At 70.9% G+C, this 55,575-nt stretch carries 49 protein-coding genes; 32 read left to right on the top strand and 17 right to left on the bottom strand.

Going from position 1 to position 55,575, the window contains the following annotated elements; genetic code table 11:
* From JHN45_RS24735 to JHN45_RS24720, 4 genes are all read left to right on the top strand, one after another.
* The coding region (locus JHN45_RS24735) for a right-handed parallel beta-helix repeat-containing protein (protein ID WP_201050679.1) at positions 1 to 1,737 on the top strand (1,737 nt) is incomplete at its 5' end.
* Positions 1,738 to 2,014: 277 nt separating this feature from the next.
* Positions 2,015 to 4,120, top strand: coding sequence for a histidine kinase (locus tag JHN45_RS24730; RefSeq protein ID WP_201050678.1), 2,106 nt, complete (start codon positions 2,015 to 2,017; stop codon positions 4,118 to 4,120).
* Positions 4,117 to 4,761, top strand: coding sequence for a response regulator transcription factor (locus JHN45_RS24725; protein ID WP_307783182.1), 645 nt, complete (start codon positions 4,117 to 4,119; stop codon positions 4,759 to 4,761). The genes JHN45_RS24730 and JHN45_RS24725 overlap by 4 nt, the downstream gene beginning before the upstream one ends.
* 320 nt (positions 4,762 to 5,081) lie before the next feature.
* Entirely contained in the window at positions 5,082 to 6,365 is a 1,284-nt protein-coding gene (locus JHN45_RS24720; RefSeq protein ID WP_201050677.1) for an alpha/beta fold hydrolase, read from the top strand.
* A 302-nt stretch (positions 6,366 to 6,667) separates the two neighbouring features.
* Here the strand turns inward: JHN45_RS24720 and JHN45_RS24715 are convergent, their stop codons facing one another.
* From JHN45_RS24715 to JHN45_RS24705, 3 genes are all read right to left on the bottom strand, one after another.
* Entirely contained in the window at positions 6,668 to 8,122 is a 1,455-nt protein-coding gene (locus JHN45_RS24715; RefSeq protein WP_307783183.1) for a DUF6351 family protein, read from the bottom strand.
* A 195-nt stretch (positions 8,123 to 8,317) separates the two neighbouring features.
* On the bottom strand, positions 8,318 to 10,357 hold the full coding sequence (locus JHN45_RS24710; RefSeq protein ID WP_201050676.1) for a hypothetical protein: 2,040 nt from the start codon (positions 10,355 to 10,357) through the stop codon (positions 8,318 to 8,320).
* Positions 10,358 to 10,463: 106 nt separating this feature from the next.
* Entirely contained in the window at positions 10,464 to 11,459 is a 996-nt protein-coding gene (locus JHN45_RS24705; RefSeq protein WP_201050675.1) for a lipase, read from the bottom strand.
* A 572-nt stretch (positions 11,460 to 12,031) separates the two neighbouring features.
* Here JHN45_RS24705 and JHN45_RS54770 point away from each other — a divergent pair.
* From JHN45_RS54770 to JHN45_RS24685, 4 genes are all read left to right on the top strand, one after another.
* Complete coding sequence (locus JHN45_RS54770) at positions 12,032 to 12,850, top strand: septal ring lytic transglycosylase RlpA family protein (RefSeq protein WP_201050674.1); 819 nt, start codon at positions 12,032 to 12,034, stop codon at positions 12,848 to 12,850.
* A 154-nt stretch (positions 12,851 to 13,004) separates the two neighbouring features.
* Positions 13,005 to 14,081 (top strand): chitinase, encoded by a 1,077-nt coding sequence (locus JHN45_RS24695; protein ID WP_200716086.1) that lies wholly within the window; start codon positions 13,005 to 13,007, stop codon positions 14,079 to 14,081.
* 101 nt (positions 14,082 to 14,182) lie between these two features.
* Positions 14,183 to 14,368 carry a hypothetical protein gene (locus tag JHN45_RS24690; protein ID WP_201050673.1) on the top strand — a complete coding sequence of 62 codons (186 nt, stop codon included), beginning with the start codon at positions 14,183 to 14,185 and terminating at the stop codon, positions 14,366 to 14,368.
* Positions 14,365 to 14,676 (top strand): type II toxin-antitoxin system PemK/MazF family toxin, encoded by a 312-nt coding sequence (locus JHN45_RS24685; protein ID WP_201050672.1) that lies wholly within the window; start codon positions 14,365 to 14,367, stop codon positions 14,674 to 14,676. Before JHN45_RS24690 ends, JHN45_RS24685 begins: the two co-directional genes overlap by 4 nt.
* Before the next feature lie 55 nt (positions 14,677 to 14,731).
* Here JHN45_RS24685 and JHN45_RS24680 read toward each other — a convergent pair whose 3' ends face one another.
* From JHN45_RS24680 to JHN45_RS24670, 3 genes are all read right to left on the bottom strand, one after another.
* Complete coding sequence (locus JHN45_RS24680) at positions 14,732 to 15,409, bottom strand: bifunctional 2-polyprenyl-6-hydroxyphenol methylase/3-demethylubiquinol 3-O-methyltransferase UbiG (protein ID WP_201050671.1); 678 nt, start codon at positions 15,407 to 15,409, stop codon at positions 14,732 to 14,734.
* A gap of 72 nt (positions 15,410 to 15,481) precedes the next feature.
* Entirely contained in the window at positions 15,482 to 16,768 is a 1,287-nt protein-coding gene (locus JHN45_RS24675) for a cytochrome P450 (RefSeq protein WP_200716085.1), read from the bottom strand.
* Between the two features lie 28 nt (positions 16,769 to 16,796).
* Positions 16,797 to 18,110, bottom strand: a complete 1,314-nt coding sequence (locus JHN45_RS24670) for a glutamine synthetase family protein (protein ID WP_200716087.1) — start codon at positions 18,108 to 18,110, stop codon at positions 16,797 to 16,799.
* A 372-nt stretch (positions 18,111 to 18,482) separates the two neighbouring features.
* Between JHN45_RS24670 and JHN45_RS24665 the strand changes: the two genes are divergently transcribed.
* From JHN45_RS24665 to JHN45_RS24620, 10 genes are all read left to right on the top strand, one after another.
* Positions 18,483 to 18,671, top strand: coding sequence for a ferredoxin (locus JHN45_RS24665; RefSeq protein ID WP_201050670.1), 189 nt, complete (start codon positions 18,483 to 18,485; stop codon positions 18,669 to 18,671).
* The gene (locus JHN45_RS24660; RefSeq protein WP_201050669.1) at positions 18,671 to 19,882 is read left to right on the top strand and encodes an NAD(P)/FAD-dependent oxidoreductase; all 1,212 of its coding nucleotides are present in this window, start codon (positions 18,671 to 18,673) and stop codon (positions 19,880 to 19,882) included. Before JHN45_RS24665 ends, JHN45_RS24660 begins: the two co-directional genes overlap by 1 nt.
* Positions 19,883 to 19,894: 12 nt before the next feature.
* Positions 19,895 to 20,707, top strand: a complete 813-nt coding sequence (locus JHN45_RS24655; protein ID WP_201050668.1) for an acetoacetate decarboxylase family protein — start codon at positions 19,895 to 19,897, stop codon at positions 20,705 to 20,707.
* Between the two features lie 45 nt (positions 20,708 to 20,752).
* On the top strand, positions 20,753 to 22,213 hold the full coding sequence (locus tag JHN45_RS24650; protein ID WP_200711447.1) for an aldehyde dehydrogenase: 1,461 nt from the start codon (positions 20,753 to 20,755) through the stop codon (positions 22,211 to 22,213).
* Complete coding sequence (locus tag JHN45_RS24645; RefSeq protein ID WP_201050667.1) at positions 22,206 to 23,144, top strand: 3,4-dihydroxyphenylacetate 2,3-dioxygenase; 939 nt, start codon at positions 22,206 to 22,208, stop codon at positions 23,142 to 23,144. Before JHN45_RS24650 ends, JHN45_RS24645 begins: the two co-directional genes overlap by 8 nt.
* A gap of 9 nt (positions 23,145 to 23,153) precedes the next feature.
* On the top strand, positions 23,154 to 23,999 hold the full coding sequence (locus JHN45_RS24640) for a fumarylacetoacetate hydrolase family protein (protein ID WP_201050666.1): 846 nt from the start codon (positions 23,154 to 23,156) through the stop codon (positions 23,997 to 23,999).
* A gap of 28 nt (positions 24,000 to 24,027) precedes the next feature.
* Positions 24,028 to 24,624 carry a TetR/AcrR family transcriptional regulator gene (locus JHN45_RS24635; protein WP_200711450.1) on the top strand — a complete coding sequence of 199 codons (597 nt, stop codon included), beginning with the start codon at positions 24,028 to 24,030 and terminating at the stop codon, positions 24,622 to 24,624.
* Between the two features lie 160 nt (positions 24,625 to 24,784).
* The gene (locus JHN45_RS24630) at positions 24,785 to 26,245 is read left to right on the top strand and encodes an APC family permease (protein ID WP_200711451.1); all 1,461 of its coding nucleotides are present in this window, start codon (positions 24,785 to 24,787) and stop codon (positions 26,243 to 26,245) included.
* A 96-nt stretch (positions 26,246 to 26,341) separates the two neighbouring features.
* Positions 26,342 to 27,832, top strand: a complete 1,491-nt coding sequence (locus JHN45_RS24625; protein WP_201050665.1) for an aldehyde dehydrogenase — start codon at positions 26,342 to 26,344, stop codon at positions 27,830 to 27,832.
* Entirely contained in the window at positions 27,829 to 28,560 is a 732-nt protein-coding gene (locus JHN45_RS24620) for a gamma-glutamyl-gamma-aminobutyrate hydrolase family protein (RefSeq protein ID WP_307783180.1), read from the top strand. Before JHN45_RS24625 ends, JHN45_RS24620 begins: the two co-directional genes overlap by 4 nt.
* A 7-nt stretch (positions 28,561 to 28,567) precedes the next feature.
* Here the strand turns inward: JHN45_RS24620 and JHN45_RS24615 are convergent, their stop codons facing one another.
* Together JHN45_RS24615 and JHN45_RS24610 are read right to left on the bottom strand one after the other, a co-directional pair.
* Positions 28,568 to 29,140, bottom strand: coding sequence for a MarR family transcriptional regulator (locus JHN45_RS24615; RefSeq protein WP_200711453.1), 573 nt, complete (start codon positions 29,138 to 29,140; stop codon positions 28,568 to 28,570).
* A gap of 83 nt (positions 29,141 to 29,223) precedes the next feature.
* A complete protein-coding gene (locus tag JHN45_RS24610) occupies positions 29,224 to 30,147 on the bottom strand; it encodes a LysR family transcriptional regulator (RefSeq protein WP_201050664.1) in 924 nt (307 codons plus the stop codon).
* Positions 30,148 to 30,282: 135 nt separating this feature from the next.
* On the opposite strand from JHN45_RS24610, the gene JHN45_RS24605 reads away from it, so the two are divergent.
* The gene (locus tag JHN45_RS24605) at positions 30,283 to 31,086 is read left to right on the top strand and encodes an inositol monophosphatase family protein (protein WP_201050663.1); all 804 of its coding nucleotides are present in this window, start codon (positions 30,283 to 30,285) and stop codon (positions 31,084 to 31,086) included.
* A 40-nt stretch (positions 31,087 to 31,126) separates the two neighbouring features.
* Positions 31,127 to 31,723: an NADPH-dependent F420 reductase gene (locus tag JHN45_RS24600; RefSeq protein WP_201050662.1), complete on the top strand. Its 597-nt coding sequence runs from the start codon at positions 31,127 to 31,129 to the stop codon at positions 31,721 to 31,723.
* Between the two features lie 20 nt (positions 31,724 to 31,743).
* Here JHN45_RS24600 and JHN45_RS24595 read toward each other — a convergent pair whose 3' ends face one another.
* The 3 genes from JHN45_RS24595 to JHN45_RS24585 all read right to left on the bottom strand — a co-directional run bounded on the left by JHN45_RS24595 (position 31,744) and on the right by JHN45_RS24585 (position 34,115).
* Positions 31,744 to 32,241, bottom strand: a complete 498-nt coding sequence (locus tag JHN45_RS24595) for a pyridoxamine 5'-phosphate oxidase family protein (RefSeq protein ID WP_201050661.1) — start codon at positions 32,239 to 32,241, stop codon at positions 31,744 to 31,746.
* Positions 32,242 to 32,333: 92 nt separating this feature from the next.
* The gene (locus tag JHN45_RS24590; RefSeq protein WP_201050660.1) at positions 32,334 to 33,698 is read right to left on the bottom strand and encodes an aminomethyltransferase family protein; all 1,365 of its coding nucleotides are present in this window, start codon (positions 33,696 to 33,698) and stop codon (positions 32,334 to 32,336) included.
* Positions 33,699 to 33,872: 174 nt separating this feature from the next.
* On the bottom strand, positions 33,873 to 34,115 hold the full coding sequence (locus JHN45_RS24585; RefSeq protein WP_234468225.1) for a hypothetical protein: 243 nt from the start codon (positions 34,113 to 34,115) through the stop codon (positions 33,873 to 33,875).
* A gap of 107 nt (positions 34,116 to 34,222) precedes the next feature.
* Between JHN45_RS24585 and JHN45_RS24580 the strand changes: the two genes are divergently transcribed.
* Positions 34,223 to 37,273 carry a tetratricopeptide repeat protein gene (locus JHN45_RS24580; protein WP_201050659.1) on the top strand — a complete coding sequence of 1,017 codons (3,051 nt, stop codon included), beginning with the start codon at positions 34,223 to 34,225 and terminating at the stop codon, positions 37,271 to 37,273.
* Positions 37,274 to 37,328: 55 nt separating this feature from the next.
* On the opposite strand, the gene JHN45_RS24575 is transcribed toward JHN45_RS24580, so the two are convergent.
* The 3 genes from JHN45_RS24575 to JHN45_RS24565 form a co-directional block, all read right to left on the bottom strand.
* Positions 37,329 to 37,700: a hypothetical protein gene (locus tag JHN45_RS24575; protein ID WP_200711460.1), complete on the bottom strand. Its 372-nt coding sequence runs from the start codon at positions 37,698 to 37,700 to the stop codon at positions 37,329 to 37,331.
* Positions 37,701 to 37,755: 55 nt separating this feature from the next.
* Positions 37,756 to 38,163: a hypothetical protein gene (locus JHN45_RS24570; protein ID WP_200711461.1), complete on the bottom strand. Its 408-nt coding sequence runs from the start codon at positions 38,161 to 38,163 to the stop codon at positions 37,756 to 37,758.
* Between the two features lie 265 nt (positions 38,164 to 38,428).
* Positions 38,429 to 38,854, bottom strand: a complete 426-nt coding sequence (locus tag JHN45_RS24565; RefSeq protein WP_200711462.1) for a hypothetical protein — start codon at positions 38,852 to 38,854, stop codon at positions 38,429 to 38,431.
* Positions 38,855 to 39,017: 163 nt separating this feature from the next.
* Between JHN45_RS24565 and JHN45_RS24560 the strand changes: the two genes are divergently transcribed.
* Positions 39,018 to 39,200, top strand: coding sequence for a hypothetical protein (locus JHN45_RS24560; protein ID WP_200711463.1), 183 nt, complete (start codon positions 39,018 to 39,020; stop codon positions 39,198 to 39,200).
* A gap of 432 nt (positions 39,201 to 39,632) precedes the next feature.
* Here the strand turns inward: JHN45_RS24560 and JHN45_RS24555 are convergent, their stop codons facing one another.
* Positions 39,633 to 40,502: a serine hydrolase gene (locus JHN45_RS24555; protein WP_201050658.1), complete on the bottom strand. Its 870-nt coding sequence runs from the start codon at positions 40,500 to 40,502 to the stop codon at positions 39,633 to 39,635.
* Positions 40,503 to 40,786: 284 nt separating this feature from the next.
* Here JHN45_RS24555 and JHN45_RS24550 point away from each other — a divergent pair, with 284 nt between their 5' ends.
* Positions 40,787 to 41,602 (top strand): SAM-dependent methyltransferase, encoded by an 816-nt coding sequence (locus JHN45_RS24550; protein ID WP_201050657.1) that lies wholly within the window; start codon positions 40,787 to 40,789, stop codon positions 41,600 to 41,602.
* 129 nt (positions 41,603 to 41,731) lie between these two features.
* Here JHN45_RS24550 and JHN45_RS24545 read toward each other — a convergent pair whose 3' ends face one another.
* Both JHN45_RS24545 and JHN45_RS24540 read right to left on the bottom strand, forming a co-directional pair.
* Entirely contained in the window at positions 41,732 to 42,610 is an 879-nt protein-coding gene (locus JHN45_RS24545; RefSeq protein WP_201050656.1) for a TetR/AcrR family transcriptional regulator, read from the bottom strand.
* A gap of 29 nt (positions 42,611 to 42,639) precedes the next feature.
* Positions 42,640 to 44,034 (bottom strand): FAD-dependent oxidoreductase, encoded by a 1,395-nt coding sequence (locus JHN45_RS24540; RefSeq protein WP_307783179.1) that lies wholly within the window; start codon positions 44,032 to 44,034, stop codon positions 42,640 to 42,642.
* 158 nt (positions 44,035 to 44,192) lie between these two features.
* Here JHN45_RS24540 and JHN45_RS24535 point away from each other — a divergent pair, with 158 nt between their 5' ends.
* The 9 genes from JHN45_RS24535 (at position 44,193) to JHN45_RS24495 (ending at position 55,240) form a co-directional block, all read left to right on the top strand.
* Complete coding sequence (locus JHN45_RS24535; RefSeq protein WP_201050654.1) at positions 44,193 to 45,731, top strand: APC family permease; 1,539 nt, start codon at positions 44,193 to 44,195, stop codon at positions 45,729 to 45,731.
* Between the two features lie 42 nt (positions 45,732 to 45,773).
* Complete coding sequence (locus JHN45_RS24530) at positions 45,774 to 47,156, top strand: aldehyde dehydrogenase family protein (protein WP_201050653.1); 1,383 nt, start codon at positions 45,774 to 45,776, stop codon at positions 47,154 to 47,156.
* Between the two features lie 64 nt (positions 47,157 to 47,220).
* Positions 47,221 to 49,332, top strand: coding sequence for an acetate--CoA ligase family protein (locus JHN45_RS24525; protein ID WP_201050652.1), 2,112 nt, complete (start codon positions 47,221 to 47,223; stop codon positions 49,330 to 49,332).
* Positions 49,316 to 50,470, top strand: a complete 1,155-nt coding sequence (locus tag JHN45_RS24520; protein WP_201050651.1) for an acyl-CoA dehydrogenase family protein — start codon at positions 49,316 to 49,318, stop codon at positions 50,468 to 50,470. Before JHN45_RS24525 ends, JHN45_RS24520 begins: the two co-directional genes overlap by 17 nt.
* A gap of 45 nt (positions 50,471 to 50,515) precedes the next feature.
* Positions 50,516 to 51,535, top strand: coding sequence for a nitronate monooxygenase family protein (locus tag JHN45_RS24515; protein WP_201050650.1), 1,020 nt, complete (start codon positions 50,516 to 50,518; stop codon positions 51,533 to 51,535).
* A 40-nt stretch (positions 51,536 to 51,575) separates the two neighbouring features.
* A complete protein-coding gene (locus JHN45_RS24510; protein WP_201050649.1) occupies positions 51,576 to 52,034 on the top strand; it encodes a hypothetical protein in 459 nt (152 codons plus the stop codon).
* Positions 52,035 to 52,063: 29 nt separating this feature from the next.
* Positions 52,064 to 53,284, top strand: a complete 1,221-nt coding sequence (locus tag JHN45_RS24505) for a low temperature requirement protein A (protein ID WP_201050648.1) — start codon at positions 52,064 to 52,066, stop codon at positions 53,282 to 53,284.
* A gap of 94 nt (positions 53,285 to 53,378) precedes the next feature.
* The gene (locus JHN45_RS24500) at positions 53,379 to 53,798 is read left to right on the top strand and encodes a hypothetical protein (protein WP_201050647.1); all 420 of its coding nucleotides are present in this window, start codon (positions 53,379 to 53,381) and stop codon (positions 53,796 to 53,798) included.
* A gap of 206 nt (positions 53,799 to 54,004) precedes the next feature.
* Positions 54,005 to 55,240, top strand: coding sequence for a PP2C family protein-serine/threonine phosphatase (locus tag JHN45_RS24495; RefSeq protein ID WP_201050646.1), 1,236 nt, complete (start codon positions 54,005 to 54,007; stop codon positions 55,238 to 55,240).
* Positions 55,241 to 55,575: the final 335 nt, after the last annotated feature.

The raw sequence follows: 55,575 nt of genomic DNA, 5'->3' as shown, positions 1-55,575 counted from the left end.
GTCTACCGGCTGACCAAGACGCTGACCTTCACCGCCGCGGACTCGGGCGGCGGCACGGCAGGCACCGTGTGGTGGAAGGCGGCGGCCGGACAGACCCCGGTCATCAGCGGCGGCGCCCACATCACCGGCTGGGCCCGAACCAGCGCGGACAGCGACATCTGGTCCGCTCCGGCACCCACCGGCCTGGACACCCGCCAGCTCTATGTCGACGGAGTGCGCGCCCAGCGCGCGACGGGCGCCCTGCCGGTGTCGGTGACCCAGACGGCGACCGGATACACCACGGCGTCCGGCGACCCGATGGCCGGCTGGCGCAACCCGTCGGCGATCGAGTTCGTCTACCGGGGCGGCCTGGGACTGTGGACCGAACCGCGCTGCCCGGTCGCCTCGGTGACGAGTACGGCCATCACCATGGCCCAGCCCTGCTGGAACAACTCCACCCAGCGGGTCATGCGCACCGACGACTCCGGCCGCACCTACAACCTGGTCGGCCGCAAGTCCATCACCGAGAAGCCGACAGCGGTGGAGAACGCCTACGAACTCCTCGACAAGGCGGGCGAGTTCTACCTGGACAAGAGCGAGCACCGCTTTTACTACATCCCGCGTTCCGGGGAGAACCCGGCCACGGCGGACGTCGAGGCGCCTGCACTCGACACGCTGGTGGCGTCCTCCGGCAAGGCCTCGGACGCACCCGGTCATGTCGGTTTCCAGGGCATCCAGTTCAGCTACGCGAACTACACCACCTCGAACACCGGCACCGGTTTCTCCGAGATCCAGGCCACGTATCAAGTCACCGGCACCAGCGGCTACGCCACCCAGGGCCTGTGCGACTTCGTGTCCGGCGGCACCTGCCCGTACGGCAACTGGACCAAGATGCCCGGCGCCGTGCGCTTCACCTACGACAAGAGCATCCACTTCGACCACGACTATTTCGTCCACCTCGGCGCGGCCGGACTGGACCTCGGCGACGGCTCGCAGAACGCCACCGTCACCGCCTGCGTGTTCACCGACATCTCCGGCAACGGCCTCGACCTGGGCGGTGTCGACATCCCCCAGCCCGCCAACTCCGCCCAGCACACCAGCGGGATCACCGTCAAAGACAGCCATTTCTACGACATCGCCGCCGAGTACCACGGAGGAGTCGCCATCGACGCCGGCTACATCGAGACCTCGACCATCACCCACAACCAGATCGACCATGTTCCCTACACGGCCATCTCCATCGGCTGGGGTGGCTGGCCCGACAAGGTGAGCCTGCCCGCACAGCCCAACTACTCCAACAACAACACCGTCTCCAACAACCTCGTCCACGACCACATGTCGCTCCTCGGCGACGGCGGAGCCATCTACACGAACGGGATCACCGGCACCTCCATGGCTACCGGTGAGCACGTCAGCGGCAACGTGGTCCACGACCAGCTCAACACCTCCGGCGGCCATGTCCTCTACACCGACAACGGCGCCACCTACGTGTCGATCCTCGGCAACGCCGTGTGGAACATCAACGTCTCCCCCTGGGGCAGCAAACACGGCAACTACACAGCGGGTGACGGGACTTACGACCCCACGGACATCGAAGGCAACTACTGGCCGAGCGGTCCCTCGGACTACGACAGCAAGGGCGTCCTGATCCAGGGCAACCACAACATCACCGGGGCCGACCAGGTTCCGTCGAGCATCATCGCGGCCGGTGGCATCGAGGCGCAGTACCGGGCAATACTCTCCTGGCAGCCGGCCTGACCCGAAAGCGTCCCGGCACGCGCCGCTCCCCACGGACAGGACAGCGGCGCCGCCGCCCGACTCGCGGGGCCACAGCCGTGCGGTGTCCCGACAAGAGGGCTGTCGACGGTGGCCCGCGAGCAGCCGGCCGCCCGGACCGCTGCGGCGGGTTCGTTATCCTGCGGGGCATGCGGTGTGGCACAGCTGATCCGGGGCCGCGGGTCCGGCCCGGACGATCCGGGCAGGCGGCACGGCCGCTCGGTGGGGGTGCGCGCCCGCACGCACGTGGGCCAGGGCCGTGATCACCACTGCGGCCGTCGTCGCCGTAGCGGCGCTGATCGTCCTGTACGTCCTGGCGCTGCGCTGCACCGCCGGGCTCGCCGTCGCCGGATCGGCTCTCGCCGTCCTCGCGGTTGCCGGGACCTGTACGGCGGCAGGGCTGCGCCCGTGGAATGCCGTGGGCAGCGCCCTGGTCGCGGCCGGTGGCGCGGCCGTGGCCTGGGTCCTGGGCCGCTCGCGGCGGCGGCGCCGGGCCGAACGCGCCGCGCTGGCCTCGTACCGCACCGGTGCGGCCTCGATTCCGCGGTTCGCCGCGCTCGCCGAGCGGGACCGGCTCGCCGTCGAGCTGCACGACGTGGCCGCGCACCGGCTCACCGCGATCGTCGTCTCGGCCGCCGCGGCACAACGGCTCGCCGACCCGGACCTGATCGCCGACGCCCTCCGGCACGCGGCCGACGCGGGCCGCCGGGCCGTGGCGGAACTCGACGACCTGGCCGACCGGCGGGACCGCGCGGGCGCCCCGGCCACCGGCGCCTCGCTCGCCGAAATCGCCTCGCTGGCAACGGAGTTCGGCGCCGACCTCCACACCACCGCCGGCGCCGTGGACACCGTCCCCGCCACGACGAGCGCGGTCGCGTACCGCGTGGTCCGCGAGGCGCTGACCAACACGGCACGCTACGCCCGTGGTTCCGCCGTACGCGTCTCTCTCGGCGGCGGCCCGGGTCTCCTCACGGTCACGGTGACGGACGGCGGCGGCACCGCCGCCGAACCGGACCTCGGCACCGGCGGCGGCCTCACCGGCCTGCGCACCACGGTCGGCACGGCCGGCGGCACTCTGTCCTACGGGCCGACCGCCACCGGCTGGACCGTCCATGCCGAACTACCGTCACCCGAGCCCCCGTTGCCCCCACCCCCGCACTCGGCACCGCGGGGTGCGGGTGCGCTGCGGCGCGGTCGGCTGTCGGCGGCTGTGTGTCGCCGGGTGCGGTGGCCCGGGTGCGCGCCCTTCGGCGCGCGCACGCGTGGGCCGGTCCCGCGCCGTCAGCCGCTCTGGCGTGGGCCCACCGCCCTCGACTGGGCGCTGGTCGTGCTTGCCGTCGCGCTTTCGCTCGGGGCGAGTCTCCTCTCGGACGACGTGCCGGACTCGTTCCGCGGTGTGTTGGCCGGCCTTCCGTTCGTTCTGCTGTCGGGGTTGCACGCGGTGCCGCTGGGCTGGCGGTCGCGTGCGCCCGGCGCGGGTCTGGCCGCGGTGCTGTCGGCACTCGTGCTGTGGTGGGGCTGCGACCGGGCGGGCTGGACACGACCGCCGGTCGGCGACATCTTCCTGGTGTACTGGTGGGTGGAGTTGACCTTCGTGTACAGCGCGGGCGCGTATCTGCCGCTCCGGCGCGGCGCTTTCGCCCCCGTCGCGGTGGCCGTGACCGGCGGTCTGGCACTGGCCAGCGGCAGCGGCATCACCGGCAGCCGGACGGTGGCCTGGGCGGTGCTGACCGTGCTGCTCGTGGTCCCCGCGTCCGCGCTGTGGTGGCTGGGAGTACGCACCGCCCGGCGGCGGGAGCGGCGCCGGGTCGCCGCCGCCCGGAGCCGGGAACTGCTCGAACGGGACGCCGAGGCCGCCGTACGCGACCAGCGTCGTCTGATCGCCGCGGGCCTGCTGCGCACCGCTCACCGGCACGCGTGCGACGTGGTCGCCGCCGCCGACGCCGGACGGCTCGACACCGTCCTCGCCGAGGCCCGGTCCGGCCTGGCCGCGCTCAGGGAACTCCTCGCGGACCTGCGCGCCCGTGACGGCGCCGTCACTCCACCGCCCACGGTCGCCGGGATCTCCGCGCTCGCCGCCCGCTACGGCGCCACCGTCAGCTACCGCGGGCCGCGCATGGCCGAGCCCGCCGTCGTGGGCGTGGCCGCGTACCGCGTCGCCGCGATGCTGCTGGCCGAGGGCGTCACGCTCACTGTGCTGCGCGGCGCCGCGGGCGTCGAGGTGTCCGGGCCGCTGCCCGCCGCCCCGGACGCGCGACGGCAGGTACGGGCGGTGGCCGACGCCATGGGCGGTACGCTCACCCGGACCGCCCACGACGCGGTACGCGTGTGGCTGCCGGAGGTGTTCCCATCACGATCAGAGTGATCGTCGCCGACGACCAGGCGGTCGTCCGCGCCGGGATCGCGGCGATCCTGGACGCCGAGCCCGGCCTGTCCGTCGTCGGGCAGGCCGCCGACGGGGAGTCGGCCGTCGCGCTCGCCCTCCGACTGCGGCCGGACGTCGCGCTGATGGACATCAGGATGCCGGGCGACGGCGGGCTGGCCGCCACCGCCCGGATCACCGCGGGCGCGCCCGCGACCCGCGTCGTCGTCCTGACCACCTTCGATCTCGACGAGTACGTGTTCGCCGCGCTGCGCGCCGGGGCCGTCGGTTTCCTGCTCAAGGACGCGGAGCCGGAGCGGGTGGTCGACGCGGTACGGGTCGTCGCCCGCGGCGCCGCACTGCTCGACCCCGCGGTGACGGGACGGCTGATCGAGCGGTACACCGCGGGCCCTCTTCCCGCCGACGCCGCCCGGCTGCGGCGGCTCACCCCGCGCGAGACCGAGGTCCTGCGGAACATGGCGCGCGGCTTGACCAACGCGGAGATCGCCGCCGAACTCGGCATCAGTCCGGCCACGGTCAAGGACCATGTCGCGGTGGTCCTGGGCAAGCTCGGCGTACGCGACCGGGTGCAGGCCACCATCGCCGCGTACGAGACGGGGCTGATCCGCCCAGGGGTCCGCTGAACCCCATCCGGCGGCGGGCCGGCACGGGCTCACGGACGTGTCGGGTCCGGGTGGTGGCCGGTGCGGGCCACGGGTCGCGCGCCGAAGCACTCGGGCGCGGCGGTCGGCGCAGATACGGAGGTCCGCCGGACCGAGCGGGCACGGACCCGCACCACCACGTCCCGCGACCGCCCGCGACGGTCCCGGCCGGGCCCGGGACAGGGCCGTGACCCCCGCCGTGCGGCGGGGTCCGGAACCCCGCCGACCAGCGGATTCCGCCGTCGGGCGGTCGTCCGGCGGCACGACGACCGGGCGGGCCACCCGCACCTAGCCTCACGGCCATGGCACTCAGGAATTCCCCTTTCGGTCCGTTTCCGCCGCTCGCCCGCCGCCTGTGCGGCGGCCTTCTGCTGGCCCTCGCGGTGGCGCTGACACCGGCCGCGGCGGCGGCCGGCTTCGTCGCGGCGGCGTTCGCGACCGCGAGCGTCCCGCTGCTCGCGATCGCGGGACTGCTCCTCGCCGCGGCGGTCGCCCTACCGCTCGGCCGCGCGGCGTTCACTCTGCTCGGCAAGCGCGGACTGCGGGCCACGGCCGCCTTCACGGGCGTCCTGCTCCTCGGCGTCACGGCCCTCGCCGCCGCCACGGTCTTCCACCCGATGCCGACCCCGGCCGCGGGCCCGGTCCCGTCCGACGTCCGCTTCTGGAACCTGCCCACCGGCTCCCGCATCGCCTACGTCCACGCACCCGCCGCCGGCACCCCCCGGACGACCCCGGTCATCTTCCTGCACGGCGGTCCCGGCACCCCGGCGGAGGGCATCCCCGCCGGCGGCCGGGAACTGGCCGCGGACGGCTTCGACGTCTACTCCTACGACCAGTTGGGCGCCGGCCGTTCCACCCGCCTCTCCGACATCACCGGCTACACCGCCGCCCGCCAGGTCGCCGACCTCGACGCGATCCGCCGTCTCCTCGGCGCGGACCGGATCATCCTCATCGGCCAGTCGTGGGGCGGCTCCCTGACCGCCCAGTACCTGCGGGCCCACGGCACGCACGTGGCGAAGGCCGTCTTCACGTCACCGGGCGCGCTGTGGGGCCGGCAGTATCCCGGGTCCAATGCCGGTGATCCCTGGAACGACCTGACGCCGGACCAGCGCTCCCGGCGCGACGAACTGACCGGCAGGCCCCGGCTGATCGCCGCGAGCCTGCTGATGGAGGTCAACCCGCGCGCCGCCCACGCTCTGGTGGGCGACCGCGAACTCGACCAGTGGATGCACCAGATGGCGCTTCTCGGCAAGGACGCCACGTCCTGCGCGGGCGCGGCACCCACCGAGGCACACGACAATCCGCAGGGCTTCTACAGCAACCAGATGACCGTCAAGGACTTCGAGCAACTCCCCGACCCGCGTCCCGTGCTGCGTACCGTGCACGTCCCGTCCCTGATCCTGCGCGGCCAGTGCGACTTCATCAAACCCGAGGTCACCCAGGAGTACCGCCGGACCCTGCCGAACTCCCAACTGGTCCGTATCCAGGGCGCGGGCCACTCCATCGCGCACTCCCGGCCGGCCCTCTACACCGCGCTCCTGCGTGCCTTCCTGCTGAACAGGCCCCTCCCGGCGCCCGCGTCCTGACCCGGGGCCGGGGCCAACGGGAGCGACGCGAGATGCCGGGGCCGACCGACCGAGCCGGCTGTCGCGGCGGACGGCGACGCCGATGCGGGTGAAGGAACAACTGCGGATGCTGCGCGTCGGCAAGGACACCACGGAGATCCCCGAGACCGGTCCGCCTCACGCCGCGCAGGGAGCAGTCGGTGACCTGGCCCTCGGCGTGGGCGCCGTCGAAGGGACGGATCCCGGCATCCGTGGAGGTGCACGGCTGCCGGGATCCGTAGCACTGCATCTCAACCACTACGGCCCACCCCGCCGCCGTGGGATCAGGGAGCGATCCCCACCCCGTCGATCCGGCTCCACGCCCGCTCCTGCTTCGCGGTCATGGCGGGCCAGGCGAGTCCGCCCGGCCGCGGCCGGATCCGCGACGCGTACGGCGCGGGGCGGAAGGCCGGGTCGTAGAAGCACCCGGTGCCGTACCTCTGGTCGAAGGCCGCGCAGGAAGCCGCGATCGAGCGTGCGGTCGGCTTGTGTCCATGGCGTACCCAGGCGTCGAGTGCCGCGATGGAGTCGGCGTACTCCGAGTCGCTCAGCGCACTGTGTTCGGTCTCCTTCGTGAAGGTCTGGACGAGGTCGCCGCCGCTGCCCGCGCCCTGGAGAGTGGCGCGGTAGGCCGCTTCGTGCTCGACGAAGGCGGTCGGGTCGTCGATCGCGTGCAGGGTGAGGACGGGGATGGAGACCTTGCCCGTCAGGTCGCTGTCGTAGGAGAGGTCGCGGCGCGCGGTGGGGTCGGCTGAGAACCGTTCGACGCCCGCGTTGAGTGCCTTGTCGTCGTGTGAACCCGAGTACCGCACACCCTGGTTGCTGAAGGGATTTCGGCCGCCGAGCCGGGTCGACACGATGTCCCGGAACGTGAAGGTCGCGAACCGCAGATGTGACTCCAGCGAGCGCTCCGGGATGCGGGTGACGGCGAGGATGTCGTCGAGGTTGCGCTGTTGGAGGGCGGTGCGCTCCGCGGGGGTGGAGGCGAAGCCGGTGCACTCCTGGAGGCGGGCGCGGAGTCCGCTGCTCGTCATGGTGGAGTCCGCGCGCAGCCCCTGCCACAGCGGGTACTGCGGTTCCGTCGGGCGGGGGTGGTTGTGGCAGTAGTACTGGTAGACCACCCGCAGGTCGACCCGGTAGTCGTAGCCGCGCGAACCGCCGCCGAGGACGCCGCTCGTCAGCAGCGCGCCGTCGTAGGCGCCGGGGCGTCTGCCGTAGGTCTCCGCGACCTTGGCGGCGACGTCGCCTCCCCAGGACTGGCCGTGCACGTAGGTGCGCCTGGGCTTGCCGAACTCCGAGACGAAGAGCCTGCGTACGTTCTCGGTGTCGGCGGCGGCCATCCGGGTGCCGTAGCCGCCGCGGCGGTAGGACGAGCCGGCCCAGGCGTACCCCTCCTTGACCATCACCGCCCAACGCCCCAGGTCGTCGGTGCTGCGTGCCGGGTCCGAGGCGTCGCCGAGATCGGGTCCGCCGTGCGCGTGCACCACGAGGGATCCGTTCCAGTGCGTCGGGACGGCCATCGCGTAGTACGCCCCGTTGCTGTCCTGGCCGGTGTAACACGTCGCCTGCCCGACCAGGTTCGCCGGGCAGGTGGCCACCGCCGGCCGCGCGGTCTCCGCCGTGGGCGCGGGGGCGTTGCCGAGCGTGCCGAAGAGCGTCGCGGCCACGCCGACGGCCAGCAGGGCCCGGCGGTGGCGAGGGGCCGGGAGCCGTCTGCGTACCGGCACGGGCGCGTCAATTCTTGTCACGGGAGCGGCTCCTATGAATTCGCTGTGCAAAGTTGCGCTGCGAACCGTGATGTTAGGAAGCGCCGCATGCGGGGACCAGCCGTCGATCATTGCGTTCATAGTGTTCGCCCGCCCCGCCTGCCCCGCCGCCCCGCACGCGACTTCCCGCACCGCCCGGTCCGCCCTCACGAACCGGACGTCATGCGGCTACGCCAACTCCCTGACGGTCTGCTGATCTCCGTCCGCCCGGTATTCGCCCCGTTCCGCCGCGGCCCGGTCGGCCAGAGTGTTGACGGCGGTGTTGAAGCGCTCCATGGAGGTGGGCCGGTCCGCGCCCAGGACGTACTCCTTGAAGTCGTGGCGGAGCGGCGCCATCGGATCGTGGCGCGGCTCGCGGACCGCGCGGAGGATCTCCGGCAGCCGGGTGCAGTCGCGGTCGAGGAGGTAGGCGCCGCCGGCGGTGGTGTAGGCGGCGCGGAAGTCGTCGTCGGGCAGGTCGTGCGCGTTGGTCAGGACATAGGGCTTGAGGCTGGCGACGAAGTCGGCGACCACCGAGGAGACGTCGCTGATGAGCATGTCCGCCTGGTTGAAGCATGCGTACAGCGTGGGCAGTTGTCCGAGGATCACCTGGTGTCGGACCGGTCCGTGGCTCTCCCAGAAGAGCCGGTGCCACTCGTTGTGCAGGGCGTGCCACTCGGCCGTGTCACCGCGGTCGGGGACACGTGAGTCGCGGGTCTGCTGGGTGTGGTCGCCGCTGTGCCGTCCGGCCAACTCGTCGATCCGGGCCCGGATTTCCCGCAGCCTCGTTCCGACGACGAGCGCGGCCTGCGCCTGCGCCCGCGTGTGCGCGGACTCGTGTCGCTCGTTGTCGTTGCCCAGCAGGTCACGGACGGCCCGGTCCGCGGCAGCCGCTTCGGGAGAGCGGCGGCCGGTGAGCGGGTGCGGCTTGTAGATGATCCGTACGTTCTCGGCGAGGAGCTTCTCGATCAGGGGCACGCCCATCGGGATGAGGGAGGTGTGGCAGTCGTCGTCGCTCCAGCCCTCCCAGGTGGGGGCGTACAGCACGACCGGCAGTGGGCCCGGCACGTGCTCGGTGTGCAGTCGTATCGACGACAGTTGCGGGCGCCCGACCTCGACGATCGCCCCGTCGCTGATGGCGTGCCGGACCCGCTGGTAGCGGTCGCGTCCGGCCCGTCCGGCCACCCAGATCTCGTCGTACACCTTGCTGACACGGTTGCTGCTGGCGAGCTTGTCGCTGTCGCCGTGGCCGATGAAGACGTGCTTGGCCTCGGCGACGCGCAGCATGTGCACGTTCTTGCCGGCGTTGCCCGGGTACAGGACGACCCGGACGTCCGGCAGTTCCAGCTCGGCCAGGTCGTCGGCCTTGGGCACGCACAGGACCGGGATCCAGGTGCGGCTGAGGTAGCGGAACGAGGCCTGCTCGCGCAGGATGATCAGCGGGCGTCGATCGAGCTGCTCCAGGGTCTCGATCCACATGTTGACCTGGTACATGAAGTCCCGGGAGACCGCCGCGAAGCTGAAGTACAGGGCCACCTCGGGCCGGTAGCCGCCCAGTTGGCGGTTGACCTCGGCGATCACCTCGTCCTTCGCGGGCATCCGGCGGGCCCTGCGGAACGCGATCAGCAGCGCCACTACGGCCGCCAGCGCGGACCCGGCCGTCAGCGCGTAGCCGATGACGGCGGGGTACCAGGTCCCGGCCGCGAGCGCCACGAGCAGTCCCACGTGGGCGGGCAGGTCCAGGTGCAGCAGCTTGCGCAGGAAACGCCGGTAGAGATAGGCGGGCGGGGGCTTCTCGATGCCGGACCCGCTCATGTCGAGGTTGCGCACGGCCACCGGCAGCACGCGCCGACGGCTGATCGCGTGATGCACGGCCGAGTACAGCATCACCAGCGTGAAGTGGGCGCCGAAGACGGCGAGTCCGGCGACCAGCACCCGGTCCGGGGCTCCGGTCCGGTCTGCCAGGGCGAGCAGCATCAGCGTTCGGAAGGCGAACCGCAGGGTGCGGTCGAGTTGCAGTGCCGCAAGTCGGCGGACGAACTGGGGTGCCCGGACGTGCAGGGCCTCGTCCACGACGTAGCTCACGGCGGACGCGGCGGCGAAGCCCCACAGGGACGGCAGCAGTGCGAAGACGGGCAGCGCGGCGAAGCCGGCGGCGAACAGGAACACGAGCAGAAGGTCGGTCTTCGCCCGCACGCGCAGGGCAGCACACAACCAACGGACCATCATGGACAAGGGATCCCCCCACAGGACTTCCCGCGACGGCGGCGCCGTTGCACGCCAGTTCGACGCGAGGAAGGAGTGAAGGGTTGTACGCCTGATGGCTGCGAATAATTCACTTCCGGTTAACCGAATCGCGCCTTCCCGAAGACCAGCTCCGGACACCCCGGGCCGGGTCCGTCCAGGAGGGGCGCGGGACGGTCGCGCAGCTGCAGGCCGAAGAAGGCCAGCAGGATCTCGCGCTGCACGGCGAGCGAGCGGTGCCACTCCAGTGGGCCGATGAAGGCGGCGAGTTGCTCGGGTGTCGCCCCGAGCCGCGTCGCGGCCTGCGGGAGGAGGGTCTCGTAGTCGTGAAGGTGAAGTGCTCGGCTCCGGTCAGGCCGAGGAAACGGCGCCAGCCGCGCAGGTGGGGCCAGGTGCTCAGCCAGGCGGTGTCGTCGTCACGGTCCGCTCCGAGCAGCAGGAAGGGTGCGTCCGGTCCCCGCGTGACGACGTCTCCGAACAGGCCGCCGTCGAGGTTCGCCCCGGCCCCGATCGCCACTCCCCCGGACATCGCCTCCGCGGCGGTGGCACCGCCCGGGGAGTGTCCGAACATGCCCGTCCGCGACAGATCCATGATGTCCCGCAGCCCGGAGGGAGGGGCGGGCGCGTCCCGCCGGACCGCCCGGCCCAGCTCCGCCAGGGTGTACCGCACGTCGGCCACCCGCACCCGGACGGCCTTGCGGACGATGCGCCCCTCCTCGTCCGGCGGGAGGGTCGGGGAGAGTTCGGGCATGGCGTACGTCTCGACGCGCCCTCCCGAGAACTCCACCTGTCCGGCGTCGTAGGTGTGGTCGACGGTGACGACCACGTAGCCGTAGGAGGCCAGGTTCTCGACCAGGCACAGGCTGGAACTGCGGTGCTGTCCGTGGCCGTGCGAGTAGCGGATCACCGGTCTGCGGCCACCGGCCATGCGCGCGGGGGCGTCGGGTGCGGCGTGGGTGACCGGCAGGACGACGTACCCGGCGGGCAGCAGGCCCGCACTCTGGAAGTGACGGGCCGCCGCGGATGTCATCCACGGGGCACCGCGTCGGACGTCGGTGCGCTCGGCCGGGTACCTGATCTGGACCATGAACTCCCGTACGGCCTGGAGGGGACCCAAGGGTCACGCCGGGAGTGGTCCACCAGCCGCAGGGTGTGGGCGCCGATCGCGTGCCGACCGGTAGGCGTGGGCAGCACGACGCGCTGGGGCGGGACCTGGGGCGCCGGGCCTGGCCGGGCGGTGCACGGGTGACGCGACGGCGGACGAGGCGCCGGCCACGGTTCCGACTGCCGCGAGGGCCCCGCCCAGGACCGTCAACTTCCGCCGTGTCCAGGCGTGTTGAGGCGTCGGCTGTCCTTCTTGGCGCTCCTGGCGCTCGTACGTGGTGATGAGCTGATGCGTGGCCATGATCAGAGTCTTGATGCCGGTCGGACTCGCCGCCGATGCCATCTGTCACGACTGTCCGTGACAAGTGTCATGAACGACATGAGGGTCACGAGCGCCACGGGCACGCCGCCCGCCAACGCTGTCATGCACACACCTTGACCAAATTGGTCTAGACTTTTACCTTCGAGTGGTCAACCTCCTTCGGCTCGCGCCCAGTTGAGACGTGCGCCCTCTTCCGCGTGCGCCGAACCGCTCGAAAGGGCCCCGCCACCCCCATGACCACTCGTCGCTACCTCCCCCGTATCGCGTTACGCGGCACCCCGGTCCTCGCCCTGCTGACCCTGCTGCTCGGTCTCCTCGCCGCAGCACCGGCGGCCGCGGCGACCGGGGCGATCACCGGCCTCGCCGGCAAGTGCCTCGACGTCGCCGGAGCCGCCTCCGCCGACGGCACACCGGTCCAGCTCTACGACTGCAACGGCACCGGCGCCCAGCAGTGGACGGTCGGTACGGACAGCACCGTCCGCGCGCTGGGCAAGTGCCTTGACGTCACGGGCGGTTCGACCGCCGACGGCGCCAAGATCCAGCTGTGGACCTGCAACGGCAGCGCCGCCCAGAAGTGGACCGTCACCTCCGCCAACGACATCGTCAACCCGCAGGCCGACAAGTGCCTGGACGTCACCGGCAACAACTCCGCCAACGGCACCCGGCTCCAGATCTGGACCTGCACCGGGGGTGCCAACCAGAAGTGGAACGCCCCCGCCCAGCAGTCCGGCGATCAGTGCTGGGCCACGCACTACGGTCCCCAGCCCGCCGGTGCCCTCACGGCCAGCGGCGAGGTCTTCGACAACAACGCGGACACGGCGGCCACTTCGCTCTCGCGCCAGCCCCAACTGCCTTTCGGCACACGGGTCCAGGTCACCAATGTCGCCAACGGCCGCTCCCTGACCGTACGGATCAATGACCGAGGGACGTTCGCCCAGACCCCGCAGGAACCGAAGTGCCTCGATCTGACCGACGGCGCCTTCAGCCGCCTCGGCGGCGTCCTCGACCCGGACGCCGGACACATCGTCGTCACCCAGACGGTTCTGGGCTGACCACTGCGGGCCGCCCGGCTCGCCGCACCGGCCGACGCAGGCCGACCGACCGTTCTCGTCCGCCTCTCAACCACAGGAGCAAAGACCCATGGTCACCCCCCACTCCGCACCAAGTCTCCGGGGACTCACGGCTCTGAGCAGACTGACCCTCGCCATGCTGCTCGCCGCGGCGCTGTCCGCCCTGTTCACCATCTCCCCCGCCCGCGCGGCGGACGGCCGGATCACCGGTCTGGCCGGCAAGTGCGTCGACGTCGCCGGGGCGAACTCCGCCAACGGCACCGCCGTACAGCTCTACGACTGCAACGGCACCAGCGCCCAGACCTGGTCCAACCCCGGTGACGGAACGCTGCGCGCGCTCGGCAAGTGTCTCGACGTGACCTCCGGCGGCACGGCGGACGGCACGACGGTCCAGCTCTACGACTGCAACGGCAGCGCCGCCCAGAAGTGGGCCGTCAGTTCCGCCAACGACATCGTCAACCCGCAGGCCAACAAGTGCCTGGACGTGACCGGCAACAACTCGGCGAACGGCACCCGGCTCCAGATCTGGACCTGCTCGGGCGGCGCCAACCAGAAGTGGAGCGCTCCCGCGAGCGGCGGCGGCACCACTCCGTCCGGTTTCGTCGTCAGCGAGGCCCAGTTCAACCAGATGTTCCCGAGCCGGAACGGCTTCTACACGTACCAGGGCCTGACGGCCGCCCTGTCCGCCTACCCCGGTTTCGCCAACACCGGCTCCGACACGGTGAAGAAGCAGGAGGCCGCCGCCTTCCTCGCCAACGTCAGCCACGAGACCGGCGGACTGGTCTACGTCGTCGAGCAGAACACCGCCAACTACCCGACGTACTGCGACTGGAGCCAGTCCTACGGCTGCCCGGCCGGTCAGGCCGCCTACTACGGCCGCGGCCCCATCCAGCTGTCCTGGAACTTCAACTACAAGGCCGCGGGCGACGCGTTGGGCATCGACCTCCTCAACAACCCCTGGCTGGTGCAGAACGACGCGGCCGTCGCCTGGAAGACGGGCCTGTGGTACTGGAACACCCAGTCCGGCCCGGGCACGATGACCCCGCACAACGCCATGGTCAACGGCGCCGGTTTCGGCCAGACCATCCGTTCCATCAACGGCTCCCTGGAATGCGACGGCCGCAACCCCGCACAGGTCCAGAGCCGCGTCGACGCCTACAACCGCTTCACCTCGATCCTCGGAGTCAGCCCCGGCAGCAACCTCTACTGCTGACGCTCACCCTCGGGCCCACCTGACACGAGGGCCGGTTCCTCCGTGAACCGGCCCTCGCACCAAGCACCCATGACGGCACTCTTGCCACTAGAATCGGTGTCATGACTGCCATCACCCTGCGCATCCCCGACGCCATGGACAAACAACTCCGCGACGCCGCCGCCGGCGCCTCGTCCCTGAACGACTACATCGTGCGAGCCGTACGACGTCAGATGACCCTCGACGCCGCGCGCAAACTCGCCTCCGTCGCCCCCCTCGACCTGGCGGGCGAAGGCGACACCCTGTGACCGTCCGCAAGGGCGACGTCTGGGACGTCGACACCGGCAAAGGCACCCGCACCGTTCTCGTCGTCAGCCTCGACGGACTCGCCGACGCCTACGGCGCGGTCGTCGTCCTGGTTCTGCATGCCCCGGCCCAGCACCCCGACACGGCGATGAGCGTGCACCTGACCACCCCGGTCGACGCCTCGGTCGTCGCCGTCAATCTCCTCCAGCTCTCCACGCTTCGCTTCGAGACCGGCACACCGCACGGGAACATCGGCCCCGAACAGCAGGAACTCGTCGACAACGCCCTCCGCGCGGTCCTCGACCTGTGAACCCCGGCAGGACGGCCTCCCTCGGGCGCCGAGCCCGCCCTCGGCGGGCGGGCTGTCAACGCAGTCGACGCGCCCGCAGCACGACGTCATCGGTGTGGTGCGCACCGGCGCCGCCGTCCGGTGCCACTCGTGGCCGCTGCTCGTCCACCTCCACTGTCCAGTCGTCGTCGAGCAGAGCGGCGACCATCGAGGGCCAGACGTAGTCGGCCGGGTCGAACTCGCTGTCGTGTTCGTGCCGGGTGTCCATCCCCGCGTGGTGCACGAGCAGCAGTACGCCTCCGGGCGCGACGGCCGCGAGCAGCGCCCGCTCGGCCGCGGCGTCGGGTGTCCGCAGCAGGGCCGGATACTGCGCGGAGACCAGGTCGAAGGAGGCCGGGGGAAGCGCCGCTTCCGCCAGTCCGGCGTGTACCCAGCGGACGGTGACACCGGCGTCCCTCGCGTGCCCCGCGGCCCGCTCCAGCGCCACTCCCGAGACTTCGAGCGCGGTCACGTCCCAGCCGGCGCGCGCGAGCCAGACGGCATCGGCGCCCTCGCCGCAGCCGACGTCGAGTACCCGTCCGGGCGTGAGCCCGGCGACCTCGGCCACGAGCGCGCCATTGGGCCGGCCGCTCCACAGTTGCTGTCGGTCCATGTATCGGTTGTCCCACTCGGCCCGGACCTCGGGGTCTCCGACGTATCCGTCGGCGGGCAAGGACGTGTCGGGCGCGGATGATCCTGCGATGTTGTCGGTCACCGGCCCACGGTCACCCACCCAGTCCTGGTCACGCCACTCTTGTTGCCGCTCCGGCAAATCGTCGGCCCCGTCTCACGCGAGCCTCACCTCCACCGGCAGCCTCTTGATGCCGTTCACGAAGTTCGAGCGCACGCGCGGCACGTCGCCGGCCAGGCGGATGTCCGCGAGGCGGGGGATCAGCTCCTCGAACATGATGCGGATCTCGGTGCGGGCCAGCAGGTTGCCCAGGCACAGGTGGGGGCTGCCCTTGCCGAAGGTGACGTGGTCGTTGTGCTGCCGGGCCACGTCGAGGTCGTAGGGGTCGGTGAAGACCTCCTCGTCGCGGTTGCCGGAGGCGTACCACATGACGACCTTGTCGCCCTCCTTGATGCGTTTGCCGCCGAGTTCGACCTCTCGGGTGGCGGTCCGCCGGAAGTGGTAGACGGGGGACGCCCAGCGCAGGAACTCCTCGACAGCCGTGGGGATCAGCGACGGGTCGTCCTTCAACCGGGCCAACTGCTCGGGGTGTTGGAGCAGGGCCAGCATGGAGTGGGTGATGGTGTGGCGGGTGGTCTCGTTGCCGGCGACGACCAGGAGCAGGAAGTAGTTGTCGAAGTCCTGCGCGGAGAGCGGGACTCCGTCGCGCGGGGTGGTGTTGACCAGTCTGGAGACCAGGTCCGTGCCCTCGCCGCCGCGTCGCTGTCGGGCCAACTCCCTTCCGTACTCGAAGACTTCGAGCGAGGCGGGTGAACGGAACGGCAGGTCTCGGTACTTCTCGCTCTCCTCGCTGTGCAGCAGCACGTCGGCGTAGTCGGGGTCGGTGTTGCCGATGATGCGGTTGCCCCAGTCGATGAGCTGCTGGTTGTCCTCCGGCGGAACGTCGAGGAGCCGGGCGAGCACGTTGATGGGGAAGTCGGCGGAGATCTCCTTCACGAAGTCGAAGCTGCCCTTGGCCAGCGCAGCGTCCAGGGTCCTCGCGGTCAGGCCGCGCAGGAAGTCGGCGTAGCTGTTGATCACCCCGGCCCCGAACTGCCGCTGGATCAGGCTGCGCAGGGCCCGGTGGCGGACGCCGTCGAGCTCCAGGATGGAGGCGCGTTTCTTGATCTGGTCGTCGTCGACCTCTTCGAGGTTGACGAACCGGGTGGAGGTGAACGTCTCGGCGTCCCGGTCGACCCGGGCGATGTCGGCGTGCCGGGTCACCGACCAGAAGCCGGAGTTGGGGGCGTCCTCCGGCTGCCAGTGGACGGGGTCCTCGTGGCGCAGGGTGTGGAACATACGCCAAGGGGTCACGCCGTCCGTGAAGTTGTCGAGGTCGGCGAGGTCGACGTCCGCGAGGGGCAGGGGTTCGTTCGCGGCGGCGGTCAGGGTCGTCTCGGTCATCGGTGGCTCCTGGGGGTCGTGCGGGCTGTCACAGGTGGTAGGCGTACTCGGTGAACTCCCAGTCGGTGACGTGCCGTTGGAAGCGCTCGACCTCGTTCCGCTTGTAGGAGAGGAAGGACGTGGTGAAGTCCTTGCCGAGCACCTCGGCCAGGGCGGTGTCCGCCTCCAGCGCGTCGAGGGCCTCGGACAGGGTGCCGGGCAGCACGGCGGAGCGGGCCGGGTCGTAGCCGTAGCCCTCCAGCGGGGCGGGCGGCTCCTCGGCCGCCACCACGCCCAGCAGCGCGGCGGCGATGGTGGCGGCGATCGCGAGGTAGGGGTTGGCGCTGGCGTCGCCGAGCCGGAGTTCGAGCCGGGCCCCGGAGCCGCGCTCGGGCGGGACGCGGACCATGGCGCTGCGGTTGTCGAGCCCCCAGTCGATCAGCCAGGGCGCGAGCGTGTCGGGTCCGAAGCGTTTGTAGGAGTTGACGGTCGGGTTGAGCAGCGCGGCGAGGGCGGGCGCGTGGGCCATGACCCCGGCGACGGAGTGCCGTGCGGTGGCCGAGAGGCCGTAGGGCCCGGACGGGTCGTCGAAGGCGTTGCGGCCCTCGGTGTCGTGGCTCGACAGGTGGAGGTGGAAGCCGGACCCTCCGGCGTCGTTGAACGGCTTCGCCATGAAGGTGGCGAGTCTGCCCTCCTTGCGGGCGAGTTCCTTGATGGCGGCCTTGAAGCGGAACGCCCGGTCGGCGGCCGACATGGCCTCCGAGTGGACGAGGTTGATCTCGAACTGTCCGCCGTCGAACTCGTGGTTGCCGCTGAGCACGCCGATGTTCAGGTCGCGGACCTGGCGCAGGGTGCGCAGGAGGTGGTTGTCGGGGTCGGCGCGCAGCCCGGCCGTGTAGACGACACCGGGGTCGGACGCGTACCTGCGCCAGCCGCCGGCGGCGTCGCGCTCGCACAGGAAGTACTCCAGCTCCGGGCCGACGACGGGCCGCAGACCGTGCTCCGCGCACCGGGCGAGGACGGCCTGGAGGAGGTCGCGGGGCGACTCGGGGGCGGGCGCACCGGTCGCCGGGTCCAGGACCTCGCCGAGACAGGCGGCCACGCCGGGCTCCCACGGGAGGGGCAGGAGGGTGTCCAGGTCGGGGCGCACGCAGATGTCGGGCAGCCCCGCGTCCAGACCGCCGTGGACCGGGACCACATCGCCCTGCGGACTGGTGTGGTAGACGGCCCGGCAGAAGGCGAGCCCGTGCTCCATGGCCCGGGGCAGTTCCTCCAGCAGGACGTCGCGGGCGCGATCGGTGCCGATGAGGTCGGGGTACGTCACCCGGACCACGTCGATGCCGTCGGCGGCCAGTCGCTCCATGTGGCGGCGGACTTCCGAGATGTCTTGAACGCTCACCGTTGTCTCCTCGGGCGGACGGTGGGGCACTTCCGGGTCGGGAGCCCGGAGGCGGGCGGCGGGGAAATGAGGGGCCGGGGCACGGCGGTCACGGGCGGTCCCGGCAACGTTGTTTGACGCCAAACGGTAGGAGCGGTCCCCGCATCCCGCAAGAGGCGACGACAAGAAAATTATCCATCCGGATAGGTATTGACCCCACCCCGGCGGCTTCCTATCTTGTTTGAAGCCAAACGAGTCAGGGGCCGGCCTTCGAGCCCCTTTGGCCGGGGCCCGGCCACCGTGCCGGGCCCCTCTCCCCACCACCTCTCCGACGCCCTCACCTCTGGAGGACCGGCCATGAAGGTCGTCGTCGACATGAACAAGTGCCAGGACCACGGCCAGTGCGTCTTCGCGGCCCCCGACGTCTTCCACCTGGACGACGACGGACACCTCGGCTACGTCCCCGACCCCGACGACGCCCTGCGCGACGAGGTCGAGGAAGCCGCGGACGTCTGCCCGCTCCAGGCCATCCGGATCGAGGAGTGATGACCACGGGAAGCGTGGTCGTCGTCGGCGCCTCGATGGGCGGCCTGCGCGCCGCCGAACAACTGCGGACGGCCGGCTGGACCGGCTCCGTGACGGTCGTCGGCGACGAACCGCACATGCCCTACAACCGCCCCCCGCTCTCCAAGGAGGTCCTCGCCGGCAAGGCCTCCTTCGACTCCCTCGCCTTCACCCCCAAGGCGAGCACCGCCGACGTGCAGTGGCGCCTCGGCCGCAGGGCCGTCACGGCCGACCTCGCCGAACGCACCCTCACCCTCGACGACGGCACGACCCTCCCCTACGACGGCCTGGTCGTCGCCACCGGTATGCGCCCCCGGCGGCTGCGCTGCCCCGGACCGCTCACCGGCCGCCACACCGTGCGCACCCTCGCCGACGCCCAGGGCCTGCGCGCCGAACTGACCCGGCCGGGCGCGCGCGTGGTCGTGGTCGGCGCCGGCTTCATCGGCTGCGAGGTGGCCGCCACCGCCGTGGGCCTCGGCGTCGCCGAGGTGACCGTCGTCGACCCGCTGCCGCTGCCCATGGTGGGCCCGCTCGGCGAACTGCTCGCCGGTGCGCTGCTACGACGGCACGAGCGGCACGGGGTGCGCTTCGCGCTCGGCACCGGGGTCTCCGGTTTCGAGGGCGAGGACCGGGTGACGGGTGTCGTACTCGGCGACGGGACCGTCCTGGCCGCCGACGTGGTGGTGGAGTCGGTCGGTTCGCTCGCCAACACCGAGTGGCTGGAGGGCAACGGGCTCGACCTCAGCGACGGTGTGCTCACCGACGAGCTGCTGCGGGTCGGGGGGCTGCCGTCGGTCGTCGCGGTCGGCGACGTGGCCCGCTTCCCCAACGCCCGCTACGACGGGGTGCCACGCCGGGTCGAGCACTGGTCCATCCCGACGGACAGCGCGAAACACGCGGCCAGGAGTCTCGCCGCCCATCTCACGGGAGCCCAGGGCGAGTTGGGGGCCTTCGCGCCGCTGCCCACCTTCTGGAGCGACCAGCACGACTTCCGGCTGCAGTCCTTCGGATCACCCCTGCTCGGCCTCGACGACGTCCGGATCCTGGACGGCGACCCGGACGGCGACCTCATCGCCGGCTACCACCGCGACGACCTGCTCGTCGGCGTCGTGGCGCTCGGTGCTCCCACGACGGCCGCGCGGGCCGCCCGCTACCGCGCCGCGCTCCTCCAGCAGCCCGCCCTCACCGCGTAAGGAACCAACGTCATGGCCAGCGTCCGTGGTTACTTCCACCCCAAGACCGCGACCGGATCGTCGTCGCTGATCCCCGCGCCGCCCTGGCGCTACTCCGGCGACCTGCTCACCGTCGAGTACCGCACGGATCCCGCACGGGTACGTGAACTGCTCCCCGAGCCACTGGAGTTGGCGGACGAGGACCCGGGCGCGGTGGCACTGATCTGGGCCGACTGGCAGTCCTGCTCCCAGACGGGGGACGAACTGCTCGACCCCGTACTCGCCCAGTACAAGGAGGCGTTCGCGGTCGTGCGCTGCTCGTTCCGGGGCCGTACGTACTCGCGGTGCGTGTACATCTGGGTCGACAAGGACTTCGCGATCGCGCGCGGACTGCACCAGGGCTACCCGAAGAAGCTCGGCTCCATCCACCAGACCCGGCCGCATCCCTACGGCCCCGCGCCCCGCATAGAGGCGGGCGCCCGCTTCGGCGCGACCCTCGCCGCGGCCGACCGGCGGCTCGCCGAGACCGTCGTGACCCTGCGCGAACCCGCCGAGACGAACGGGTTCGTGAACGCCCACCCCATGGCCCACCACCGCTGGCTCCCCTCCATAGAGAAGGGCAAGGGCCTGGCACTCGACGAACTGATCGAGACGGGCGCGGCCGACTTCGAGGGCGGTCAACCGTGGGTCGGAGAAGCCGAGTTGGCGCTGTTCGAGGCACCCACGGAGGAGCTGTCCCGGCTGGAGGTCCACGAGCCGATCGCCGCGTACTACCGGCAGGTGGGGGTCGTCTGGGACGGCGGCCGACTGCTGGAGTCCGGCACGTCGGCGGCAACTGCCGACTAGTCCCCCGTGTCCGCCCGTCGCCCCTTCGCGTCAGGAGCCCTTCCCATGCCAGAGAAGATCATCGTCGCCGGAGTCCCCGTCGACACCCGGCACTTCATCGGCGGCCGACGCGTCGCCTCCCCCGACACCTTCGACGACGTCTCCCCCATCGACGGCCAACTCCTCGGCTCGATCGCCCGCGGCGGCCCCGCCGAGGCCGGGGCCGCGATCGCCGCCGCCCGGGAGGCGTTCCCCGCCTGGGCGGCCACTCCCCGCGCCGAGCGCGCCCGCATCCTGCACGCCGTCGCCGACGGCGTCGAGAAGCGCATCGAGGAACTCTCGGCCGTCGAGACCCACGACAACGGCGCCCTCCTCCGCTCGCACCGCCGGGGAGTCATGCCCCGCGTCGCGCACAACTTCCGTTTCTTCGCCGACTGGTTGCTCACCCTCGGCCACGAGGACTTCGAGACGCGCGGCCACACCAACCACGTCACCTGGGACCCGGCCGGCCCCTGCGTCCTGATCACGCCGTGGAACGCCCCTTTGATGCTGGCCACTTGGAAGGTCGCCCCGGCACTGGCGGCCGGAAACACCGTCGTCCTCAAGCCCGCCGAGTGGTCCCCGCTCACCGCCTCGCTGCTCGCCGACATCGCCACCGAGGCCGGAGTGCCCGCCGGTGTCCTCAATGTCGTCCAGGGCTACGGCGCGGAGATCGGCGACGCGCTCACCTCGCACCCGGACGTACGCCGGATCAGCTTCACCGGCTCGGTGCCCACGGCCACCCGGATCGCCGCGTCGGCCGCCGCCCACCTCACCCCGCTCAGCCTCGAACTCGGCGGCAAGTCACCGCTGTTGGTGTTCGCCGACGCGGACCTCGACCTCGCCGTGGACCTCGCCGTCGAGCAGTACGACAACGCCGGTCAGGTGTGCCTGGCCGCGACCCGCATCCTCGTCGAGGAGTCCGTCGCCGAGGAGTTCACGCGACGCTTCACGGAGAAGGCCTCGGCCCTGGTCCAGGGCGATCCGCGCGAGGAGGCCACCGACCTCGGACCCACCATCCACACCCGCCAGTTGGAGAAGATCGACGGCTTCGTGCAGCGGGCGCTCGCGGCCGGCGCCCGTGCCGTCATCGGCGGACACCGCAAGGACGGCCAGTACTACGCGCCGACCCTCCTGACCGACGTGGCCCAGGACTCGGAGATCGTGCAGGAGGAGGTCTTCGGACCGGTCCTGACCCTCCAGACCTTCGCCGACGAGGACGAAGCGGTCCACCTCGCCAACGACACCCGCTTCGGGCTGGCCGCCACCGTCGCCACCGGCGACCGTGAGCGCGCCGACCGCGTCACCGCGCGGCTGGTCGCGGGCACGGTCTGGGTCAACTGCTTCTTCGTGCGCGACCTCCAGGCGCCGTTCGGCGGCTCCCGCCTCTCCGGTGTCGGCCGCGAGGGCGGCACCTGGAGCTTCGACTTCTACTGCGACCTCAAGAACACCGTCACCGCCCCCAACGGATGGAACAACCATGGGTGAGATCGTCGGGGCCGGCCTGCTGGCCCATGTGCCCACCATCGTCCTGCCCGAGGCCGACCGCCTCGAACTCAACGAGGGCAAGGAGATCACCCTCGTCACCGGCCTCCGCCAACTCCGCCAGGACGTCTTCGACCGCGACGACTACGACACCGTCGTCGTCCTCGACTCCCACTGGGCGACGACCGTCGAGTTCGTCGTCACCGCCCAGCGGCGGCGGGCCGGACTCTTCACCTCCGAGGAGCTGCCGCGCGGCATGTGCAGGATGCCGTACGACTACCCCGGCGACCCCGAACTCGCCCACAACATCGCCGAGTTCGCCGACCGGCACGGCACCTGGATCACCCCGATCGAGGACGACTGCCTCCCCGTGTACTACGCCACGATCAACCTGTGGAAGTTCCTAGGCGAGGGGCTGCCGGACAAGCGGTGGGTCACCATCGGCGTCTGCCAGACCGGCGACATGGAGGACCATCTGCGCCTGGGCCGCGCGCTCGCCGACGGCATCGCGGCGACCCCCGGCCGCCGGGTCCTGGTCATCGCCTCCGGTGCCCTCTCGCACACCTTCTGGCCGTTGCGCGAGATCCGCGACCACGAGGCCAGCGACCCCGTGCACATCCGTACGCCCGAGGCACGCGAGGCGGACTACGAGCGGATCGGCTGGTTCAAGGAGGGCCGGCACGACAAGGTCCTCGACACGATGGACGAGTTCTGGAAGTACAAGCCCGAGGCGAAGTTCTTCCACTACCTGATGCTGGCCGGCGCGCTGGGCGAACAGGCCTGTACGGCCAGGGCCCGCCAGTACGGCGAGTACGAGAACTCCGTCGGCACCGGCCAGGTCCACCTCTGGTTCGACCGCCCGGCTACCGGCTGGACGGGCGACGACCTGCCCGTACCCGCCACCTCACCCCGCACCCCGCACAGCCGCCCCTAGGAGAGCGCCATGCCCGAGTACCGCCGCATTCTGCTGGACGGCGCCACCGTCGAGGTCACCGTCGACGGGGACGAACTCGTCGCCGGGGACGGCCGCCGCGTCAAGACCGACGAGGCGCTGCACCTGCCCCCGGTCGTGCCGTCCAAGGTGATCGCCGTCCACCTCAACCACCGCAGCCGGGTGGACGAGTTCCGGATCCAACTGCCCGACACGCCCACGTACTTCCACAAACCGACCTCCTCCCTGAACTCCCACAAGGGCGCGATCGTCCGCCCCGACGGCTGCAAGTGGCTCAACTACGAGGGCGAGGTCGCCATCGTCATCGGGAGGACCGCGCGGAACGTCTCCCCCGCCGAGGCGGGCGAGTACATCGCGGGCTACACCGTCGCCAACGACTACGGCCTGCACGACTTCCGCGACACCGACGCCGGCTCCATGCTGCGCGTCAAGGGCTCCGACACCCTCTGCCCGCTCGGCCCCGGCCTGGTCACCGACTGGGACTTCCACGGCAAACGACTGCGGACCTACGTCAACGGCGAGGTGGTGCAGGACGGTTCGACCGACGAGATGAAGTGGGACATGCACTATCTCGTCGCGGACATCGCCCGCACCATCACCCTGTACCCCGGCGACGTGCTGCTGTCCGGCACACCCGCCAACTCCCGTCCCGTGCAACCCGGTGACGTGGTCGAGGTCGAGGTCGAGGGGCTGGGCAGGCTCACCAACCACGTCGTCACCGGACCCGCCGCCATCCGCACCGATGTCGGCGCCCAACCCACCGAATCCGAGGAAGTACTGTCCACCGCGCTCGGCGGCGACTGGGAGTTCCGTGGCGTTCGTCCACCGCGCCGCTGAGGGCGACGGCGCGGGTAGGGTCGCCTGCATGACCGAGCCCGCCGACCGCCCCCGCAAGCGCGTCACCTACGGCGCGGGCCGCGAGGCCCTGCTGGACGCCGCGGTGCGCGTGGTGGCGCGCGGCGGACTGCGCAGGCTCACCTACCGCGCCGTCGCGGAGGAGGCGGGGGTCACACACGGGCTCGTGGTGCACCACTTCGGCACGCGCGACGCGCTGATCGAGGAGGCGCTCACCCACGCGATCCGCTCCTCCCTCAGCAGCAGCGACCTCGAACCCGGCACCGGGAAGCCCGAGGACTTCTCGCTCGGCCTGACCGAGATGGTGGACTCGGGGCCGGACCTCCAGGCCTTCCAGTACGAACTGCTCCTGGAGTCCCGGCGCAGGCCGGAGCTGCTGTCCCACCTCCGCGCGCTCTACGACGAGTACTTCGCCGCCACCCGTCGCGAGCTGACCCAGATGCTGCCGGGACCGGTCGACGAAGGCCTGTCCCGGATGGTGTTCGCCACCCTGGAGGGCCTGGTCCTGCACCAGCTCGTCTTCGGTGAGCGCGAGGTCATCGAGGACGCCCTCGACGAGCTGCGGAACGTCCTGCGGCTGCTCGCGCGGGAGCGCGACGGGAGCTGACCTCCCGCCCCTTCTCCACCGCTGATCACGGCCTCGTAGGAAATCCGCGTCGGTCGCGGATTCTCCGTGCCACCCCCTTGCCAAACGGATAGTTCCGCCCCACCATGAGGCAACTCGTTTGGCCTGAAACGACCATCCCCTTAACTGGCAGGTGATCCGAGTGGACAGTCAGGCGGTCGCATCCCAGCGGTCCGTGCGGGACGAACCCACGGCAGGCACGCTCAAACCCAACGCGCTCGGCGTGCTGGGCATCCTCTTCCTCGTTCTGTCCGCCCAGGCGCCGCTCACCGGCATCGCCGGAGCGGTCCCGATCTCCGTCGGTATCGGCAACGGTCCCGGCACCGCCGGCGCCTACGTCCTGGTCGGCGTGGTGACCCTGCTCTTCTCGGTCGGCTTCGTCACCATGGGCCGGCACGTCGTCGACGCGGGCGCCTTCTACACCTACATCGGCACCGGGCTCGGCCGCACCACCGGCGCCGGCAGCGCGGGCGTGGCGCTCTTCGCGTACTGCGCCATCCAGGCCGCCATGTACGGGCTGTACGGCTCCATCGTCAGCGGCCTGGTCGACGCCCACACGGGACTGAACCTGCCGTGGTGGGTGTGGTCGCTGGCGACCATGGCCGTCGTGCAGATCCTGGGCGCCACCGGCATCGACATGGGCGCCAAGCTGCTGGCCGTGTTCGTCCTGGCGGAGTTCAGCATCCTGCTGGTCTTCAGCCTCGTCACCCTCTTCAAGGGCGGCGGCCCGGAGGGCCTCGGCTTCACCGAGACGTTCTCACCGAGCGCCGTGACCCAGGGCGCGCCGGGCGTGGCCGTGATGTTCGCCGTCGCGTCCATGTTCGGCTTCGAGGCCACCGCGATCTACGGCGAGGAGGCGCGCGAGCCGAAGAAGACCGTCCCCCGCGCCACCTACCTGGCGGTCGTCGTGGTCGTCGGCTTCTTCGCCCTGACCTCCTGGATGCTGGTCGCCGCGTACGGGCCCTCCAAGGCGGTCGCGGCGGCGGGCAAGGCGCTGGCGAGCGGGGACTCCACGGCGTTCGTCTTCGCCCCGATCGCCGCGCAGTTCGGCGGCTGGGTCAACGACGTGCTGCCCGTCCTGCTGGCCACCTCCCTCTTCGCCGGGCTGCTCACCTTCCACAACTCCGCGAACCGCTATCTCTTCTCGCTCGGCCGCGACGGGCTGCTGCCCCGCCGCCTGTGCACCCTCAACAGCCGCCATGCGCCCTGGACGGCCGGCTGTGTGCAGACGCTCGTCGCGGTGGCCCTGGTGGTGCCGTTCGCGCTCGCGGGCAAGGACCCGGTGCTGACGCTCTTCTCCTGGTTCAGCGGGGTCGCCGTCCTGGCGATGATGCTCCTGTACCTGCTGACCTCGGTCTCCGTGGTGGTCTTCTTCCGCCGCGAGCGCCTGGAGGTGCGGCTGTGGAACACCCTGATCGCCCCGGTCCTGGCCACGATCGCGGTCGCCGGTGCCGTCTGGCTCATCCTCGCCAACTTCACCACCCTCATCGGCGGCGACAGCACCACAGCTCTCTGGCTCGCCCTGTCGGTCCCGGTCGTCATGGCACTGAGCATCGTGACCGCACGGCTGAGCCGCCGCGGGCCCTCGACCGCCGACAGCTGACCGGCTCCCCTCCTCCGGTGCGCGTCCGACGGCACGGGCGCGCACCCGGGAGACGCACCCCGCTCTCCCCCACCTGCTGACGAAGTGGAGTTCCCCATGCCGGCCGTCACCCATGACGAATGGCTCCGTCGCGCCAAGGACTTCCAGGTCTACGGCGCCCACCACATCGACGGTCGCGACGAACCCGGAGTCGGCGGCACCTTCCGGGTCGTCTCCCCCCGCGACGGCCAGGTGGTCGCCGAGGTCGCCGACGGCGGGCCCGCCGAGGTGGCCGCGGCCGTGGCCGCCGCCCGGCGCGCCTTCGACTCCGGCCCGTGGCCGCGCCTGGCCCCCGCCGAACGCGGCCGGGTCCTGCTCCGGCTCGCCGAACTCCTCGAAGAACAGCGGGAGTCGCTCGCCCTCGCGGTGACCCTGGAGATGGGCAAGCCGGTGACGGACGCCCACGACATCGAGCTGCGCGCGGCGATCAACACCTTCCGCTGGTACGGGCAGTTGGCCGACAAACTGACGGACGAGTCCCCGCACACGGCACCGGACGCGCTCGCTCTCGTCACCCGCGAACCCAGCGGTGTCGTGGGAGCCGTCGTCCCGTGGAACTTCCCGCTGACGCTGGCGAGTTGGAAGGTGGCCCCGGCCCTCGCGGCCGGCTGCACGGTCGTACTGAAGCCGTCCGAGAACTCGCCGCTGTCCGCCCTGCTGCTGGGCCGACTCGGCACCGAGGCCGGGTTGCCGCCGGGCGTCCTGAACGTGGTCACCGGCGACGGTCCAACTGCCGGTCGGGCGCTGGGACTTCACCCCGACGTCGACGTGCTCGCCTTCACCGGCTCCACCGCCGTCGGCCGCCATTTCCTGCGCTACTCCGCCGACTCCAACCTCAAGCGGGTCTGGCTGGAGCTGGGCGGGAAGTCGCCCAACATCGTCCTCCCGGACGCCCCCGACCTCGAGAAGGCGGCCGCCACCGCCGCCTGGGGCATCTTCTTCAACCAGGGCGAGATGTGCACCGCCCCGTCCCGGCTGCTCGTGCACTCCTCCGTCGCCGAGCAGGTGACCGAGGCCGTCGTCGCACGAGCCCGGGAACTGCGGGTGGGCGATCCCCTGGACCCGGCGACCGAGATGGGCGCACTGGTCGGCGAAGGGCATCTGGAGCGCGTACTGGGCCATGTGCGGCGCGGTGTCGACGAGGGTGCCCGGCTGCGTACGGGAGGCGCGCGCACCCGTACCGACAGCGGCGGCAGCTTCGTCGAGCCGACCGTGTTCGACCGGGTCGAGGTCGGCGCCGGGCTGGCCCGCGAGGAGATCTTCGGCCCCGTCCTGTCCGTCATCTCCTTCAACACCCTTGAGGAAGCGGTGGAGTTGGCCAACGCCACCGAGTACGGCCTGGCCGCCGGGCTGTGGACCTCGGACCTGAGCACCGCTCACCGGGTCTCCCGCGCTCTCAAGGCGGGCACGGTGTGGGTGAACTGCTACGAGGAGGGCGATCTGACCGTGCCCTTCGGCGGGATGAAGCAGTCGGGCAACGGGCGCGACAAGTCGGCCCACGCGCTGGAGAAATACACCGAGCTCAAGACGACCTGGATCCAGCTGTGACCGTCCCGCCGCGCCCGCTGATCGCCCTGCCCGCCCGCTTCTCCGCCACCACCTCGGCGCTGCGGTACGCGGCCGAGGTCACCGCCCGGGCCCTGGTCGAGGCGGTGTGGCGGGCGGGCGGCGAACCCGCGACGATCCACCCGTACGCCCCCGACGGCACGGCCGACCCTGCGGAGGTCGCCGCCCGCCTCGCCCGGTTCGACGGGGTGCTGCTGCCCGGCGGCGGGGACCTCGCGCCGTACCGATACGGAGCGGGCGCGACCCACCAGAGCGTGTACGACGTCGACGACCAGCAGGACGGCTTCGACCTCGAAGTCGCCCGGCAGGCACTGGAGTCGGGCCTGCCCCTGCTGGCCGTGTGCCGCGGACTCCAGGTCGTCAACGTGGCTCTCGGCGGCACGCTGGAGCAGGACATGGGTGGCCCGGACCGCGAACACCGGCACGTCGTACACCCGGTGGCCGTGGAGCCGGGGTCGCTCCTCGCGCGGGCGACGGGGGCGGAGAAGGTGGACGCGTCCTGCTACCACCACCAGCGCGTCGACCGCCTGGGCAGCGGACTGCGCGTGACCGCGCGGGCCGCCGACGGCACCGTCGAGGGGCTCGAACTCCCCGGCGCGCGCGGCTGGTTCACGGCCGTGCAGTGGCATCCCGAGGACACCGCGCGCGAACAGGCGGCACAGCAGGGCCTGTTCGACAGCCTCGTACGGGCTGCTCGGGGGACCCGCTGAGACGCACTCAGGCCCTGGGCCGGCGCCCGCTGCGGCGAGGTGCCGGCTCGGCGCCGTCCAGCAGGGACTGCCGGCGCTCCTCGCCGTGGTCCTCCACCTGGAGCACGACACGGCGCAGCATGTCCGCGAGGCTGCGGCACTCGTCGTCGGTGAGCTGCCCGGTGACGAACGCCTCCTCCTCGTTGAACTCGGGGAACAGTCGCCGCATCAGCTGCTCGCCCTCGTCCGTGAGGCTGAGCAGGACCAGCCTTCCGTCCGTCGGATGACCGGCCCGCCTGAGCAGGCCGCGCGACTCCAGCGTGCGGGCCACCCCCGTCAGCGTCCCCTTGGAGATCCCCGCCTCCTCCGCGACATGCCGGGTCTCCGACTCGTCCCAGACCCAGACGACCCACAGGACGACGAAGGCGGTCCAGGTCAGGTCGGAGCCCCGCAGCACGGAGTTCTCCAGATGCTGGCGCACCGCCGCCGCGGCCCGGTGGATGTTGGCGACCGCCGCCATCTGTTCCCGGCGTATCGGGAAACCACCGAGCCTCTGTGCGGCGAGTTTCTCGGCTTCGGTGATGGATCGATGGCCGGGCACGGGCGCTCCCTCTGTCTCTCGCTGACACTGGTCGTTCGGGATCAAATTGTACGGAGCCCCGCGGTGCCTCGCGTCATCGGTTGTCACGGTGCCGTGCGGCTCGGCCCGCTCATCGCACCGGTCAGCGCGGCCCTGGCCAGGTCTCGCAGCCAGACGTGTGCGGGATCGGTGTCGTAGCGCTGATGCCATGACAGGTACACCGGGGCCGGCGGAAGGTCGAGCGGGAGCGGCAGCAGGACCAGACCGAGATCCGCGGCGGCCGAACGCGCCGTGGATTCCGGGGCGGTGACGACGAGATCGGAGCCCCGCACGAACTCGAAGGCAGCTCTCTCCGTGGGCGCGGTCGCCACCACGTGTCGGGTGAGGTCGAGCCGCGCGAGAGCGTCGTCGAGGACGTTTCCGAGCCTTCCGCGCCGAGAGACGGTGACGTGCTCCGCCGCGGCGTACCGCGCGGCGCCGACAGCCTTGAGGCGAGTGAGCGGGTGCCCCCGCCGTACGACGACGACATGACGGGTCTCGGCCACCCGCTCGGCGCGGATCTCGGGTGCGGCCGGGCCGTCGGCGTTCGCGGCGAGGTCGACCTCACCACGCCTCAACTCCGGTGTGTCGATGCTCGATTCCGCGATGAAGCGCAGACGCACGCCGGGTGCCTGCTCGCGCACGGCGGCCAGCAGCGTGGGCCCGCCGAGGGCGACCAGCGCGTCGTGCCAGCGGAGCGTGAAGGTGCGTTCGAGGGTCGCGAGGTCGAGTTCACGGCTCGGCGCCAGCACTCCCCGGACCTGCTGGAGCAGGTCGTGCACCTGTTCCCGCACGGCGATCGCGTACGGCGTCGGGGTCATCGTGCGCCCTGTGCGCACCAGGATCTGATCGCCCGTCGTACGCCGGATCCGGCCGAGGCTGCGGCTCATCGCGGGGGCCGTGACATGCAGGCGGTCGGCGGCGCCCGCCACGCTGCCCTCCTCCAGGAGGGCGTCGAGCGCGGCGAGCAGGTTCAGATCCAATTGCATGGGAGTCATCTTAGCCGTGCTTCACATGCACTTGCTGTTAATGATGCCCTCTCCTACCGTCGAGACACGGGCACCGACACAACCGGTTCTCGCCCGGTAGACCCCGATCTCCGCCGTTCAGTTGGGAGCACCGCCATGCCTGAATCCATGCCGAACACCGACGCCGACCTGCTCGCACAGACCGCGCTCGCCGTACGCGCGGCCGGGGCGGCTCTGCGGGAGCGCTTCGGTGACGTGGTCCCCTACAAGACCCTCGACGAGCTGATGCACGCGCTCGCCGCCAACGACGAAGCGGTCCTCGACATCCTGCGCCCCCGCCTCACCGCCCTGCGCCCGGACGCCCGTTGGGTGGAGGAGGAGCTGGAGGGCGGCGCCCTCCCGGACGGCGAATGGTGGGTGGTCGACCCCGCCGAAGGGAACGTCAACCACCTGCACGGACTTCCCGAGTGGGCGGTGACCGCCACCCTGGTCCGCGACAACCAGCCGGTTCTCACCGTCGTCCATCTGCCGCTGGCCGGCGAGACGTACACCGCGCTCACGGGCGCCGGCGCTCACCTCGACGGCCAGGCGCTGCACGTGTCGCGGACCCCGGAGCTCGGTCTGGCCATCGTGGCCACGAGCCAGGCCAGGCCGGACGAGGACGAGAAGGTCGTGCGGCGCGTCGGCTCCTCGATCACCGAGATGCTCCTCGACGCGCTCGTGGTGCGGACCGCCGTTCCCGCCACCCTGCATCTGGTGAACGTGGCGGCCGGCCGGACAGACGCCTTCTGGCAGTTCGCCGGAGCCCGCGCGGACATGCTTCCCGGGGCGCTGCTGGTCACCGAGGCCGGCGGACGGATCACCGACGTCGAGGGCCGTCCCTGGACTCCGGCGAGCGAGAGTTTCCTGGCCGCGGCACCCGGTGTGCACGCGGACGCGGTGGCAACGCTCACCCGCTGACCACTGACCAAACCCCCATCACCGAGAGGAACAGTTCAGCATGAGTGACATCACGATTCTCGGCGGCGGTCGGGTCGGCGGCGGCCTGGCGACCGCCCTGACCCGGGCCGGACACAAGGTGACCGTGGCGACCCGCGCCCCGGACGCCGCCGCCGACGCCATCCGAACCGCGAGCATCGTCATCAACGCCACACCGGGCGCCGGTTCGCTGGAACGACTCACCGCACTGCGCACGGAGTTGCGGGGCAAGATCCTCGTCGACGTCACCAACGCCACCGTCGACGGACCCGACGGACTGCCCGCCGACCTGCTCTACCCCGGATCGAGCCTCGCGGAGCGACTCCAAGAAGCACTGCCCGAGACGCACGTCGTCAAGACGCTCAACACGATGCTGCACACGGTGATGACCGCGCCCGCCGCACTCGCCCAGACGCCCACCGCGTTCCTGTCCGGCACGGACCCGGAGGCCAAGCAGGTAGTCCGCGGGCTTCTCCTGGACCTCGGCTGGCGCCAGGAGTGGATCACGGACCTCGGCGGGATCGAGACCGCCCGGGCTGTCGAGGCGGCGATCCTGTTCGTACCGCACGTGATCCGGTCCGGCGGATTCGCGCCCTTCGCGATCTCGATCGCCCGCTGATCCACGCCCGCCCGCGTCGATCAGACCTGCTCGCGCTCCGCCCGCTGCTTCACCAACTCCTCGACCGCGCTCGGCAGGGTCGTCTCGAAGTCGATCAGCTTCACCCACGTCGGCGTCACCACGATCCGGACCATGCCGTCGTAGAGGGAGCGGACCTCGGCCTCCCACTCGACCCGCTGTTCGGGTGTCATCTCGTACGAGCCGTTGATCTGGAGGTACTCCTCCGGGATGCCGTCCACCACATCCAGCTCGGCCCGACCGCGGATCAGCAGGATCTTGGGCGGATGCACCTCGGTGTCGATCGTCAGCGCGACCGTCGGGTTCGCCCGCAGTGCCGGAAGCTTCGGGGCGTTCTTCGTCGTACACATGACGATCTCCGAGCCGTTCCAGGTGAACGCGATCGGGACGTTCCGGGGCGTGCCGTCCTTGGCCACGTACGCCAGCCGGACCACATCACGTGCCAGCAGCTCCCGGCTGATCGGCCGCTCCAGAATCTCGGTGATCTCACTCGCTCGCATGACCGTCCTCCAGAGAAGTTGTCGCCATCCACCCCAGGGACGGAGCCGGCGCAGCGTTCTCGACATCCGCCGGCCCCCGACTTCACGCTAATTCACCCGGGATCGGTGACGTCGGTGCGCCGGTTGTCCGGCTTGAAGGGCAGCGCCGTGACCGTCGCGCGGATCTCCCGCTGCGGGGTACCCGGGCGGCCCCACAGGACGACGACCTCGGTGCCGGGTGTCGCGTGCGCGGGGTCGAGCACACAGAGGGAGATCATCGCCCGCAGGGTCGGGCTCACCGTCCGCCCCGTGGCGACACCCACCGGCTCGCCCGACATCAGAACCTGGTCGAAGTGGGGGCCGCGTCCGCGCGGCAGCTCCATCTGGTCCGGCGGCTCGGCCTCGCCCAGGAGCGAGGTGAGGATGCCGGCGACGTCCTGTCCGTTCCAGCGCAGACCCACCAACTGCCTTGTGGGTACGCCGCTTTCGGCATCCCTGACGAGTGCGTCCCGGCCGATGAAGTCGCGGTCGGGGACGCCCTTGCGGAAACCCCAGCCGAGTTCGCCCGGCTTGCGGAAGTAGTCGGTCACCCCACCGGTCGGGACGAAACTGCCGGTCGGCTCGCCCTTGCGGAACTGCCTCGGCGCACCCGGCGTGAGGATCGACGCCGGCAGATAGTCCAGCCCGTTGGTCGCGATCCCGGCCTCGATGTGCTGAACAGGCTGGGCCCGGAAGCCGAGTTGACGCATGCCGACGTCCTGCCCGCTCGCCACGACCGCCGCCCAGATGTCGTTGGCGTGCGCGGTCGGCCCGTGCAGTTCGTATCCGAGTTCACCCGAGATCCCGGTGCGCAGGACCCGTACCGGGACGCCGTCGACCGTGGACATACGGCTGCGGCTGAAGGCGATGTCGCCGAGGTCGTCCCCCGTCAGCTTCTCCAGCGCGGCGAGGGATGCCGGGCCCTGGACGCCGAAGATGAACACGTCGGGGCTGATGTCGGTGGCCGCCGCGTCCCAACTGCCCTGACTCAGCTGCCACAACAGCCAGTCGCAGCTGCCCGCGGTGTAGACGAACTCGTCGGGTCCGAGCCGGCACAGCACGCCCTCGGAGGCGACCCAGCCGTTCTCGTCGAGCTGCACATGGTGCTTGATCTGCCCGACCTCGAAACGGGAGAGGTCCCGCATCCCCAGCCGGCTCAGGAACGCGAGTGCCTGCGGGCCGTGCACCTTGACCTTGTGCAGCGAGGTCCAGTCGCCGACGTAGCACGAGCCGACATGGGCGGCGCTCTCCTCGACCCAGTCCGTGTACTGCTCGGGAAGCAGGAGCTGCGCGAAGCGGCCGTAGGTGCCCCGCGTGTTGCCCACGTCCTGGGCCGCGGCGGCCGGGCTGAACATCGCCGGGCGCTCGGTGATGAACGGCGCGTCGTTCAGCCGGAGGACCGCTTCGTAGGTGCTGCGCTGTTGTGAGACAGGGTCCATTTCACTCTCCGTCGAGTGGCCGTCGTCCGGGGTGCCATGCAGGGCGCCACCCCGAAGCTAGATCGATTAAGTCGGACGGTAACAGGCGATTCCCGGCGAGGCGAGAGCCATGACGCGCTGTTGATCGGTCGCGCGGCGCAAGCAATGCGGAACCTCTGTGCGGTACCGGGTCGGTCAGGATCTGTGGGGCCCGCGCCGTCGTACGGGCAGCCGCAGCAGGTCCGCGCCCAGGACCATCGGTCCGCCGAAGTCGGCCCGGCGTGCGCTGTCGCGGAGGAGGCGGCGCCAGCTCGCGTCGGGGACCACTGTCTGCCGGCCCGGGCCGAGGTGGGTGGCGAGCAGGTTTCCCGCGTTGCCGACCGGCGGGAACGGCCGAGCCCTCGCCCCAAGTTGGCGTTCCGTCACGTTCTGTCGCATCGTCAATGTCCCGTGCGTGTACGGCAGTTGGGTCGGACTGTCTCCCTGACGACCCACCATGTGAGGATCTAGGATCCGTCTTGCGAAAATCTTGTGATGGAGGGTTGTTGAAGCTCCTTCTGCTCGGGCCGATGCATCTGCGCGTCGCGCACAGCGAGCGTGATCCGGGACAGCCGCGCAGGCGGGTGATCCTGGCCGCGCTGGCGGCCGACGCCGGACGGCCCGTGGCTGTCGAAACGCTCATCGACCGGCTCTGGGACGGCGATCCGCCCAGCGGCGCGCGCTCGGTGGTCTACTCCCATGTCAGCCGTCTGCGGCGGCTGTTGGACGATGCCGCGGCCGAGGAGAGCGGCATAGGGGCGCGCAACCCGTCGATCCACATCGAGAAGGTGTCCGGCGGTTACCGGCTGAACGCGGACGACGACGCCGTCGACCTGATCCAGTTCCGCCGGCTCGTGGCCCAGGGGCGAAAGCCGGCGTACTCCGACACAGAACGTGCGGAGTTCCTCGAACAGGCGCTGCGTCTGTGGCAGGGCCCCGCGCTGGCGGGACTGCCCGGAGCCTGGGCGGAGCGCGTCCGGGCGGCCTGGGGGCAGGAACGGATCGAGGCGGCATGCGCCTGGGCACAGGGCTCGCTGCGGCAGGGCGGTTCGGACAGCGTGCCGGAGCTGTTGCGGCCCCTGCTGGCCGAACATCCGCTGTCCGAGCCGCTGGCCATGCTGTTGATGCGCGCGTTGGCGGCCACCGGCTCAAGTACGGACGCGCTGCACGTCTACACCAGGATTCGCGCGCAGCTGGCCGACGAGCTGGGCCTGGCGCCCGGACCCGAACTGCGTTCGGTGTACGAGGAGTTGACCACCGACACACCGACAAGGCCGCGGCCGGTCGCTGCACCGGCCGCAGCTCCCGTTCCGGCCCAACTGCCCATGGACATAAGGCCCTTCACCGGACGGGACGACCAACTCTCCGCCCTGACCCGGGTCCTGCTCGACGAAGGCGGCGCCGCGGGCGACACCGAAGCGACCGTCTCCGCCGTCGTGGGCACCGCGGGCGTCGGCAAGACCGCGCTCGCGGTGCACTGGGCGCACCGGTCGCGGGAGGCCTTTCCCGACGGGCAGCTGTATGTCGACCTCAGGGGGTACGACCCGCACCAGCCGGTCTCCGCCGCCCAGGCGCTGACCGGCTTCCTGACCGCCCTCGGTGTGCCCCGGCCGGAGATCCCGCTGCGGCTGGAGGACCGGGCGGCGCGCTATCGCACCGCCCTCGACGGACGCCGGCTGCTGGTGATCCTCGACAACGCCGCCTCCACCGCCCAGGTCAGGCATCTGCTGCCGGGCAACCCCCGCTGCCGCGTGCTGATCACCAGCCGGGACTCGCTGAGCGGGCTCGTGGCGGTGCACGGGGCACACCCCGTGGTGCTCGACGCGCTCTCCCGTTCCGATGCCCTCAAGCTGCTGCGGGCGCTGATCGGTGAACGACTGGAAGCGGAGCGCCCCGCCGCCACGGATCTGGCGGAGCAGTGCGCGCGGCTGCCGCTGGCCCTCAGGGTGGCGGCGCAGTTGGTCCTGTCCAGGCCCACCGAGACGCTGGCCCGTCTGGTGGCCGAACTCGCTGACCACCAAAGGCGGTTGGACCTGTTGGACCTGGGAGACGATCCCCGCGCCGCCGTCCGCGCCGTCTTCTCCTGGTCCTACGCCCGCCTCGCCGACCTGCCCGCCCGCCTCTTCAGGCTCCTCGGACTGCACCCCGGACCCGACATCGACGCCCACTCGGCCGCCGCACTGGCCGACGAGCCCGTGGACACCGTACGGCAGGCCCTCGACGTGCTGGCCCGGGCGCACCTGCTCAACCGCACCGCGGCCGGCCGGTACGCCATGCACGACCTGCTGCGGGCCTACGCCGCAGATCTCACCGCCCGGCACGACACGCCGGCCGAACACCGGGCCGCCCTCACCCGCCTGCTCGACCACTGCCTCGCCACATCCGCGGCCGCCATGGACCTCCTCTACCCCGCCGAACGCCACCTGCGCCCCGCCAGCGAGCACCCCGGCACCGGACTGCCACCACTGCGGACCCCGGAGGAGGCGCGCGCCTGGCTGACCGCCACGCAACCCACCCTCGTAGCGCTGTGCTCCCGTACCGAGGAGCCGGGACCTACCGACCACACGGTGCGCATCGCCACCACGTTGCACCGCCACTACGAGCGCTCAGGGCACTACACGGACGCCCTCACCATCCACACCCACGCTCTACGAGCCGCCCGGTCGGCCGGCGACACGCGCGGCGAAGTGGACGTCCTCGCCTGCCTGGGCGCCGTCCACCGGCGGCTCGGCGACTACGACAGCGCGCGCCGGCTCCACGACACCGCTCTCGCCCTGTGCCGCACCACCGACCATCCGGCCGGAGAAGCACGGCACTTGACGAACCTGGGTGTCCTGCTCGAATTGCGCGGACGCTACCGGGAGGCCGCCGAACACCACGAGCAGGCGGTGGCGCTCTTCCGCTCGGCCGGTGACGCCCACGGCGAAGCGGACGTCCTCAACAACCTCGGCATTGTGCTGGAGTTGCTGGAGGACTTCACCGCATCGGCCGAACGCTACGAGCAGGCCCTTGAGTTGTACCGGGCCGCGCACCACCCCTTCGGGGAGGCCAGTGCCCTCGGCAACCTCGGCATCCTCACGGCGCGGCAGGGCGACCACACGGCGGCAGCAGGCTACTTCGAGCGGGCCCTGACACTGTTCCGGCGGCTGACCAACCCCGCCGGAACCGGACACGCACTGTCCAACCTGGGCAACGCGCTCAGCGCTCTGGGCCGCCATCGGGAAGCAGCCGAGCACCAGCGAGAAGCCCTGAGAACGTTCCGCGACATCGGCGAACGCTACGGCGAGACCGGCGCCCTCAACGGACTCGGCGAAGCGCTCAACGGACTCGGACAGGGCACCGAGGCGCTCGAGGCGCACGCCCAGGCGCTGGATGTCGCCCTTGAGATCGAGGAACAGGAAGAACAGGCCCGCGCCCACCTCGGAACAGCCGCCGTCCTCCGGGACAACGGCCGGCCGGAGAAGGTCGCCGACCATCTGTCCAAGGCCCTCGACCTCTACACCGCGCTCAACTCCCCACGCGCCCAGGACATCCGCAAGATGCTCGACGTGCGGTGACCCGCCGACCGTGCCGGGCCACCGCATGCACGAGCCTGCCCGCCGACGAAACGGGTCAGAGCTTGACGGCGGCGGAGCAGTTCCCGATTCCCGTCCGGCAGATACGGACGGACCACAACGAGCGTGCTCCCGTCACGTACTGATCGGCGGACGTACAGACCATGTCTCCGTACCACCGCCAACTGGTGTCGTCCGTGTCCTTCACCTGGAAGCGAGCGCAGTGGCCGTCGGTGAGCGGGTCATGGGCGTGGAGCGACCAGTCCCCGTTCCCGACATAGGTGACGGAACCCGCGGCGCCGGTCGTGCTCAAGTCGTAGGTCAGCGCCTGGGCAGGAACAGCCGAGAAACCGATGAGGGCGGCGGAGGCCGATACGGCGACCACGGCCAGCCTTTTCGGCAGCGAAGCCCGCGTTCTGAAATTCACCATGCATCCCCTTCTTCACTGGGTACGTCGCTCCGACTCCCGGACGACCGCTCGACGATCAACTCGACGGCCACGTCACCAGCAGGTCGCTGCACGACGAGGGGTTGGACCGGATCCGGATGGCTGTCACCGTGACGGTCGCGTCGTTGTGCAAGGTGGTGTTCGGATCCAGGCAGATCGCGGTACTCGTGGTACCGATTCGCAGAAGGACCGTGTCGTCGTTGCGCGAGTTGTAGACCACATCAGCCCCCTTGCTCTTGGAACCGAGCGTCTGGTTGTAGTCCGCGTCCTGGTACGCGGCCGTGGGACTGCCGGCGGTGAACTGGGCTTCCGTCAGATAGAAGCAGACCCGCGGATAGACACATCCGTGCAAGGTCGTCTCGGCGGCCGCCGGTTGGGCACTCACCACCACCGCGCTCACGGCCGCGAACGCCGCCCACCCCGCCACTGCCTTCTTCATGGTCATGCTGGCTCCCTCCGTCATGAAGAACATTCCGACGCCGATTCCGCGTTTCCGGCGCTGATGCGGTGCCGATCGTCCGTGCTCGATGACACCAACGCTGAACCACCGACCTTGCGAAAACCTTGCGCACCGACTCCGAGGTCCCCAGGCATGCCGTATCTCCTGCCGTTCCCTCGCCGGCAGGCGATACGGCGTGCTTGACAGGCGCCAACTGCCCAGTGCTCTCACCAGGATGAGAAGGCCCGATCGCAGGGCGAGGTGAACACCCCTAGCAGGTGGCCCGGTGGATGGTGACGGTGTTCAGGCTGGAGAACTTGTACCAGCCCGCGCCCCGGGTCAGATTCAGACCGTCGATGTCGAACGCGAAGGTGCAACCGGTCGGCACCTCGAAGGCGTCGACGTCGACGCTGCCACCACCGATGTGGTGGCCCGCCGCAACGGACTTGATGTCCTTCGGACAGGTCGAGCCGATGTTGCCGGTGTCCGCGGTACAGGTCCAGTTCAAGGACACACGGACCGTTCGGTTCGAGTTGTTCTGTACCTCACCGCACGGGGTGGGCGGGAAACTGCTGCATCCTCCGAGCGCCACCTGAGGAGTGCTGGGTGCCGCGGGAGCGGCGGTGGCGACTCCGGCGGCGCCGACAGCGAGGAACAGCGTGCTCATCACGAGAGCGACGGCCGATCTGTTGAGCATTCTCACGCTCGTACCTTTCCGTATGACCTGAACACGTCGTGCGCTCTCGATGGTGGCGGGGTCGCCTTGCGAAAACCTTGCGGCCCGCACGGCGGGGCGAGGGGACGGGGCGGTGTCCATCCTTGAGGAGTGCGCATGTCCTCCGCCGTTTGCGGTGACGACCGTGAACAGCTACCACCAGGCTGTCGACGCCCCCGGCACGGGAGTTCAGGTCGTGGCCCGCGCGGGTGACGGAGTCGTCGGGGAGAACGTCCCGGACGTTCAGTGGCACCCCGAGTTCTTTCGCGAGCCCGATCCGGTCCTCGGCTGGCTCGTCTCGGAGGCGCTGGCCCGCGCGACAGCGTGACGCCCCTCAGTCCCGAGGGCCGCGTGGAACGGGAACGAGCGCGTCGACAGCCTTGAGCTGCGAGCGCCAGGCTGTAGAGCACCTGATGGCAGACGGTTCGCCGGGCCCCGAGCCGGTCCGCCGTGAGGACGGCTTCCGTCAACTGCCAACCGGCGTAGGTGGAGAGGGCGTAGTAGATGTCGATGTGGTCGGTGCCCAGGCGGCGCAGACTGCGCTCCACCGTCCTCGTGATGTGCGCTCGGCCTGGCGGCGATGGCCCGCCCCACGAGTTCCTTCGCCGACGCCCGTTCCGCTACGGGCGGTGCTCCCGGGCGGTCGAACCGCGGTTGGTCGCCGTAGGAGTTGGCCGTGTCGACGTCCGTGAGTTCCACGGGGCGGCACCGATGTCGCAGCCGAGTAATCGCCGGAGGACCAGTGCGGCGAGGTGCGCTGTCAGCCGGCCGCCTGCACCGAGGAGACCGCCGTGCGGGCCGCGCTCTCGACCGCCGCGATACCGCCCGCCATCGAGGCGTTGCCGTTGGAGAGGACCGCGACGAGGTAGTGGTGTGTTCCCGAGGTGACCTCTCCGACGCTGTTGATGTCCCACAGGCCGGTGGTGCTGCGCTGCAGCCAGCCGTTCTTGAGCGCCCACCCGGCGTCGGAGGCCGCCGAGACGCCCCATGACTGTCCGGCGGCGATGCGGGTCATCAGCGTACGGATGTAGCTCTGGGACGTCGTGGTCAGTGCGGACGCGCTGGAGGAAGAGGTCCCGTCCGCGGCGAAGACCGCGTGGAGCAGGCGGATCTGGTCGGTCGCCGTGGTCTGTGTGAGTCCCCACTTGCCGCCGGATCCGCCCACGGTCGCGGACAGACCCAGGCGCTTGTTCGCCGCCTCCAGGCCGGCGGCCTGGCCTATCTGCCGCCAGAGTGCGGTCGCCGCGTCGTTGTCGCTGTGCTCGATCATCGCCGTGGCCCAGGTGAGTTCCTGCTGGGTGAGACCGCGTCCGGCGTCCTGGGCCTGGAGGAGCAGCGTGGCGAGGATGTCGACCTTGATGATGCTGGCCGTGTCGTAGGGGACGTCCTTGCCGCGCACCTGTGGGCTCCGGTCGGGGTGGTCCAGGTCCAGCACGGCGGTCGTCAGGCGTGCCTGGCTCGGCGGGGTCGTCGCGGTCGTCTGCGTGGTGCCGGCGGCCGCGGCGGGACCGGCCGCGGCGGCCGCGAGAAGGGCGGCCACGGCTCCGGTGAGGAGTGCCGTGCGCCTGCCGCGTCGGGCGGGCGTGCTCGCGGTCGGCGTGGTCGGGCGGGGATTCGGTCGGTACGACATGGGGCCTCGGCGGTTCGGGGGCGGGGGCACAGAGCTGCGAACGTAGACGAGGCGGCCGTTTCGCGACGTGACCAGTGCCACGAAAAAGCCCTATGGGTACCATTTGTGAGGATAACCACTGCTCCCGGGCCGCCCCGGGGCGGGCAGCGGCCCCGGGTCACGGAATGTGCACGGACCGGCACTCGGCTCCACCGGAGACATGAACTGGCTTACGCGGCCGGGCCGTTGGGACGTAGGTTGAGCGGCGGACACCGCACACCTCAGGTGAAGGACGAACGCTACCCATGCCAGACCAAGCAATGACCCCCGGACCGGCCGCACAGCAGAAGATCGACACATCGGTGCCGCACTCGGCCCGGATCTGGAACTACTGGCTGGGCGGCAAGGACAACTACCCCGTGGACGAGGAGGCCGGCGACGCGTACACCGCCGTCTTTCCCGGCATCGTCACCATCGCCCGCAGCAGCCGCGCCTTCCTGCGCCGCAACATCACGTACCTGGTCTCCGAGGCGGGCATCCGGCAGTTCCTGGACGTCGGCACCGGCCTGCCGACCGCTGACAACACCCATCAGGTCGCCCAGGGAATCGCCCCCGAGGCCCGGATCGTCTACGTCGACAACGACCCGATGGTCCTCGCGCACGCCCACGCGCTGCTCTACTCCACGCCGGAGGGGGTGACCGCCTACGTGGACGCCAATGTGACGGACCCGGACCGCATCCTGGCGGAGGCCGCCAAGACGCTGGACCTCTCCCAGCCCACCGCGCTCATCCTCAGCAACATCCTGGGCCATGTCGCCACCCACGACCAGGCGCTCTCCATCGTCACCCGGCTGATGGACGCGCTGCCGTCCGGCAGTTACCTCTCCATCAACGACGGTTCGCGGGGCATCGACCCGGTCTTCGAGCAGGCGCAGGACGCCTACAACGAGAGCGGTGCCGTCCCCTACAACCTGCGCACCATCGACGAGATCACGGCGTACTTCGACGGCCTGGAACTGGTGGACCCGGGTGTGGTCTCGGTTCCCCTCTGGCGTCCGGAATCCACCAGCCCGGCTCCGGAACCCATCGGCGAGCACGGCGGCCTCGCCCGCAAGCCGTGACACCCCGGGCCTGACTCCCAGGCTCGAACAGATCGATGTCGGCGGGGGCGCCGGAACCCGGTTCGCACCGGGCCGGTGCCCCCGGCGCCTCGGAACGTTCGGCGGCAGCCGGTGTCCCGAGCCGACCGGTCAGGTCAGGTCGAGGTGCGGTTCGAAGGCTCGCAGCAGAAGTGAGCGCATACGGTCCGGGCGCATCTCGGTCGAGCCGGCGAGGATCTGCATCGCCAGGCCGTCGACCATCGCGGTGAACCGGTCGGCGAGGGCCTCGATGTCGGCCTCGGGTGCCAGGCCCTCGGACCGGCACTCGCGCAGCAGGTCCACCACGACCCGGTACCAGCCCGAGTAGATCCGCCGTTGCGCGGGCCGCAACCGGGGCTCCAGCATCGCCTGGTTCCAGAACTGGATCCACACCGACCATTCGTCGATGTCGTCGGCGGTGAGCGGGAGTTGGACCTCGATCAGTCGGCGCAGCTTGTCCCGCGCGGAGGTCGCCCGGCCGAACTCCTCGTCGAGGCGGGTACGGAACCGCTGGGCGTAGTACTCCAGCGCCGCGTGCAGCGTGGCTTCCTTGCTGGGGAAGTGGTAGTGCACCGTGGCTGTGCTGGTCCCGCAGTAGCGGGCGATGTCCGAGACCCGCACGTTGTGGTAGCCGCGGCGGGCGATGAGGACGGTCGCGGCCTCCAGGATCTGGTCCTGCCGCTCCTGTGCCGTCACCGACTGCGCCCGGTCCCGCCCGGTGTCGGGCGGAAGTACGGGCTCGGGGCCGGTTCCCTCGACGAGATACTCCGTGGACACCCCGCAGGCCTTCGCGATGGCGGCGATCTCCTCGTCGCGCAGCCGCCGGGTCCCGCGCAGCGCCTTGGACAGGGCGGTCGGGTCCATGCCGATGCGGTGGGCGAGTTCGCGCTGGGAGACGGCGGCGGCCCTGATCGCCGTACGGACGCGTTCCGGCAGATCGGCGACGGTCCCGGCAACGGTCTCGGCCGGCCGCTCTTCGATGCTGGTCATAACCCGGCCAGTATGTCAGGCAAGGCGCTTCACCCCGGGTGGACGACGGCCGCCAGGGCGCTGATCACCTCGGCCGCCGCACGCTCGCCCGACGAGATCGCCCCGTCGATGTAGCCGTTCCACACCGAGGCGGTCTCGGTCCCGGCCCAGTGGACGAGCCCGGACGGTTCCCGCCAGCCCTCCCTGCCGTGCCGGGTCCAGCCGCCCGGGGTCACGAAGCATTCGTAGCCTCCGATGGTCCAGCCCGTCCGGGGCCAGATCTTCTCGACGTAGTCGACGGGCGCTCCGGCCCGGGGTCCGGCCACCGCGGACAGGGCGGCCAGCACCTCGCGGCGGCGCTCGGCGTCGGTCCCGGCGGACCAGCGGTCGAGCCGGTCGCCGTAGACGAACGCGACGAGCACGCCGCGCGAGGCGTCCTCGGGAGAGTTGTCGAAGACGACGCCGACCGGGTTGTCGCCGTAGAGCGTCGCGATCCCGGAGCGTCCGGCCGTGCGCCAGAAGGGTTCCTCGTAGACGGCGTGCACCTTGGCGACCCTGCCCATCGGCGAGTGGCGCACCCAGCCGAGCCGCCCTGCGGGGAGCACCGGGTCGAACGCGATCCGCTCGATCGCCGCCGGTGGTACGGCGACCACGGCTCGCTTCGCGCGGACGACGGTGTGGCCGGTGTACGCCTCCACTCCGTGCGCACTCTCGCGCAGGGACAGCACCGGCTCGCCGAGCCGGACCCGTCCGCCCAGTGACTTCGCGAGCCCGTGGGCCACGGCGTCCGCACCGTCAGAGAAGCGGGCGTCCTGGGCGCAGCCGCGGGTCTCCATCAGCTGTTCGTAGCCGCCGCCCGAGGCCAGGTAGAACAGCACGTGGAAGAAGGAGATCTCGCGCGGTTCGGCGCACCAGACGCCCTGGATGGCGAGCGCCAGCCGTTGGAGGGCGTCCTCGTCGGCGGTCTGTGCGCGGAAGAAGTCCTCGGCCGACAGGGCGTCGAAGTCGGCGAACCGCGGGGTGGACCACGGCTGTTCGAGGTCGACGGTGCGGGCGAGGTCGTCGAGGAGGGCGGTGACGCGTTCGTACTCCTCGACGCCCGGTCCGGTGTCCGGTGCGCCGCCCGCGTAGTCGAGGCGGGTGCCGTCGGCGCGGATCTCGACGTGCCGCCCGGTCTCCCAGGTCGGGAACGTCCGGCAGCCGAAACGGTCCGCCAGCGCGTGGAACCGTCGCTGGCTCGGCCCGATCCACTGTCCTCCGTGGTCGATGCGCACGCCCGACGGGCTCACCTGGCTGAACACACGGCCGCCCACGCGGTCGGCGGCCTCCAGTACGACGACGTCGATCCCGGCGTCGGCCAGCCGCCACGCGGTGCTCAGCCCCGCGTATCCGGCGCCCACGACCACGACCTCGGTGTCCACGGCAGAAGTTTCGAGTGGTGTCACGCCGGCCACCGTGCCGCAACACTGACTCGCCAGTCAAGATGCTCCACAAAATTGCGATCGAAGTCTTGACAGCGCCTCCCGCCACAGCCAGTCTGACTCGCCAATCAGTCATTGCGTTTTCTTGTCGGTACCCGTAGACCAATAGATCGGGAGTGGCAATGACCTCTGATTCGCAACTCCAAGTGCGCGAGGCCCAGACGGACAAAGGCCTGCGCTCCGGCGCGCTCGGCATGGCCACCAGCCTGATCCTCGCCGTGGCGTCCGCGGCGCCCGCCTACAGTCTCACCGCCACCCTGGCCTTCGTCGTCGGATACGTCGGCTTCCAGGCCCCGGCCGTGGTGGTGCTCGCCTTCGTCCCGATCCTGTTCGTCTCCTTCGGCTACGCCGCGCTCAACCGCCGCGATCCGGACTGCGGCACGATCTTCACCTGGGCCACGCGCTCACTGAATCCGAGCCTCGGTTTCCTGGGCGGCTGGGCGATCATCGCGTCCTTCGTCCTCGTGATCGGCAGCCTCGCGCAGGTCGCCGGACAGTACGTGTTCCTGCTCGCGGGCGCCGAGAACATCGGTTCCGATCCGGCGAACTGGCGGGTGCTGCTGGCCGGACTCGGCTGGCTCGCGCTCATGACCCTCGTCTGCTACCGCGGTATCGAGATCGCGGCGGCGGTCCAACGCGCCCTGCTGTTCCTCGAGTTCGGCATGCTCGTGGCGCTGTCCGTCGTCGCGCTCGTCAAGGTGTACGCCGGCAACGCGCCGACCGGGACCCGGAGACCGAGCCTGTCCTGGCTCAACCCCTTCGAGGGCGCGTCCCTGAGCGCGTTCGTCAGCGCGCTGGTGCTGATGCTGTTCATCTACTGGGGCTGGGAGACGGCGCTCACCGTCAACGAGGAGACCACCGACCGGCACCGCATCCCGGGCCGCGCCGCGACCTGGTCCACGGTGCTGCTGGTGACGCTGTACCTCCTCGCCACGTTCGCCGCGATCTCCTTCGCCGGTATCGGCGACTCCGGGATCGGCCTGAACAACCCGGACAACTCCGGGGACGTCCTCTACGGCTTCGGCACCGCGGTGTTCGGCTCGAGCGGTTTCGGCTCGGTGCTGTGGCACCTGCTGATCCTCATGGTCCTCACCTCGGCCGCCGCCTCGACGGAGACGACCGTACTGACCCTGAGCCGCACGATGCTGTCGATGGGCGACCAGGGCGCACTCCCCCGCGCACTGGCCCGGGTGCACCCGCGCTTCCGCATCCCGCACGTCGGCACGATCGCGGTCGGGGTGATCGGCGCGGTGGTGTACGTCGCCCTGAACTTCCTCGGCCACGGCCTCGTCCTCGGCGACGCGGTGTCCGCCTGCGGGGTGCTGATCGCGTTCTACTACGGCCTCACCGGGCTCACCTCCGCCTGGGTGCACCGCAACGAGCCGCGCGCCAAGGCGTCGGCCCTGTGGCTGACGGTGATCCTCCCCGCGATCGGCGGGATCGTCCTGCTCGCCGCGGGCGCCTGGAGCCTGGTGCAGGCGTGGGATCCGATCAACAGCGGCACGAGCTGGACCCTCCCGTTCTCCTCGGGATCCCGCGTCGGCGGCACGTTCCTGATCGGCACCGGGACGCTCCTGCTCGGACTGGTCGCCCTGTCGATCTGCCGGCGCCTGTATCCCGCGTTCTTCGCCCGCCGATCAACTCCCGCAGTTCAGAGCTGAGTTCGGCTCCCCCGTCCTACGACCCCTTGAGGTTCATCACTCATGACCCTGCCAGGCACGGGCCGGCCCGCCTATCAGGTCGTCGATCCCGCGACCGGCGAACCGGTCCGCTCCTTCCCCTACGCCACCGAGACCGAGGTCGCCGACATCCTCGACGCCTCGCAGGCGGCGTACCTCGACTGGCGGGAGCGCACCGTCGCCGAACGCGCGGATCTCGTCCGCCGGGCGGGCGCCGCGCTCCTCCGACGCTCCCGCGAACTGGCCGCGACCATGCGGCTGGAGATGGGCAAGCCGCTCCCCGAAGGGATCGACGAGATCGAGTACTGCGCGTCGATCTTCGACCACTACGCCGACCAGGGCCCCGCCCTGCTCACGGACGAGGAACTCACGCCCCGTGGCGATGGCCGGGCGGTCGTCCGATCCCGCCCGATCGGCCCCCTGTTGGGCATCATGCCCTGGAACTACCCCTGCTATCAGGTGGTGCGCTTCGCCGTCCCGAACCTCGTGCTGGGCAACACCGTGATCGTCAAGCACGCCGAGTCGGTCCCGCTCACCGCCAAGGCACTTGAGGAGGTGTTCCTCGACGCGAGCCTGCCGCACGGGGCCTATCTCGACGTCTTCGCCACGCACGAGCAGGTCGAGGCCGTCATCGCCGATCCCCGCGTGCAGGGCGTGTCGCTGACGGGCTCCGAACGTGCGGGCTCGGTCGTCGCCGCGGCGGCGGGCCGACACCTGAAGAAGTGCGTGCTCGAACTCGGCGGCTCGGACCCGTTCATCGTGCTCGACTCCCCCGACGTGACCGCCGTGGCAACGCTGGCCTGGCAGACCCGCATGCACAACAACGGGCAGGCCTGCACCTCGAACAAGCGCATGCTCGTGATGGCCGACATCTACGACGAGTTCGTGACCGCGCTCGTCACCGAGGCCGAGGCCGTCGACACCGCCGTACATCCTCCGCTGGCCTCCCGCGCGGCGGCCGAGCACCTCGCGGCCCAGGTCGAGGACGCCGTCGCCAAGGGCGCCCGGCTGCTCGCGGGCGGTGTCCTGGCATCGGACGGGTCGGCCCGCTACTCCCCCGCCGTCCTGGTGGACGTCACCGAGGACATGCGGGCCTGGCACGAGGAACTCTTCGGGCCGGTGGCCGTCGTGCACCGCGTCACGCACGACGAACACGCGGTCCGACTCGCCAACTCCACCCCGTACGGGCTCGGTTGTGCCGTCTTCAGCGCCGATCCCGAGCGGGCGCGCCGCGTCGCGGAGCGACTGGAGACCGGCATGGCGAACATCAACACCGCGTCCATGGACGGACCCGAACTGCCCTTCGGCGGCGTCCGACGCTCGGGCTTCGGCCGTGAACTGGGCCCGGGCATCAGCGAGTTCATCAACAAGCGGCTCGTATGTACGGTGGTGGGGCCCCATGTCTGATCAGTTCGGCACCGCGGATCACCGCGGCGGCCCGCCGTCGGCACCTGAGACCGGGAGACCGTCCGTGTCCTTTCCCCGGGCCTTCGTCGACCCCTCGTCCATAGCCGTCGTCGGCGCCACCGAGGACCGCGCCAAATGGGGCTACTGGCTCGCCACCGGCGCCCTCGCGGGAACCGACCGTCGGCAGGTGTGGCTCGTCAACCGCCGTGCCGCGCAAGTCCTCGGCCAGCCCTGCCGTCCGACGGTGGGCGACCTGCCGGAAACCCCCGACCTCGTCGCCCTGTGCGTACCGCCGCAACACGTCCTTCCTGTCGTCCGGGACGCTCTCGCCAAGGGATGCCGCGCGTTCCTCTCCATCACCGCGGGACTCGGAGCCGACGAGGCCGAACTCGCCGCGCTGCTCAGCGAGTCGGTCGCGCGGATGATCGGGCCGAACAGCCTCGGACTGTTCAACGCCTCCACGCAACTCCGGCTCGTCTGGGGGAACTTCACGCCCGGAAGCCTGGCGATCGTCTCGCAGAGCGGTCAGTTGGGCTCTGAGATCGCCGGCCTCGGCGCACGGGCCGGACTGGGCGTGTCCCGCTTCTACTCGGTCGGCAACCAACTCGACGTGGGAGCCGCCGACATACTCGAATCCCTCGTCGCCGACGAACACACCACCACGGTCGCGCTCTACCTGGAGAGCTTCGCGGACGGAACACGCATCGTCGCAGCCCTCGAAGCCCTCCACCGCGCCGGCAAGCACGCGCTGGTCCTCACCACGGGTGCCAGCGAGGGCAGCCGTCGACTCGCGCGGTCCCACACCGGTTCGATGACCTCGGCACTCGACGTCGTCGACGCGGCGTGCCGCGCCGCCGGAGCCCTCCGGGTGGCGTCACCGCGCGAACTCGTCGACGCTGCAAGGGTGTTGGACGCGATTGCACCGCCGGACGGACGCCGGGTCGCGATCATCAGCGACAGCGGCGGACAGGGCGGGATCGCCGCCGACCTCGCCGCCGACCGGGGACTCCGCGCGCCGGTCTTCACCGACGGGCTGCAGACCGTTCTGCGTGCCCTGCTCCCCGCCGCCGCGGCGGTGTCCAATCCGGTGGACCTCGCGGGTGCGGGGGAAGCGGATCTCCAGGTCTACGCCCAGGTCGTCGAGTTGGTGGCCGCCTCCGGCGAGGTCGACTCGGTCGTCCTGTCGGGGTATCTCGGCTGCTACGGCGAGGACTCGCCGAGCCTCGTGGACGCCGAGTCCGCCGTGATCGACCGCCTCGGCCGCCGCCACCGGACGGACGCGGCGCACGTCCCCCTGATCGTGCACAGCATGAGCGCCGCCTCGCCCGCGATCGCTCGGCTACGGGAGCACCGCGTCCCGGTCTTCGACACCATCGACGCGGCCCTGGGCGCGCTGGGCCACGTGTCCCGGCTGGGCGGGCAGCCCCGCCCCGCGCCGACGACCGTACAAACCGAAGCGGCCGTCCCGGGGCCCGGCTACTGGGCGGCTCGTACGTTCCTCACCGCACTCGGCATCGCGATGCCCGAGGCACGACGGGTCACCGACGCGGCCGGGTTCGCGGCGGCCTGCTCGTCCCTGCGACCGCCGCTGGTACTCAAGGCCGGATGGATCGAGCACAAGAGCGAACACCAGGCCGTCAGAACCGGGTTGGGCCCGGAGACCGCCGCTGCTGCGTTCCGCGAGATGTACGAGCGGCTCGGGCCGGGCGAGTACGTCGTCGAGGAGCAGGACACCCGGCCGGGCGTCGTCGAGATGCTGATCGGCGGGCGCCGGGACCGTGACTTCGGTCCGACCGTGGCCGTGGGCCATGGCGGGGTCCATGCCGAACTCTGGCGTGACGTGTCCGTGGAGCTGGCTCCGGTCGACCGGCGGACGGCGGCCGGAATGCTCGACCGGCTGCGCTCGCGCCGACTGCTGGACGGCTGGCGGGGACAGCCCGCGGTCGACGTCGAGGCGCTGATCGACGCGATCGTCGCCGTGTCGGAGGCGATCGCGGCGGCGCCCGGTGTCGCGGACATCGAGGTCAACCCGATCCGGGTCGGGGCCGAGGGCGCACTCGCCGTGGACGCGCTCGTCGTCTCCGGTGCCGCAGCAGTCGTACCAGAGACAACCGGGGCGACCGGCCACCGGGAAACCACCGAGGAGCAGGAGATATCGCGTGAGCACGTCCACTGAGCCCTGGCCGCTGACCGATGAGCAGCGGGCGATCGTCGAACTGTGCCGGGAGTTCGCCGCGAACGAGATCCGGCCGCGCGGGCGCGAGGTCGACGAGCGGGACATCGAGTCGCCGCTGGACATCTTCCGGGCCGCGGCCAAGGTCGGCATCACCGACTTCATGCTGCCCGAGGAGTACGGCGGGGGTGGATTCACCGATGTCGTGACGCAGTGCCTGGTGCAGGAGCAGATGTGCTGGGGCGACCCGGGCATCGGCAACTTCGTCTGCTCCAACGGGTTCTTCGCCGACCCGCTGCTCGCGCTCGGCACCGAGGAGCAGAAGGCGGAGTGGCTGCGTCCGCTCGCCGGTCCGAACCCGCTCTACACCGCGCTGGCGACGACCGAACCGGAATCGGGTTCCGATGCCGCGTCCATCGTCACCACGGCTACACGCGTCGAGGGCGGTTACTCGATCAGCGGGCAGAAGGTGTGGATCTCCAACGCGGGACTGGCCGACCAGTACGTGGTGTTCGCCAAGACCGACCCCAGTCGCGGGGCCTCCGGGGTCACCGCCTTCCTGCTGCGCAAGGGTACGGAGGGGATGACGTTCGGGGAGCCCATGCGCAAGATGGGGCAGCGCGCGATCGTCTGCCGCGAGATCTTCTTCGACAACGTCTTCGTGCCCGAGTCCGACCGGCTCGGGGACGAGGGGCAGGGCTTCCGCGGGCTGATGAGGACGTTCGACATCTCGCGGATCGTACTGGCCGCCGCGGCGACCGGAGCGGCCCGTGCGGCCTACGAGTACGCGCTCGACTACGCCCGCGAGCGCAAGCAGTTCGGCAAGCCGATCATCGAGCACCAGGCCGTCGCGTTCCGGCTGGCCGACATGGCGACCCGGATCGAGTCCGCGTGGCTGCTCACCCTGCACGCGGCACGGCAGATGGACGCCGGGGCGGATGCCACAAAGGTCGCGGCCATGGCCAAGCTCCAGGCCTCGGAGACCGCGATGGCGGTGACCTGGGGTGCCGTCCAGACGCTCGGCGGGTGGGGCTACTCGCGCGAGTTCCCGGTCGAACAGTGGATGCGCGACGCCAAGTTGGAGGAGATCGAGGAGGGCACCTCGGACATCATGCGGCTGATCATCTCGCGACGCCTCTGACGCCCCCGAAGCCTGTGCCGTCTCTGCCCCCGCGACAGGAGTGACATGACCTTCCAGAACGAGTTCACGGAGATGTTCGGGGTCGAACATCCCATCGTGTGCGGCGGGATGCTCGCGGTGGGCACCGCCGAGCTGATCTCGGCCGTCGCGAACGCCGGCGCGCTGGGCTTCCTCAGCGCGCTGACCCAGCCCACCCCGGAGGCGCTCGCCGAGGAGATCGCGCGCTGCCGTGAACTGACCGACAAGCCGTTCGGCGTCAACCTCACCATCCTGCCCACCATCGAGCCGGTGCCGTACGACGACTACCGGGCGGTCATCATCGACTCCGGTGTGAAGGTCGTCGAGACGGCGGGCAGCAACCCCGCGCCGCACCTGCCGGCGTTCAAGGAGGCCGGGGTGAAGGTCGTGCACAAGGCCGTCGCCGTCCGGCACGCGCTGAAGGCCGAGGCGCTGGGCGTCGACGCCGTCAGCATCGACGGGTTCGAGTGCGCCGGGCACCCCGGGCAAGACGATGTCCCCGGGCTCGTACTGATCCCGGCCGCCGCCCGCAGGCTGCGCATCCCGATCATCGCGTCAGGCGGCTTCGCGACCGGCTCCGGCCTGGTCGCGGCCCTGGCGCTCGGAGCGTGCGCGATCAACATGGGGACCCGGTTCGAAGCGACGGAGGAGGCGCCGATCCACCCGAACGTGAAGGCCCGGATCGTCGCGAACGACGAGCGCGGCACCCAGATCGTGTTCCGGGAGTTCGGCAACACCGCCCGCGTGGCGCGCAATGCGGTCTCCCAGGACATCGCCCGCCTCGGTGCGCGCCCCGGGGCCGCCTTCTCCGACGTCGCCGAGCTGGCCTCCGGGAAACGCGGCCGACAGCGGGTGCTGCGTGAGGGCGACGTCGAGGGCGGAATGTGGTGGGCCGGTCAGGCGCAGGGCCTCATCGACAGCGTGGAGAGCTGCGAGACGGTGGTCCGCACGATCGTGGCGGACGCGGAGAGCATCATCAGCGATCGGCTGCGGGGACAGCTGGCAGGGGTAGCGGTTCCGGCGGGAAGCGACCACGTACCGTACTGATGCTCCGCCCAGATCCGATCCGCTTCGGAGGCCCTGCCCCATGGCCCGCCTGTACGTCCGCTCCGGCATCGTCCCCGACGATCCGGACGCGGCCTTCCCCATCCTGGTCGTCGATCCGGACGGCACCCCGGGCGAGCGTGCCATGGCCCGGCTCGGTGGGCACTGTTACGAAGGAGACGGGGCGTTCTACCTGGTGCGGACGGACGGCTGGGCCGAGCGGTCGGTCGACTCCGGGCGGCTGGCGGTCGGCATCGCCGACCACCCCGTACCGCTCCGGCAGGCGAGCACGGACCCCGCCGACTTCCCCGAACGGTCCGCGATCGACCCCGACGCCGTACTGATCGTGGAGGCCCGGACAACAGTCGATCCGGAACTCCGCGCGCGCCTGAGCGAGCCGACCGTCGTGTTCACCGCGGGACCCGACGTCACGCTCGACGAACTCCTCGCCGACGACGAGGAGTGGCCGATCATGCTGGCTCCCCCGCCGTCAGAGGCCTGACCGCCGTCAGGACAGGGCATGGTGGTGCAGTGAGCGACGACGACACCACCGCACCGGCCCCTCAAGAGACATCCGAGGAGAACCGGCACGCCAGCTGGCTGGAGCTGTTCTTCGACCTGGTCGCCGTGGCCGGGGTGGCGCAGATCGCGCACCTGCTGCACGGAGTCCCGGACATCTCCGACCTGGGCATGTACGCGCTGCTGTTCCTGGCCTTCTGGACGGCCTGGATCGTCTTCACCCTGTACGCGAACGTGGCCTACGAGAACACCCACGTCCGTACCGTGCTGGCCGCGATGTTCGGCATGGCCGTCATGGCCGCGGCGGTACCAGGGGTGCACGAGGGCGACGACCAGCACGCGCGCGTGTTCGCGCTCGCCTACGTCCTGATCCGGGGACTGGCGAGCCGGGCCTGGCAGCACCGCCGCCAGATCCTCGTCGACTGGCCTGCCGCCCAGATGTCGCTCGGCGTGATCCCGTGGATCGTCTCCCTCTGGGCGCACGACCCGCTGCGCCACTGGCTCTGGGCCCTCGGTATCGCCCTCGATCTGTACGTCACCTTCGCGGTCTCCGCACGCGACCTCGTCGAGCACCAGGAGGCCCGGGAACGCCACGACGACCGAACCGCGCGGCGCGGCTCCGCGGGGCGCCCCTCGCTCGCGCGGTCGCAGACGGAGCACCTGAGCGAACGGCTCGGCCTCTTCGTCCTCATCGTGCTGGGCGAGGGCGTCGCCCAGGTGGTCGCAGCCCTTTCGGACGCGGAGTGGGACAAGCAGCTGTACATGGTCGCCGTCGCGGCGTTCTTCCTGCTGGCGACACTGTGGGCGTTGTCCTTCGAGCACGGCTACGCGGGAGTGCCGCATCTGACGGCGGGAGTGCTGCCCTCCCGTGCGGGGCTGCCCCTGCACTGCTTCGTGTCCGGTTGTCTCGCCGCGCTGGCCGCCGCGCTGGGAGCAGCGGCCGAGCATCTGGAGACGCTGCCGGACGCCACCCGGTGGCTGCTGTGCTCGTCGCTGGCCGGGTACTTCCTGCTCAGCGGACTCGCCTGGCTGGGGCAGGCCGGCCGGGAACAGCGGTGGCTGCTGTCGGTGGCTCTCCCCTGCTGCGTACTGCCCCTGCTGCTGGCGGTGTTCGGCGCACACGTTCGCACCGTGACCGTGGTCTGGCTGCTCGTCCTGATCACCCTGTGGCCGATCCTCTACGAGCGACGGGCGACGAAGTCGTCGAAGGAGGCCGTGCGGGCCACGGCCTGAACCATGGGGCGAGGTTGTAGCGGCAGCGCGGACTCGGGCAGGCTTGCTTCCCCCGTCGCCAGGAGGAGCGGGACGAGCAGAAGGAGTCTCAGCCATGATCGACTGGGTGCCTCTCCGTACCGGAGCGAGGCCCGTCCCCTCGCCCATGGCCACACCGCTGGTCTGGGCCGCGGCATCCGGTGGCGCGTTGGTGCTGGTGGCACTGCTCAACGCGCTGATAGGTCCCGACCGGCCCTCGCCCGCGCTGGTCGCGTTGTCCCTGCTGTCCGTGGTGCTCGGTCTGTGCGCCCGCTTCACGGCGGCCCCCGGCATCGCGGTGCTGTGCTGGCTCTTCCTCAACGGCTTCGCCATACCGCCCGCAGGCACTCTCACCTGGGCCGGACACCGCGACACGTTCTGGCTCGGCTGCCTGTTCACCGCCGCCCTGCTGGGCACTGCTCTGGCCCGCCTCCTCCACGCCCGTGCCGCCTACCGCCGGGTGACCACCGGCGTCGCCGGCACGACGGACACCTGATCGTCATGAAGGGCGTGGCCGCTGAGCGGGCAATACCACCGCCCGGCCGCCCACGGCGGCCCACGCGGGCAGGCCACTCTGTCGGGTGACGGCCGACGGCATCGCCGCTGCTTGCCGGACCGAAAAGTGCCGTTTCCGGGCTTCGTGGCCAGATCCCTCTTATCGTGGAGCGACACAGTGACCATCGGCGTCGAAGCGGGCAGGCCATGCAGGATCCGGATCCGGAGATCGACTACGCGGCGGTCTTCCGCGACCTGCCCGGGATGGTGGCGCTGCTCACCCCTGACCTCGTCTATCTCGACGCCAACGAGGACTTTCAGCGCCTGTCCGGACGCAAGCGCGAGGAACTGGTCGGCCGCTACATCTTCGACGTCTTCCCCGAAAACCCCAAGGACCCGGCGGCGGCCGGGATGCGCGAGACCCGGGAGTCGATGCTGCGGGCGGTGACCACCGGGGAGCGCGACACCATGGCCCTGCTCCGCTACGACATCGAGGACCCGCCGCTGTCCGGCCGGTGGGTGGAGCACTTCTGGAGCCCGGTCAACGCGCCCGTCCGCGATCCGGACGGCGAAGTGATGCTGATCGTCCACCGGGTGGAGGAGGTCACCGAGTTCGTCCGGGGCTTCGGCGGCCAGTCCGACGACAGCCGGGCCCGGGTGCTGGAGGCCGAGCTGTACACCCGGGCACGCGAACTCCAACAGGTCAACGAGCGGCTGCGCACGGCCCACGCGCACGAGCGCGAGGTGGCCCTGACCCTGCAGGCGGCGATGCTGCCTCCGCCGCGCCCGGTCGGCCATCACCGGGCGGCCGTCCGTTACCGGCCCGCCGTGGGCGCGCTGAACGTCTGCGGCGACTGGTACGACCTGGTCGACCTGCCCGACGGCGGGATGGCGGTCGCCGTCGGTGACGTGGTCGGACACGGTCTGGCCGCGGCCTGCGCCATGGGCCAGCTGCGCAGCGCCCTGAGCGCGGCCTGCCGGGTCGCCGACGGACCGGGGTCCGCGCTGGAGGCCCTCGGTCTGTACTCCCGTTTCGTCGAGGGCGCCGAGTCGGCCACCGCGGTCACGACGTTCATCGACTGGGACGACCACGCCATCACCTACAGTTGCGCGGGCCATCCGCCGCCGGCCCTGCTCGACCCCGACGGCACGGTGACCTTCCTCGACCAGGCCACCGACCCGCCGCTGGGCGCCAGACCCGAGCATGTCGGCCGGGTGCAGACGAGCGTCCCCTTCGCCGAGGGCGCCACCCTGGTGCTGTACACCGACGGACTGATCGAGCGTCGTACGGAGGACATCGACCGCGGTCTGGCCCGCCTCGCCGACTCCCTCGCCCACCACGGGAACGCGGAACCCGAGTCCCTGGCCGACGCCCTGCTCGCCGATCTGCTCCCCGCCGAGGGCAACACCGACGACACGGCCCTGATCGTCCTGCGTCTTTGACGGCACGTCCGTTCCGGGCAGGGGCCGTGCGTCTGGCCTGAACTCGTGGCCCGGCGAACCGCCCGCCGGCCCTGCGCGAGTGCGTGGAACGGGCATGGCCGGGCGCCTAGTTCGCCGGTTCCGCCGATGTCTCGACTCAGCCCGTGCACAGCTTCCCCGGCCGATTGTCAGTGATCGCCGCTAACGTTCCACTTGTCGTCGCACAGGTGTCGGGGCATCCCGGCTGAACTGTGCTTTCTTCTGGCTGTGTTGATGTGGGAGGCGGGGGCATAGTGGGTTGGCTGTCGGCGGGTGACGGGTACGAAGTCGCCCTGGTGGAGGGGCGGGTGGCGGCG

The organism is Streptomyces sp. MBT53 (assembly GCF_016654115.1).
GTDB lineage: Bacteria > Actinomycetota > Actinomycetes > Streptomycetales > Streptomycetaceae > Streptomyces.
The sequence above is the reverse complement of the archived record's forward strand: the minus strand, read 5'-3'. Positions and strand labels throughout refer to the sequence as shown.

Coding starts and splice junctions, on each gene's coding strand:
- JHN45_RS24655 (WP_201050668.1), top strand. CDS start 19,895: ATGGCCAGCGTCCGTGGTTACTTCCACCCCAAGACCGCGACCGGATCG.
- JHN45_RS24645 (WP_201050667.1), top strand. CDS start 22,206: ATGGGTGAGATCGTCGGGGCCGGCCTGCTGGCCCATGTGCCCACCATC.
- JHN45_RS24530 (WP_201050653.1), top strand. CDS start 45,774: ATGACCCTGCCAGGCACGGGCCGGCCCGCCTATCAGGTCGTCGATCCC.
- JHN45_RS24640 (WP_201050666.1), top strand. CDS start 23,154: ATGCCCGAGTACCGCCGCATTCTGCTGGACGGCGCCACCGTCGAGGTC.
- JHN45_RS24695 (WP_200716086.1), top strand. CDS start 13,005: ATGCTGCTCGCCGCGGCGCTGTCCGCCCTGTTCACCATCTCCCCCGCC.
- JHN45_RS24600 (WP_201050662.1), top strand. CDS start 31,127: ATGAGTGACATCACGATTCTCGGCGGCGGTCGGGTCGGCGGCGGCCTG.
- JHN45_RS24595 (WP_201050661.1), bottom strand. CDS start 32,241: ATGCGAGCGAGTGAGATCACCGAGATTCTGGAGCGGCCGATCAGCCGG.
- JHN45_RS24610 (WP_201050664.1), bottom strand. CDS start 30,147: ATGCAATTGGATCTGAACCTGCTCGCCGCGCTCGACGCCCTCCTGGAG.
- JHN45_RS24555 (WP_201050658.1), bottom strand. CDS start 40,502: ATGTCGTACCGACCGAATCCCCGCCCGACCACGCCGACCGCGAGCACG.
- JHN45_RS24495 (WP_201050646.1), top strand. CDS start 54,005: ATGCAGGATCCGGATCCGGAGATCGACTACGCGGCGGTCTTCCGCGAC.
- JHN45_RS24650 (WP_200711447.1), top strand. CDS start 20,753: ATGCCAGAGAAGATCATCGTCGCCGGAGTCCCCGTCGACACCCGGCAC.
- JHN45_RS24605 (WP_201050663.1), top strand. CDS start 30,283: ATGCCTGAATCCATGCCGAACACCGACGCCGACCTGCTCGCACAGACC.
- JHN45_RS24710 (WP_201050676.1), bottom strand. CDS start 10,357: ATGATGGTCCGTTGGTTGTGTGCTGCCCTGCGCGTGCGGGCGAAGACC.
- JHN45_RS24675 (WP_200716085.1), bottom strand. CDS start 16,768: ATGACCGAGACGACCCTGACCGCCGCCGCGAACGAACCCCTGCCCCTC.
- JHN45_RS24635 (WP_200711450.1), top strand. CDS start 24,028: ATGACCGAGCCCGCCGACCGCCCCCGCAAGCGCGTCACCTACGGCGCG.
- JHN45_RS24590 (WP_201050660.1), bottom strand. CDS start 33,698: ATGGACCCTGTCTCACAACAGCGCAGCACCTACGAAGCGGTCCTCCGG.
- JHN45_RS24690 (WP_201050673.1), top strand. CDS start 14,183: ATGACTGCCATCACCCTGCGCATCCCCGACGCCATGGACAAACAACTC.
- JHN45_RS24705 (WP_201050675.1), bottom strand. CDS start 11,459: ATGGTCCAGATCAGGTACCCGGCCGAGCGCACCGACGTCCGACGCGGT.
- JHN45_RS24665 (WP_201050670.1), top strand. CDS start 18,483: ATGAAGGTCGTCGTCGACATGAACAAGTGCCAGGACCACGGCCAGTGC.
- JHN45_RS24570 (WP_200711461.1), bottom strand. CDS start 38,163: ATGACCATGAAGAAGGCAGTGGCGGGGTGGGCGGCGTTCGCGGCCGTG.
- JHN45_RS24545 (WP_201050656.1), bottom strand. CDS start 42,610: ATGACCAGCATCGAAGAGCGGCCGGCCGAGACCGTTGCCGGGACCGTC.
- JHN45_RS54770 (WP_201050674.1), top strand. CDS start 12,032: ATGACCACTCGTCGCTACCTCCCCCGTATCGCGTTACGCGGCACCCCG.
- JHN45_RS24515 (WP_201050650.1), top strand. CDS start 50,516: ATGACCTTCCAGAACGAGTTCACGGAGATGTTCGGGGTCGAACATCCC.
- JHN45_RS24660 (WP_201050669.1), top strand. CDS start 18,671: ATGACCACGGGAAGCGTGGTCGTCGTCGGCGCCTCGATGGGCGGCCTG.
- JHN45_RS24625 (WP_201050665.1), top strand. CDS start 26,342: ATGCCGGCCGTCACCCATGACGAATGGCTCCGTCGCGCCAAGGACTTC.
- JHN45_RS24575 (WP_200711460.1), bottom strand. CDS start 37,700: ATGGTGAATTTCAGAACGCGGGCTTCGCTGCCGAAAAGGCTGGCCGTG.
- JHN45_RS24550 (WP_201050657.1), top strand. CDS start 40,787: ATGCCAGACCAAGCAATGACCCCCGGACCGGCCGCACAGCAGAAGATC.
- JHN45_RS24565 (WP_200711462.1), bottom strand. CDS start 38,854: ATGCTCAACAGATCGGCCGTCGCTCTCGTGATGAGCACGCTGTTCCTC.
- JHN45_RS24510 (WP_201050649.1), top strand. CDS start 51,576: ATGGCCCGCCTGTACGTCCGCTCCGGCATCGTCCCCGACGATCCGGAC.
- JHN45_RS24500 (WP_201050647.1), top strand. CDS start 53,379: ATGATCGACTGGGTGCCTCTCCGTACCGGAGCGAGGCCCGTCCCCTCG.
- JHN45_RS24720 (WP_201050677.1), top strand. CDS start 5,082: ATGGCACTCAGGAATTCCCCTTTCGGTCCGTTTCCGCCGCTCGCCCGC.
- JHN45_RS24585 (WP_234468225.1), bottom strand. CDS start 34,115: ATGCGACAGAACGTGACGGAACGCCAACTTGGGGCGAGGGCTCGGCCG.
- JHN45_RS24535 (WP_201050654.1), top strand. CDS start 44,193: ATGACCTCTGATTCGCAACTCCAAGTGCGCGAGGCCCAGACGGACAAA.
- JHN45_RS24670 (WP_200716087.1), bottom strand. CDS start 18,110: ATGGAGCGACTGGCCGCCGACGGCATCGACGTGGTCCGGGTGACGTAC.